This is a genomic window from Salinivibrio sp. IB282, assembly GCF_001995685.1.
Lineage (GTDB): Bacteria > Pseudomonadota > Gammaproteobacteria > Enterobacterales > Vibrionaceae > Salinivibrio > Salinivibrio kushneri.
Genome location: NZ_MUET01000009.1, coordinates 1 through 57,671 on the forward strand (window position 1 = coordinate 1; position 57,671 = coordinate 57,671).

The following is a 57,671-nucleotide window of genomic DNA, read 5'->3' on the forward strand; positions in this document are numbered from 1 at the left end:
GATAAGCGCTGAAAGCATCTAAGCGCGAAGCTGGCCCCGAGATGAGTCATCCCTAGAGCTTCGAGCTCTCTAAAGGGTTGTCGTAGACGACGACGTTGATAGGCAGGGTGTGTAAGCGCTGGATAAGCGCTGAAAGCATCTAAGCGCGAAGCTGGCCCCGAGATGAGTCATCCCTAGAGCTTCGAGCTCTCTAAAGGGTTGTCGTAGACGACGACGTTGATAGGCAGGGTGTGTAAGCGCTGTGAGGCGTTGAGCTAACCTGTACTAATTGCCCGTGCGGCTTAACCATACAACACCCAAGCGGTTTTGGGTTGGACTTAAAATAAGCCAGTTGATTGTGGCGAGAACGAACAGCTTTCTAGATTACAAAATTTTGCTTGGCGACCATAGCGCTTTGGACCCACCTGACTCCATGCCGAACTCAGTAGTGAAACGAAGCAGCGCCGATGGTAGTGTGGGGTCTCCCCATGTGAGAGTAGGACATCGCCAGGCTTGCTTTCTTGTTTTCAGATTTTTGGAAAAATCTGAAGGCAAAAACGCTTATCTTGCTGATTGCTCGATGCTTTGATAACGATGATGCTCATGTATTGCCATACACTGTGCATATCGCTTCAAAACTCCCTACGCATAGCTCGCAATTTAAGCATCAAAGCAGATATGTGTAAGACTTTGATAAGAGAATACAGAGCCCTGACCTGACGGTCGGGGCTTTTTTGTATCTGTTATTTTTGTACTCAGCGTTGTGCTTTTCCCTTCCTGCTCGAGTTTCTACCGTGCGCTTTTCTGATCTTCTTTTCTCTTCTGTGCGTAAGTATTTTGCTAGGAGGTGTGAATATGGTGACTGTATTTTATGACAGCATGTGTCCTTTATGCGTGAAAGAAATGCGTAAGCTATCTCGCTGGGATACCGAGGGTGCGTTGCAGCTGGTTGATATTCATCAAGCTGACTTCTCTGTTCGTTTTCCTGACATAGATCCCAGTGCCGCCAATCGCATTTTGCATGCGCAAGATAGCGGCGGGCAGATAGTGTATGGTTTAGATGCGACTTATGTAGCTTGGCGGGCTGTGAATAAAGGATATTGGGTGAAGTGGCTACGCTGGCCTGGTATTGCCTGGTTCGCTGATAAACTGTACCTGTTCTTTGCCCAACACCGTTATCGCCTATCCGCGCTGTTAACGGGGCAAGCTCGCTGTCAACAATGCCAACTTAAGTAAGGATGGATATGGCTCTGAGTGTGTATGAGAGAGACGATATACTGGCGATGGAAAAGCGTTATCGCGCGGCGTTCGTGAACAGCCTGTCCGGCTTTAAATCGGCGAACCTGCTAGGCACCAGTGACTCAAATCGACAGACAAACTTGTGCATTGTGAGCTCTGCGTTTCATCTAGGGGCCAACCCAGCGTTAATGGGTGTGATTATCCGCCCTGATACCGTACCGCGTGATACCTTAGAAAACATTCGCGAAACTGGGATTTATACACTCAACCATGTTCAAAAGGAAATGGTTGTCGCGGCGCATCAAACGTCAGCACGCTATCCACACGGGGTGTCTGAATTTGAGCAAGTGGGGTTTACGCCCTTATGGCGTGAGCGCATTAATGCGCCTTATGTTCAAGAAGCTGCAATACGTCTTGGTCTCATTCTTCGTGAGGAGCATACCATGGCCATTAATGGCACCCACCTATTGGTTGGTGAGATCATTGAGGCGCATGTTCCAGATAGCTGCATCAGCCATGATGGTTTTGTCGATATTGAGCAAGCAGGCACCGTCGCATTGAGTGGCTTAGACAGCTACCACTGCACCGACCGTGTGGGACGGCTCAGTTACGCTAAACCCGACAGCATGCCTGAGTGGCTTGATTAGCGGGTACGCGACATATAATAGGCATCAACAAACTCGCCGTTACGGAACGCAAACTGTTTGGCGGTGCCTTCAATTTCAAAGCCAAATTTTTGATAGAGGCGGGTCGCAGCAGCGTTATCTGTATAAACGGTCAACTCTGTCCGTGATACGTTCAACCAGTTTTCGGCTAAATCGATCGCTCTTTCCATGAGCGCACTACCAATGCCGCGGCCTTGATAGGCATCGTGAACGCCCATGCCAATAWCTGCAACGTGGCGACGGCGAGGATTCGCGGCAATGACCAAGCTGAGGTTGCCGACCACTTTCCCCTCCAGCTCAGCAACCAATGGGTATACGCCATCAGGTACCTGATTAAGTCGCTTTTCCCACATGGCAAGGCTCGGCATCGGCAATTGCAGGGTGCCTGCTTGAGCCTTGGGTTGCGCATAGATATCACGTATCGCCGGAATGTCGTCGGCGTGGTATTGACGAATAATCAGAGACATAACACATCCTTGTGGTGAGTTTTCTTTTTAATAAGCCATGGAATTAAGGATAAATCAACAGCTTATATTGAATAAGTTTCTGATTATTCACTCTAAATGGAGATCCAGCGGCGTTTTACTTGCTCGGCCACCGGTTTCCCGGGTCAGTTGAGGGACCAAATAGCCGGAGAGCTGCTCGATAATCTCCTGCATTAACGTGCGCGCTTCATCGTCTGAGACTAAAAAGTGAGCGGCGCCCTGGACTTTATCCAATACATGCAGGTAGTAAGGTAAAACGCCGGCATCAAATAGTCGTTGACTCAGTGCCACCAACGCATCCGCACTATCATTCACCCCTTTTAGCAGCACGCTTTGATTGAGCAGCGTAATTCCCGCTTGTCGCAATGTGTGGAGCTTATCGCTTAACTCGGTATCTACCTCATTGGCATGGTTGATGTGGGTGACCATCACTACTTGTAAACGCGAGTGCGATAAGCGCTCGGTCAGCGCTGAGGTGATGCGTGCGGGGATCACGACGGGCAAGCGAGAGTGGATACGCAGCCGTTTAACATGTGTTATTGGCTCGATAGCACTGATGAGCCAATCGAGCTCCTCATCTTTGGCCATCAGCGGGTCGCCACCCGATAAAATCACTTCGTCTATCTCTGCATGAGCGGCGATATAATCCAGCGCCCCTTGCCACACGCGTTTGCTGCCTTTGTTATCTTGATAAGGGAAGTGGCGGCGGAAGCAATAACGGCAATTTATTGCACAGCCTCCCTTAACGATCAGCAACACACGGTTGTGGTACTTGTGTAACAAACCAGGAATCGCATTGTCTTGCTCTTCCAGTGGGTCAGCGCTGAACCCGTCAACCTCATTAAATTCTTCCGCAATCGGCAGTACTTGCTTTAGTAATGGATCATTAGGGTTGCCCTTTTCCATTCTGGCGACAAAACTGCGTGGGACACGCTGTGAAAACAAACGGCGCGCCTTAAAACCGGATTCCCATCCCTGTGGTGAAATATCAAGCATTTGCAGCAGTTCATTGGGATCTGTGATCGCCTCTGCGAGTTCTTTGATCCAGTTTCGCTCAACAGCAGGTTGGATTCGGGTTATGATGTGCGACATTTGTGAAAACTCGAAGATGTTAAGAGGATCAAGATGGCGTCTTTCAGCACTAATGAATTCCGCGGCGGTTTGAAAATTATGCTCGATAACGAGCCGTGTGTCATTACCGAAAATGAATTCGTAAAGCCAGGCAAAGGTCAGGCGTTTAACCGTGTCAAAATCCGTAAGTTGATCTCCGGTAAAGTACTAGAGAAAACATTTAAATCGGGTGACAGCGTTGAAGCGGCCGACGTGATTGAAGTCGAGATGGATTACCTGTACACAGACGGTGAATTCTATCACTTCATGAACAATGAAACCTTTGAGCAAATTGCGTCTAATGAGAGCGCAGTGGGTGATAACGTCAAGTGGCTAGTCGAGAACAACACTTGTACGCTTACKCTTTGGAATGGTGACCCTATCGTGGTTACCCCACCTAACTTTGTTGAACTCGAAGTGACGGAAACTGATCCTGGTTTGAAAGGTGATACGCAAGGCACGGGTGGTAAGCCAGCGACACTGAGCACAGGCGCTGTGGTTCGCGTGCCTTTATTTATTCAAATCGGCGAAGTGATTAAAGTCGATACCCGTACGGGTGAGTACGTTGGACGGGTTAAGTAACCTTTGCAAAAAAGCCCTGCGCTTCTTCAGCCAGGGCTTTTTTTATGCCTCGTTTTTACTGGGATTAAACAATCAACACCAACAGCACGGCGGCAATGCTGACGGCAAAAGCGATGGCATAGCACACCACTTTGCCTGCTAACCCCACATGCAGCTTCAAATCATGCAGCCCGTGATGAATGCGGTGCATGGCGTGCCACATTGGTAGCGCCAGCGTGGCGAGGATCAGCAGTTTGCCCAGCCAGTGATCAGCAAACATCATCACGCGGTCATAGCTCAATGCGGATGGGTCAATAATGCCAAGTGGGATGAGCACCCCTAGAATCAAGACAGTCACCGGGGTAAACATCGCGAACCAGGTCCCCCCGGCGCCAAATAAACTCCACCAAATGGGCTCATCAGAACGTTTGGGTTTGGGATCGATCATAACACCTCCTAAATGAGCACCAGAGCAATCAGTGATATCACCGCCACCGCGGCCCATTGCGCACCAATCACCCATTTACCGTCGAGCAGTTTGCCTTTAATGCGAATCGGCATCACTTGCGGCATCATGCTGAAAAATGTGGTGGCATGAAACAGGCTGGCGACCAAGGCAACCAGGTTCAAGAGAACCACAACCGGGTGGGCCATGTAATCCAGCCAGCTTTGCCATGCTTGCGGTCCCTGAACCAAGCAGATTAACCCAGCGGTGAGACTAAGCGTGAAGAAGACCAAAGGCAGTACTGTCGCTTCTCGCACCATATAAAAGCGGTAGAACGGATGGTCGAGCCACCAAGTACGCGGCATGGGGCGTGTATAGGGTTTGCGATTACTCATCCTCTTACCTCCTGCCCATCTTTATTGGGATTAAACATGGCAATCACCATATCTTGGGTGGAAGCCACCTTGCCTTGGTTGACTGCACCTGCAGGATCAACACTCTTCGGACACACTTTTGAGCAGTAGCCGACGAAAGTGCACCCCCATGCGCCGTTATCACTATTAATCAGAGGCATGCGTTGGGCTTTCCCCTTGTCGCGGCTGTCAAGATTATAGCGGTGTGCCAGCGCGATCGCGGCAGGACCAAGAAAGTCGGGATTGAGACCAAACTGAGGACAAGCGGCGTAGCATAAGCCGCAATTGATACAAGCGGCAAACTGTTTGTAGCGTGCCATTTGTTCAGGCGTTTGCGTATTGGGCCCGTCTTCAGGGCGGCGATCATTGCCCAAAATATAAGGTTTGATCGCTTCAAGACGCTCGATAAAGGGCGTCATATCGACAACGAGGTCTTTTTCGATGGCAAAATTAGCCAAAGGCTCAATCACCACCCCTTTGGCGTAATCACGTAAAAACGCTTTGCAAGCGAGCTTGGGCACACCATTGACCATCATCCCGCATGAGCCACAAATGGCCATGCGACACGACCAGCGATAAGAGAGCGACTTATCGAGGTTGTCTTTGATATACCCCAGCGCATCCAAGACCGACATGGTTTCATCGCCGGGTACAACGAAAGATTGCGAGTAAGGCGCATCATCCGTTGCCGGATCGTATCTGAGCACTGAGACCTGGTAGGTAGTTTGCGTCATGATGCGGGCTCCTCTTGTTGATCCACATTGCCACCATTGGCGTGTTCCGCCGCATCGCCATATAGGCGCGCTTTTGGTTGTGATTTGGTGATTTTGACATCGCCATAGTCAATGCGAGGACCGCTTTCGGGTTGATAGAACGCCAAGGTGTGTTTGAGGTAGTTATCATCATCACGCTCGGTGCAGCCTTCATCTAGCCGTTGGTGAGCGCCACGAGACTCCTTACGCTGGATGGCAGAATGTGCCATGGCTTCTGCGACTTCCAAGCCATAGCCGACCTCAATGGCGTAGAGCAGATCGGTATTGAACACACTGCCTTGGTCTTGGATGGCAACATCTTGATAGCGTGCTTTGAGTTCAGCAATTTTATCAATGGTTGCTTGCATTAGATCGTGGCGACGATAAATACCGCAGCCGGCTTCCATTGTCTCGCCCAGCTCTTTGCGAATATCCGCCCAGTTTTCTTCGCCTTGGTGGCTCAAGAGCTTATCAATGCGCGCTTTGACGTTCTGAATCTGGGCATCAATAGCCGCTTGATTCCAACCTGTGAAGGCCGCTGCCCGTTTTGCGGCGCCTTCACCCGCTAAACGACCAAATACCGCCAATTCAGCGAGCGAGTTTGAGCCGAGTCGATTAGCGCCGTGCAAGCCGACGGAGGAGCACTCACCAACCGCAAATAATCCGTTAACGCGCGTTTCGGTTTGGGCATCCGTTTCAATGCCACCCATGGTGTAGTGCACGGTGGGACGAATTGGGATCGGCTCTTTGGCAGGGTCAACATTGACATAGGCTTTGGCGAGCTCACAAATAAACGGTAGTCGTTCTTGAATGTAATCTTCGCCGAGGTGACGCAAATCAAGATGCACAACGTCACCGAGCGTGTGCTTGATGGTATTGCCTTTTTGTTGCTCATGCCAAAAGGCTTGCGAGACTTTATCGCGTGGGCCGAGCTCCATGTATTTGTTTTTTGGCTGCCCGACCGGTGTTTCTGGCCCGAGACCATAATCTTGCAGGTAACGATAGCCGTCTTTGTTGACAATAATACCACCTTCGCCACGGCAGCCTTCTGTCATTAAAATTCCCGTACCAGGCAGTCCTGTGGGGTGATATTGGACAAATTCCATATCACGCAGCGGGATGCCGTGGCGATAAGCCATGGCCATGCCATCACCGGTGACAATGCCACCATTGGTATTACAGCTATAAACGCGTCCCGCGCCGCCAGTGGCTAGCACCACTGATTTGGCTTTAATACAGACCAGCTCGCCTTCCGCCATATGGAGGGCAATCAAACCTTGTACTTGGCCGTCATCGACAATCAAATCAATCACAAAGTATTCATCGAGACGCTGGATTTGCGGGTATTTGGTCGAGGTTTGAAACAGGGTGTGGAGCATATGGAAGCCGGTTTTATCGGCAGCAAACCATGTACGCTCCACTTTCATGCCACCAAAGCGGCGGACATTGATACTGCCATCGTCTTTTCGGCTCCAAGGGCAGCCCCATTGCTCGAGTTGTACCATTTCGTGGGCACAATGTTTAACAAAGTAATCGACGACATCTTGCTCACATAACCAGTCGCCACCGCTCACGGTATCATTGAAGTGGTTGTCTAGGCTGTCTTCATCCTTGATGACGGCAGCCGAGCCACCCTCTGCGGCCACAGTGTGGGAGCGCATGGGGTAGACCTTAGATACCAGCGCAATATTAAGCGAGGGATCGGCCTCAGCGGCCGCAATAGCAGTGCGCAGCCCAGCGCCACCGGCGCCAATCACTGCAATATCTGTGGTAAGGATCTGCACGTTCATCCTCCAGTGTAGGGAAAGCCAGTGCTTGGCTTGTTTATTGTTCTGCTGTCATGGTAGGCAATCTGTGCAAAGCAAAAATTGACTCAGTCGGGGAATTGTCGCGATTTTGCGGGCATGGGTGTTAAATTGCATAAAAGTGTGATGTTAGTCGTTAAGTGCCTGCCTCTCTTGTAAAAAGGGAAAATGCTGACAAAGAAAATGCGGCATGTGACACATGTGTGTCGTGCGACACCGGTTGTGAGTACTTGTCATTCCAGACGGCAGCGATAGACTGGCGTCACCAGAAAGCGCAAGAGTAACGAATGAGTGAGATGAAGCAGTGGCAGCCAACGGCAAGCGTGTCACAATTAAAAAAACGCGCTGCGATCATAGCCCGTATCCGTCAATTTTTTGCTGAACGTGAGGTATGGGAAGTGGATACCCCGGCACTGAGTCAAGCGGCGGTGACCGATGTGCATCTTCATAGTTTCAAAACGTCTTTGGTTGGGCCGGGTTTTGCTGACGGCGTCGCCTTGCACCTCATGACCAGTCCAGAATTCCATATGAAGCGGTTATTGGCCGCTGGAAGTGGTGCCATCTATCAGATCAGCAAAGCGTTTCGAAATGAAGAAGCCGGGCGCTACCACAACCCTGAGTTTACGATGTTGGAGTGGTACCAACCTGGCTATACCCACCATGACCTAATGGATGAGATGGATGCCTTGTTGCAAGCGGTACTCAGGTGCCAAGGTGCGACACGGATGAGCTATCAAACGGCATTTGCATCCTTCACCGGACTGTGCCCGTTAACCGCGGATATTATTCAGCTGCGTGCACTTGCCGCGACCCAAGGGCTTGCCGATATCACTGAGGATGAAACTGACAAAGACACCTTGCTGCAGCTGCTTTTCTCCGTGATGGTCGAGCCGAATATTGGCCAGCAGGCGCCCGCCTTTATTTATGACTTTCCTGCATCGCAAGCCGCGCTGGCAAAAATCAGCGAAGCAGACGCGCGTGTTGCGCATCGGTTTGAGGTGTATTACCAAGGCATTGAACTGGCTAATGGCTTTTATGAGTTGCAAGACGCCAACGAGCAACGACAGCGGTTTGAGGCGGATAATATCGCACGAGTCGCGCGCGGTTTATCGCCACAGCCTATCGATGAGCACTTACTGTCCGCGCTGGAAAGTGGTTTACCTGATTGCGCTGGGGTAGCATTGGGCGTCGACCGTTTAGTGATGTTGGCACTCGGTTGCCACCACATTGATGCGGTCACCGCTTTTCCGGTATCACGTGCGTAGAAGCGGGCAAAACAACGCCGCCCGAAGGCGGCGTTCGTCGTTAGGGGCGTGACGACAAGACGTTAGACTTTAAACTTGGATAAGTCTTGATGCATATCCCGCGCGGCTTGTGCCATGCTTTCACCTTGATCGCCGGTGGCACTGGCTTGCTGGTGGATCTCATAGGAGAGATCTTTTACCGCTTGGGTATTGCGGTTGATGTCGTCGGTCACCGCGCGCTGCTCTTCTGCGGCGCTGGCAATTTGAATCGCCATTTCCGAGATAGTACCAATCGCGCTGGTGATTTGATTGAGACGCTCACTGGCCGCTTCGGCGCGCTCCACACTTGATGTCGCCATTTCGTTACTTTGGGTCATATCATCGACCGCGCGTTGCGTGGTGTGCTGCAGCGTCTCAATCATATTGCGAATCTCTTCGGTGGAGCTATGCGTCCGTTGACTTAATACGCGCACTTCATCGGCAACCACTGCAAAGCCGCGCCCTTGCTCACCCGCCCGGGCCGCCTCAATCGCCGCGTTAAGGGCAAGCAAGTTGGTTTGTTCGGCCACTCCTTGAATGGTCGCGATGATTTGGTTAATGCTTTGTGCATTTTCATCCAGCTCACGGATCACATTGGTGGCACGCTCCACTTGCTCGGCGWGTTGAGTAATGGCATTGCGGTTATCACCGACCACACTTAACCCCTCTTGGCAAGATTGCTCGGCTTGTTGTGCGGATGAGGCTGTATCTTCAGCATGGCTTGCCACTTCGTTGGCCGTGGTTGACATTTCGTGGATAGCCGTCGCTATTTGGTCAACATCATTTTGCTGTTTATCAACCAACTGGCTGGATTGCAGGGCGTGGGTTCGGCACTCCTCAGCACTTTCTGACAATGTCATGCTCTGACTAACCGCTTTACCTACCATTTGCTGAAGCTGGGCAAGGAAGGCATTGACGTACCCAGCCAATTCGCCAATTTCATCTTGGCGGGCGATGTTGATCCTTTGCGTGAGATCGCCTTCACCGGCAGAGAGGGTACGCACAGCGCCTGTCAGCTCGCCTAATGGCTTAAGTAGTTGTTTGATTAACGCGCCGGCGACAAAGGCAATCACGATAAACAAGATCACGGAGGCAATCACCACAAAGGTAATTTGCTCTGATACCGAGGCATAGGCTTGCGCCTTATCTTCGACGATACCCAAGGTCCAATCGGTATTCGGGACCTCGATAGCGGCGATGAGCTTTTCTTTGCCATTGAGTTGAAAGGTGGTGAGCTGACGTTGTGCGCTCGCGCTAGCCATAAATGTGGGCGTGAGCTCTTCATCCAGCTCAGTGAGGGGTTGGCGACTGAGATCGGTATCGCGATAGGCCACTAAGCGGTTGTCACCATCGACGAGAAAGGCAAAGCCATTACTGAGTTTTAAGTTTAACACTTGCTCGACAATATCGGTGACGGTGACATCGGCAGCCAGTACCCCTTGATATTGACCATTAAAGGCCTTGGCGAGACTGACCACCAAACTGCCATCGAAATCTTGATAGGGCTCGGTAATGATTAAGCCATTCGCGTTACTGGCGCTTTGATACCAAGGGCGAGTGCGCGGGTCATAGTCGGCGGGCCAATCTTCGCTTTTATCACCGTAGGCGATGCGGCCATCTTCAAAGCCGGCATACACGGAGAGGAAATGCCCCGCTCGCTTGGTCACCAAAAGCTCGCGATCGACATTGGCCTGATTGGCGATCAGTGATTCGTTTGCTAATAGCATATCGGCACGCGTACTCAGCCAGCTGTCGATAAACTGAACAGTGGCATCCCCGACATCATGCATTTGTTTGGTAATACTGCTGGTCGTCTCGCTTTGGAGTTGACGCACAGAAATGCTGGCAAGCACTGCACTGACCAGAGCCACAATAAAGGCAATGGCCACAATGATTTTCAGCTTAATTGTCGGCTTGGGCATAGACACATTTCCATCTCGTTGAAAAGTGTCACAAGTGTATACGCAACGTTTGCACTATAGTTGGATCGATCAGACAAAATGTGGTCACAAAAGCGGTGAAGAGAGAGAAGAAGGATGAATTTGTGATCTTTCTACCAGTGACAGTCTGCCTACCTCGGCAGGCAGACTGCGGTGGCTCAAGTTATACTTTGAACTTGGAGAGATCGTTGTGCATTTCTTGCGCGTCTTGCGCCATTTGCTCACCTTGCTCGCCCGTTTCATTGGATTTTTGGTGGATCTCTAACGAGAGATCACGCACCGCTTGGGTATTGCGGTTGATATCTTCGGTCACTGCACGCTGCTCTTCAGCCGCGCTAGCAATTTGTGCAGCCATCTCCGAAATATCGCCAATGGCACGGGTAATTTCGTTGAGTTTTTCGCTCGCAGAGGCGGCGCGCTCGACGCTCGAGGTCGCCATATCATTACTTTGGGTCATGCCATCCACCGCGCGTTGAGTGGTGTTTTGCAGCGTTTCAATCATGTTACGGATCTCTTCCGTGGAGTCATGAGTGCGCTGGCTCAACACACGCACTTCATCGGCGACCACAGCAAAGCCACGCCCTTGTTCACCGGCACGAGCTGCCTCAATGGCGGCGTTAAGCGCGAGTAGGTTGGTTTGTTCGGCAATATCCTGAATGGTGGAGATAATTTGGTTGATGCTTTGTGAGTTGGTATCCAATTCACGGATCACATCCGTCGCTTGCTCGACTTGCTCTGCCAGTTGGGTAATAGCATCACGGTTGTTCTCCACCACTTCTAGGCCGTCACGGCATGAGCCCTCTGCCTCTTGGGCTGAGCGAGCGGTTTGTTCGGCGTTACTGGCCACTTCGTTGGCCGTGGTCGACATCTYATGGATGGCGGTAGCAATTTGATCCACATCGCCTTGCTGCTGACCCACCAAGCTACTGGATTGGTGGGCGAGATTGCGGCATTGGTCGGCTCTGTCAGACAAGGTCACACTCTGGGTGACGCTGCGGCCTATCATCGCTTGTAACTGTTCCAGGAACGCATTGACGTGCCCGGCTAACTCACCGATTTCATCTTTACGGACAATATCAAGGCGCTGAGTCAGATCCCCACTGCCTTTTGACAGCGAGCTTACTGCATGGGTGAGTTGGGTTAGCGGTGCCAACATCCGGTGAATAAGGGCACCGGCAATCAATGCAATGATCACAAAGAGAATCACTGACGTCACCAAGGTGGAAACAATCTGCTCTGAGACAGACGCAAACGCCAGCTTTTTGTCTTGCACCACGCCAAGGCTCCAGTCAGCGCCTTCAACGGGCGTCACGGCGAGCAGTTTTTCTCTGTCATCACCGTCAAAGGTAATGGTCGCGAGTGCATCACTGTTACGTGCCTGTTGGATAAAGGCGGGGGTAAGCTCATCGTCAACCTCGGTGAGTGCCTTGGTACTGAGCGCGGTATCCCGATAAGCCACGACATTGTTGTTACTATCCACTAAAAAGGCAAAGCCTTGGTTGGGCAAACGTACGTTGAGCACTTCTTGCACAATGGCGTCAACCGAGAGGTCTGCAGCAATGACGCCCTCGAAGCGTTGATTGAACGATTTGGCAAAACTTATCACCATGCCAGCGCCATTGGCATCGACATAAGGTGGGGTGATGATTAGCTCATTAGCGGCGTTGGCTTGTTTGTACCAAGGTCGAGTCCGTGGGTCATAATTGGTCGGCCAGCTTTCTGTTTTGTCACCATAAGCAATCGAGCCGTCTGCAAAGCCGGCGTAAACGGTGAGAAAGTTACCCTGGCGTTTGGTTAATAAGAGTTCTCGATCAACATTGGGTTGTGTCGCAATCAATGGCACATTGGCAACCAGCATGTCGCTGCGAATATCTAGCCACTCTTCGATAAAGTTGCTGGTGGAAAGACCGACATCGCGCATTTGCTCAGTGACGTTTTGCTGCGTCTCTTGTTCCAATTGGTTAACGGAAAACCATGCCTGTACGGCACTGACTAAGGCAACGACCAAAGCAACAGCAAGCAATATTTTGGTCTTGATGGTGAATTTCATTAAAGATCCCTCGTACTACCACGTATTGATGATACTTTCTTATTGAGTATCTGCTTAATTGTAGAAAGCTTGAGTCAATGAGGGATAAAGAATTTTGCAAAAAATGGGTTATCCTCAACGCTCAGCTGGCTTTCTTACTCACATCATCAGTGTTATCCCATTTTTACTCGATGAAAAATATCCACTTACACAGAATGAGGCGAATTTATCGCTTTTATTTCTCAATTGTTAAGCGCATGTCACGTAAGTAAGACAACCGCGCTGTAAACTAGGACTAAGCCACTTATGCCTAAGATCAGACCGACTTTGACCAAATCTTGACTGCTGATAAAGCCAGTTGAATACGCCAAGGAGTTGGGTGGCGTCGAAACCGGCAGTATCATCCCCAAGGAGGCCGAGAAGGCGACGACAATTAATAGACCTTGCATACCGCCAATGCTTGCCAGTGCGGGCATGGAGGAAGCAATGGCTGCGGCTATCGGCATTAAGAGGTTAGCGGTCGCGGTATTAGACATAAAGTTTGCCATCAGCCAGCAGATAATCGACAAGGTAACCAGCACTGTCATTGCGGTAAGCAGGCTGTAGTCGACCGCATGGGCGAGCGCCGCGGCGAGACCGGTTTGGTCGAGCGCGATCCCCATCGCAATCCCGCCGGCAACCAGCCACAATACATCCCAGTTGATTTGTTTAAGTTCTGGCTTACCAATAATGCCGGTGAGGGTAAAAATCGCCAGTGGGATTACCGCCACCACATAAGTGTTCATGCCATGCAAACTGGTGGTGAGCCACAGCACGATCGTGAGGGCGAAGGTGATATAGACAGTATACGCCTGCCAACTTTGTAGAAAGCGTCCCTCTAAAGCAAGATTCACGCGGGTATGTTGACTCTGAAAGAGCCGTTGTAATAGCCACCAGGCGAAGGTGAGTTGAACAATGACAAAAGGCAGCCCCATTTGCATCCAGCCCAGAAAAGAGACTTTATATTCCCCGGTTAGATACTGTAACGCAATGGCGTTAGGCGGTGTGCCGATAGGGGTGGCAATACCACCGGTATTCGCCGCCACGGGAATACACAGCACGAGGGCCTTGACCAAAGGATCCCCTTTGGGTAACACCGCGATAATGGGTGTTAATAGGGCCAGCATCATCACCGTGGTGGCCGTATTGGACATAAACATCGAAAATACGGCGGTAATCAGCATTAGGCCAAGCATGATAAATTTAGGGTGTTGACCAAACGGCCTTAACAGCACTCGTGCTAAATTGATGTCGAGTTCATATTTTGACGCGGCAATAGCCAGTGAAAACCCGCCCATAAACAGAATAATTATAGGGGATGAAAAGGCGCTGAGAATGTCGGTATAAGGAATTAAGTCTCCGCGGGGGTGATGCTGTGTGATACCGCGAAACCAGTGTAAGCCTTTATCAGATATCATCACTAGTTGTAGTGTGATTATCAATAAAGACGTCGAAAAAACAGGCACAGGCTCAAGAACCCACAGCAAGGCCGCCATCAGAAAGATCGCCAATAAACGGTGCTGAATGATAGTGAGGTTAGCAACGGGTAACCAATCGGTAGGGGCTAGCAGTAATAACAGCGGTAAACCGAGGGCGACCAGCAATTTGATAAGACGAGCATTGACCACAAATACGCTCCTTCGTCATGGGTGGGCGAGCGCGTTCCGCCTGAGACGCGAAGACTCGCGTGCGCCTTGTTATCAGAAATAGAATATCTTTATGATACGGTGCTTTATCTTGAATTAACGGGAAAAATATCCGAATTTCCACACAAAAAAGGGGCATAAATGCCCCATATTTCACATTTTTCTAGATTTTTAGCGGGAGCTAGTGCTGGCGATGTGCGTAAGCTTGCCCTAATTGTGTCGGCTCACCGGGTAAGACGGCATCATCAAAGCGTACCGCCCCTTTGGGGAAGAGGTTAATCACGGTAGAGCCCAGTTTGAATCGGCCCATTTCCTCTCCTTGAGCAAAGTGCATCGCCTGCTCACCGTCGGTTGGATATTGCCAACGACGAATACTGCCACCAGTTGGCGGGGTCACCGTCCCGGCCCAGGTGGTTTCGATACTGCCAACAATGGTGGCGCCGACCAATATTTGCGCCATGGGGCCAAATGCAGTATCAAAGACGCACACCACGCGCTCATTCCGCGCAAAGAGGTTTGGTACGTTTTCTGCCGTCAGTGGATTCACTGAAAACAAATCGCCAGGAATATAGATCATCTCTCGCAATACGCCGTCACAAGGCATGTGGACGCGGTGATAATCGCGGGGAGAGAGGTATAAGGTGGCGAACTCTCCCTGATCAAACTTTGCTGCTAAGCTGTCATCGCCACCGATAAGTTCAGTCAGTGAGAAGCTATGGCCTTTCGCTTGAATCAAACGACCCTGTTCAATCGCGCCTGCTTGGCTGACACAGGCGTCAGCCGGAAAGATCAGTGTTGTCTCGTCGCCATCGATTGGGCGTAGTGCGGGCTTCAGCTCACGGACGAAAAAATCGTTGAAGGTGCGATAGTAACTCGGATCGCTGACTTTCGCTTCGCTCATATCGACGTGATATTGCTTGATAAACCACTTGATGACTGCAGTGGTTAACCAGCCACCTTTTAAGCTCGCAAGCTTGCCCATTAATCGGGTTAACGCGTGTTTCGGCGTAAGATATTGTAGGCCGACTTTCAAATCGTCTCGCACAGTGTAGTCCTAACCATTTATTGGGTTGATGATGCCAGTGACGCGCTTATACGGGCGCGCCGTGTCGCGGATCTGAGTGAAGTGACAGTCGCTCAGTGTTGCTTATTACGAGAGAACTGACGGTTGTCTTTGGCTTCTTTCATGCTCTCAATGATGCGGTGGTAGCTATCAAAACGTTCGACACTAATGTGTCCGTCTTCGACCGCTTGTCGCAGTAGACACCCCGGATCATCGCCATGTTTGCAATCGCGGAACTTACAGCCACCCAAATAATCACGAAATTCGACAAAGCCATGAGCAATTTGTTCCGGCTCTAAATGCCACAAGCCAAACTCACGGACGCCGGGGGAGTCAATCAGATCGCCGCCTTGATCAAAATGATACAAGCGTGCGGCGGTGGTGGTGTGTTGACCAAGCCCTGAATTTTCTGACACCTGATGCGTATGTGCGTGCACATCAGGGAGTAGGGTATTGACCAAACTGGATTTCCCGACGCCGGATTGCCCAACAAAAACACTCACATGCTGGTCTAGGTGTGTCATCAACGCTGACATGCCTTCGCCCGAGTCCGCACTGACCATCACGAGGGGATAACCAATATCTCGATAAATATCGAGCAGATCATCGACCATCTCATGGCCTTCTTCATCCAACAAATCGACCTTGTTAATCACAATCAGGGGGGCGATATCCAGTGCTTCACAGGCAATCAGATAACGGTCGATAATGTTGGTCGACAGCTCGGGTAAAATAGCGGCCACGATCACCACTTGATCAATGTTTGCGGCTACTGGCTTGACCCCATCGTAATAGTCGGGACGAGTGAGCACGGAGTCACGCTCATGCACCGCTTCCACAACGCCGGCAAAGCCATCGAGCGCTTCTTTTCCGGGTCGCCATACCACACGATCGCCAGTGACCAAACTATGGACAGTGCGGCGAATATTGCATCTATGTATCTTACCTGTGTCGGGATCTTCAATATCGGCATGCTGGCCAAACCGCGTGATAACCCGCCCTTCCCGTGCGGATTCTAGCGCGGCATCGTCCCATTGCCGATCGGTATCTTTGTCTTTGATTCGGCGTTGTTGGTTGGATCTTACCCGTCGCAGTTGACCCTTCGTCAGTTTTTTCTTTTTTGCCACGTTGACTCTTATCGGTTAAGTTGGCTTTCATATCAAGCACAGTATGATACATGGTTTATCGATAAAAAAGGCAAGTTCAATGGCGTTCAGTGAAAACAATTTAATCTGGATTGATCTGGAAATGACAGGGCTAGATCCGGATACCCATAAGATCATTGAGATCGCGACCGTTGTGACGGACGCACAGTTGAATATTCTGGCGGAAGGGCCCGTGCTGGCGATACATCAACCGCAAAGTGAGCTCGACAAAATGGATGATTGGTGCACGCGAACACATAGCCAGTCTGGCTTAGTGGCGCGCGTACAACAGAGTGATATTGATGAACAAACCGCCATTGAGCAAACCATCGCATTCTTATCGCAATGGGTGCCGTCTGGCGCGTCACCGATTTGCGGTAATAGTGTGGGACAGGATCGGCGCTTCCTCTATCGACACATGCCAGCACTTGAGCGCTATTTTCATTACCGCACCGTGGATGTGAGCACGTTAAAAGAGCTGGTACGTCGATGGCAACCAGAGGTGTTGAATGATTTCTCTAAACAGGGAACCCATTTAGCGCTTGACGACATCCGAGAATCAATTGCAGAATTACGCTTCTATCGCGAGAGGATCTTAACGATCTGATGAGCCAGTCATCGATCTGATGCTCTTTTGAGCGATTAAAAGAAAAAACCAAAATTTTGCTCATCAGCACTTGCAACCCGGTTTTTTCTTCGTATAATTCGCAGCCCTAACGACGTGAAACGTCTGTTGAAAGCGACATTAGCTCAGCTGGTAGAGCGCAACCTTGCCAAGGTTGAGGTCACGAGTTCGAACCTCGTATGTCGCTCCAAATTTAGTCTCGATCTGAGATTGATCAGGTCGATCTAAGCGACACTAGCTCAGCTGGTAGAGCGCAACCTTGCCAAGGTTGAGGTCACGGGTTCGAACCCCGTGTGTCGCTCCAAATTAAAATGCGATGTAATGCATCAGCAATGCGACATTAGCTCAGCTGGTAGAGCGCAACCTTGCCAAGGTTGAGGTCACGAGTTCGAACCTCGTATGTCGCTCCAAACAACAATTCGGAATAAGCGACACTAGCTCAGCTGGTAGAGCGCAACCTTGCCAAGGTTGAGGTCACGGGTTCGAACCCCGTGTGTCGCTCCAATCACTTGGTTAACCACCAGTGTGGCGTTTAAGATAGCGCCATCTTTAATGCTGTGAAGCATCATTTCTTACACAAATCCCATCTGTCCATGCTTTCTCTGAAAGCGCATGGTGGCGCGGTTTTTTACCAACACTGCACAGACTTATCCACAGGTCAAGCGCTGTGGATAAACCAGTTAATGGATTTGTTGCTGTGTATAGTGCTGGTTATCTTATCATCAGGCACGGTATCTATGTTGCACACGTGCAATAAACGCAAGCATACCTTAACTGATTGTAAAGGAAGGGAAATTTAGGCTTTTCTTTCAGGTTAGCTAACGCTTTTCCACAGTGTTATTCACTTACGTGATCTTGCTCGCTTAATGCACCATCAATGTGTTTAACTATCAAAAAGCGCATCATAAATGCGCATTGCGTGACGGTTTTCCACATTATGTGAATAGCGTCATCTTTCTGCTTGTAAGCCCTGATTAAGCGTCACGAGGCAATCCTTTTTCTATGATGCGCACGAGACGACGCGTCCCTGTGGGTAGCGTTTTGACATCAATACGCTGTCGTTTTTTCTCTTGCTCGCTGAGCGCCCAGTGAATATGTTCGTCAACCAGCTCGTCCTCACCGAGCCGCGCCTTGAGACTATCGATGATCGCCTGATCGAAGGGGGCATTACCCATCGCAATAGCCAAGTTGCGCCGCCATTTTTTAATCCCTATCCGGCGTACTGCTGAGCCCTGGGTTAGCGATAAAAAAGTGTCCTCATCCCAGTTGAAAAGCGTGGTGAGCGGCTGCTGATCAAGGCTGGGGCGACAGTGGAAGTCGGCCTCTAAGGTCAGTTCGGCCTCCCGGTTAAACGGGCAAACCAACTGGCAGTCATCGCAACCATAGATACGGTTACCGATGGCATGGCGAAATTCTAAGGGGATCACGCCGTCATATTCGATGGTCAGGTAAGAAATGCAGCGACGGGCGTCGACCACGCCCTCTGCGATGATCGCTTGAGTGGGGCAACTGGTCATGCAGGCCACGCATTTACCGCATTGATTCTCAACAGGGGTGTCGACAGGTAAAGGAAGATCCACCAATAACTCACCGAGGAAGAACCAGGATCCCGTTTCATCATTGAGGATCAGGGAGTGTTTGCCTGTCCAGCCCAATCCTGCCTTTTCCGCTAGAGGACGCTCAAGGACTGGCGCGGAGTCGACGAAAGGGCGGTAACCATAGGGGCCGACCGCTTGTTCAATCTGTTGTCCAAGCTTTTTTAAGCGGTTGCGGATCAATTTATGGTAGTCCCGCCCCAGAGAGTAACGGCTAATGTACCCAAGCTCTGGATGCGCCAGCGTATGCGCAAAACCGGCATTGGGGGGTAAGTAGTTCATCCGCACACTGATCACGCGTACCGTGCCTGGCACTAACTCATCGGGGCGCGCGCGCATCATGCCATGTCTGGCCATCCACGCCATCTCACCGTGATAGCCGTTATCAAGCCAGCGCTGTAATTGCGCTTCATGTTGCTTGAGATCAACATCCGTGATCCCCACCTGCTGGAAGCCTAGCGCTTGCCCCCATTGCTTGATACGTTGGGCGAGGTGGTCGAAATCAATGGATGCATCGGACTTGGGTTGCGACATAGCGGTAGATCCTGAGGCCTTGGGTGGTGCAGAACAATCAATGGAGGCACTTAATGGCAACAAGTTTACCACAGAGTTTCTATCGCGCAGAGCAAGTTCGAGAAGGCGAGCAAGCGGTCGCGCGTGCATTGTCGATTCCCCTGTATCAGTTAATGCTACGCGCGGGACAGTCAGTGTTTGACTGCATCAATCAACATTATCCCAATGCGGCCAGACTATTAATCGTATGTGGCGCCGGGAATAACGCGGGTGATGGTTATGTGATTGCGCGGCTTGCCAAATCCGCAGGGTTGAACGTTACCGTCTGGTCGTTAGTGACCCCAAATAAACTGGAGGGAGATGCGGCGACTGCTTGGCAAGAGTGGCAAGATTGTGGTGGTAGCTATGTGGAACACCCACCCACTATCAGCCAGTTTGATGTCGTGGTCGATGCTATCTTGGGCACTGGATTATCGCGTGCCGTGGAGGGAGCGTTTGCGCAGGCGATCAGCGCTATCAACCTCGCGGATGTACCTGTGGTGGCGGTAGATATTCCTTCTGGGCTTTGTGCCAATAGTGGCTGCGTGAAAGGCGTGGCCATTGATGCGGATATGACCGTCACCTTGATTGCGTTAAAACAAGGATTGCTCACCGGCCAAGCTGTCTCTTATCGCGGTAAATTATTGTTCGCGGGCTTGAACGTGGCGACGGCGTTCTCGCGTCAGTGCACACCCGCCGGCTACCTTGTTTGCGACGACTTGATTGAACAGCATTTACCAAAGCGCGCGCGTAGTGCACACAAAGGCCAGTTTGGGCGTGTACTGTGTTTAGGTGGCGATCAAGGTATGGCGGGCGCGGTGACCTTATCAGCGCAAGCGGCGTTAAGAGTCGGTGCTGGACTTGTCAAAGTAGTGACACAAAAAGCGCATACGTTGATGCTGGTCACCCGTCAGCCGGAGTTGATGACACAAGATTGGGCACCCGGCCAATCACTCAGCGAGACACTCGCATGGGCAACCCATTTGGTCATTGGCCCGGGACTGGGCCAGAGTGCGTGGTCGGATGCGTTGTGGACGCTCGCCGTGAGTGCTCGGACGCCCAAGGTGATTGATGCCGATGGCCTTAATAAGTTAGCGCGGCAGCCACAACACCGTGATGACTGGATCCTCACTCCCCATCCCGGAGAGGCGGCGCGCTTATTAGGTTGTGACACCAAAGATGTGGAACTTGACCGCTTTGCTGCCGTCAAAGCGATACACACCCGTTATGGTGGCGTTGCCGTACTTAAAGGCGCGGGAACAATCGTATATGATGGCACAAATTATGCTGTTGCTAATGTCGGCAACCCTGGCATGGCGTCAGGGGGAATGGGCGATGTGCTGTCGGGTGTAATAGGCAGTCTACTTGCGCAAGGCGTGGACTTATTTCCTGCCGCGGCTCTGGGGTGCTATCTTCATGGCAAAGCGGGTGATAAGGCGGCCGAGGCAGGAGAACGGGGGTTATTGGCCAGCGATTTACTCCCCTATTTGCAACAATTAGTTGATTAGCGCACGGGTGGCGGTAGCCATGCAAGGTGCGACGAATACCCATATAAAGATGAGATCCCTTTGTAGTATGACCCAGACTTTTACCACCTCATTGACGGATGCCGATCGCACCGTGGCGTTTGGTGCCGCGTTGGCGCGTGCATGTACGCAAAGTACCACTTGTTACTTGCACGGTGATCTTGGCGCCGGCAAAACCACGTTCTGTCGCGGCTTTGTGCAAGCAATGGGACATACCGGTAATGTGAAAAGCCCGACCTATACGCTCGTGGAGCCTTACTTGTTAACGCCATGGCAGGTTTATCACTTTGATCTTTATCGACTGGGCGATCCAGAAGAGCTGGAGTTTATGGGGATCCGTGATTATTTTAATGATCAGGCGCTTTGCTTGATTGAATGGCCGGAAAAAGGCCAAGGCTGGTTACCGCGCGCCGATCTAGACATTAGGCTGCGCTATGACGGCGAGCAACGTGAACTGGTTATTGACGCGAATACCCATGTTGGGGTAGCAATTATCGACCGTCTAGAATGGGAAGACTAGCATGATGTGGCAGCGGCTTTGCATCTTGATGATCGCCAGTTTGTTGAGTGCAACAAGTTGGGCCAATAAGATTGAAAATATTCGCGTATGGCCCGCCCCCAATGAGACACGGGTGGTGGTGGATCTTGAAGATAAACCGGATTTTAGCTATTTCTCACTGTCACGCCCCGATAGGTTGGTGGTTGACTTAAAGCAGAGCCAGCTGGCGACGCGCTTACCTAAGCCGGTTAAAGGCAGCGATATCCTGGGTAAAATCCGTAAAAGTAGCCCGCCCGAGGCATCGACATATCGATTAGTCTTTGAGTTAAAAGACGGTGCCAAACCACATATCTTCTCGCTCGCCCCTGGGGGAGAATATGGCCACCGGCTGGTGGTTGATTTACCCCATCCTAAGAAAGTGGATAAAAATAAACCGGCATTGTCTGTTGCTGAAAAAAAGCGGCGTGAGACGGTGGCCGCATTGCCTTTTGGCACCGAGGATATCGTGGTGGCCATTGATGCCGGGCATGGCGGTAACGATCCCGGTGCGGTGGGGCCGAGCCGCAAATTTGAAAAATATGTCACGCTCTCCATCGCTAAGCAAGCGGCGGCGCGTATTAACGCTGTTCCCGGCATGCGTGCGGTCTTAACCCGTACGGGCGATTATTTTGTCGACTTGAACCGTCGTTCCGAAATTGCACGTAAACACAAAGCCCATTTATTGGTCTCGGTACACGCGGATGGCTTCCATAAGCCACAGCCTCGTGGCGCGTCAGTATGGGTACTCTCTCGTCGCCGGGCGAACAGTGAAATTGGTCGCTGGATTGAAAAACACGAAGAGCAGTCCAACTTGTTGGGTGGAGGCTCTTTACTGGCACAGAATAATGAGGACGAGTATTTAAGCCGTGCGGTGTTGGATTTGCAGTTCAGTAACTCGCAAAAGGAAGGCTTTAATGTGGCTAAACGGGTATTAAAGGAACTTGGCAAAGTCACTAAATTGCATAAATCGAGTCCAGAGCACGCCAGTCTGGCCGTATTAAAATCACCAGACATACCGTCTTTGCTCGTCGAGGTGGGCTTTATCTCGAATCCGCAAGAAGAACGCCTGCTATTTCAGCGTGATCACCAGCGCCGGCTCGCGGATGCGGTCTATCATGGTATTCGCAATTATTTTGAGCGTTTCCCGCCGGATGGCACCTTGTTTGCTGCGCGCAAAAACGGCGTCAAACATAAAGTCAGTGCCGGTCAGTCACTGTCGGTCATTGCTAAAAAATATAAGAGTTCCGTCGCCGCGATAAAATCGGCGAATGGGTTAACCTCTAATACGTTGCGGGTGGGCCAAGTGTTATCGATCCCCAATGTGGATGTCGCCAAATTAGCAGGAAAGACAAGTAAAGCAACATCAACGCGTACGCTGACGCACACCGTGAGCCGCGGCGAGTTTCTCGGCAAAATTGCCGAGCATTATCACGTCTCGGTGGCGACGCTGCGCCGTGCGAATAACTTGAAGTCTGACACGCTCTGGGTAGGGCAAAAGCTGAAAGTGCCGGGCGCAACAACGCCAGCGGTGAAGCACAAAGTCAAACGCGGTGAATACCTTGGCAAAATTGCCAGCAATTACGGGGTGACGATTGAGAGCCTTCGTCGCGCCAATGAATTACGCTCTGATACGCTGGCGGTCGGGCAAACGCTGATCATCCCAGGAAGCTAATATGGCGATTGAGATTTTACCCGCGCGCCTTGCCAACCAGATTGCAGCAGGGGAAGTGGTCGAACGTCCTGCCTCGGTGGTGAAAGAGCTGGTAGAAAACAGCATTGATGCCGGGGCGACCCGCATTGATGTGGATATTGAAAAAGGCGGCAGCAAACTGATCCGGGTGCGTGATAATGGTGGTGGGATCAGCAAAGCCGATCTGCAGCTTGCCCTGAGTCGACACGCCACGTCTAAGATCCATAGCCTTGACGATCTTGAGGCGATCATGAGCCTCGGCTTTCGCGGCGAGGCGCTGGCGAGTATTAGCTCGGTATCACGTCTTACCATCACCTCACGTCCAGCTGACCAGCAAGAAGCATGGTCGGCGTTTGCCGAAGGGCGAGAGATGGCGGTGAATGTCAAACCCGCCGCGCATCCCGTCGGCTGTACCGTGGAAGTGGTGGACTTATTCTTTAACACTCCAGCGCGGCGCAAATTTTTACGCACCGACAAAACCGAATTTGGCCACATTGATGAGCTATTACGCCGCATTGCATTGAGCCGGTTTGATATCACCATCAATCTACGCCACAACGGCACGCAAGTGCGCCAATATCGACGTGTACCAGAAAATGGCGATCCACTGCGTCGCGTTAAGGCGATTTGTGGGCAAAAATTTGTTGAGCATGCGTTGCGGATTGACCTGCATCACCACGACATGGCACTGACAGGCTGGATCTGCACACCGGCAGGCGCACGACAACAAAACGATATGCAGCATTGTTTTGTTAATCAGCGAATGATGAAAGATAAGCTGATTAACCACGCGATTCGTCAAGGCTATGAACAAAGCCTTGCCCAGGATCAGTATGCCGCTTTCGTGCTGTATATTGATGTCGATCCGCATCAAGTAGATGTCAATGTGCACCCGGCCAAACATGAAGTCCGTTTTCATCAGGCGCGCTTGGTGCATGATTTTATCTATCAAGCCATTTATGACGGCTTACAACAAGCGTTGTTCTCTGAAGATCACAGTGTGGACCCTGAGACGGGCGAAGTGAGAGAAGCCGTCACTTATCAGCCGCGAGCCTCCGCGACTGCCAACCCCAGCCCCAGCCCCAGCCCTTACCAACACGCGGTTGACGCGTTTCCTGATTACCCGGGTAAACGCGAAGGCGGCGGTTCATCACTGACGACCTCGTCGCGAGATACGGCATCGTATCAGCACGACGCCAGTGACGGCTCACGCAGTGGCCGGCCCTCTCACGGTTCAAGCTGGCCGGGAGGACCGTCTGCTCCCTCAAGCTCACCTTCAAAGCAGGCGACGCAAGCGTATCAAGCATTGATGACCCCCCAATCTGATGCCGGGGCTGACCTTGGTGAGGCCACGCCAGCGCGTTCGACGACGTTGTCGCATTTTGACAGCGTCCCAGCAACGATCGATACCGCCTCAACAGTGGCGAGCACGGGTCAGTCTGGATTAGGCAAGGTGCTTGCAGTGGTTGAGCAGCACTATGTGTTGATGTCCTGGGGCGAGGGATTATGGTTAGCCGATCATCACCGCTTGGCATGCTGGCGTCATCAAGGGGCGTTACAACCCGCTCTGGATGAGGGGTTAGTCACTCAACCCTTATTGATCCCACAACGGTTATCAGCCTCTGAAGAGGAGTGTCAGCGCGTGATCCAGTATCAGGCGTTACTTGGCCAGTTTGGCATTCATATTCGCCCCAAAGGGCAGCAATTAATGGTGATGTCAGTCTGTCAGCCGCTACGCCAACATAACTTGCAAGCGTTTATACCGGCACTGTTGGATTGTTTGGGTGGGTTAGACCCCGACCAATCCCACACGGATCACAGCGAGAGTATGTGCAGTTGGCTGGCAAAGCAGTTGACAGTAGCATCGGATCCAGTCAGCCTTGCGCAAGCGGTACAAACCGTATCGGACATTGAACAATATTGGCAGGGGGATGCGTTAGAAAAGGGGCGCCAGCGCTACTTTAAACGCCTCGACCTGACCTCAGTGATAGAAGCATTACAGCATGACTAATCCGCTGCCTAAAGCGATTTTTTTGATGGGGCCGACTGCATCCGGGAAAACGGATTTGGCCATTGCAATACGCCAGACTTTGCCAGTGGAAATCATTAGTGTTGATTCGGCACTGATTTATCGCGGGATGGATATTGGGACAGCTAAGCCAACCGCGGAGGAATTAGCGCAAGCCCCCCATCGTTTGATCGACATTCGTGATCCGTCTCAGGCCTACTCGGCGGCAGACTTTCGTGACGATGCGCTCACAGAAATGGCGCGGATCGTCGCGGATGGTAAGATCCCACTGTTGGTGGGAGGCACCATGCTGTATTTTAAAGCATTGCTAGAAGGACTATCACCGTTGCCGAGTGCGGATCCTGACATCCGTGAAGCGTTAGAAAATGAGGCGCAACAGCATGGGTGGGAAGCATTACATGCTCAGTTGTGCGAGGTTGATCCCGTGTCGGGGGCGCGGATCCACCCCAACGATCCTCAGCGAATTACGCGGGCGTTAGAAGTTTATCGGATCAGTGGTCAGACCCTAACAGCATTAACAGAAAAAAAAGGTGAACCTTTGCCGTATCAGGTACACCAATTTGCAATAGCGCCTCAGGATCGAGGTGAATTGCATCGCCGCATCGAGCGTCGTTTCGATAAAATGATCGACGCGGGGTTTGAAAAAGAGGTACGCACACTATACGAACGCGAAGATCTGCATGTCGATCTGCCCTCGATTCGTTGTGTCGGGTACCGTCAGATGTGGGACTATTTGGCCGGACGTTGCACCCATGATGAAGCCGTTTACCGTGGGATTTGCGCGACGCGCCAGTTAGCCAAGCGTCAGATAACCTGGCTAAGAGGCTGGGATAATGTGACTTGGCTTGATAGCGACACGCCGTCGCTGTCTTTACAAACGGTGACAAAAGCGTTGACGGCAGGGACGGAAACTTGATGTATACTGTCACTGACAAGGACGCTGCTTAACCGCGACAATTGACTACAATTACAAACAAATAAGGAAAAGAAATAATGGCTAAGGGGCAATCATTACAAGACCCATTCCTGAACGCGTTACGTCGTGAACGCATTCCTGTTTCCATTTACTTAGTAAATGGTATTAAGTTGCAAGGCCAAATCGAATCGTTTGATCAGTTCGTGATCCTGCTAAAAAATACGGTTAATCAAATGGTGTATAAACACGCGATTTCAACCGTTGTGCCGGCACGAGCTGTGAGCCACCACAACAATAACCAAGGAGCTGGTGAGCGTCCACAGGGCGAACGTCAGCAAGAAAAACCTGAGGAATAAAGCATTCTATTGCTAAGGAGTCTATCGCTTGTTTGACCGTTACGAGGCCGGTGAACAGGCTGTACTCGTTCATATAAATTTTACCCATGATGGCGAGTGGGATGATCTCAGCGAATTTCAAATGCTGGTGTCATCCTCGGGTGTCGACGCCTTGCAAGTTGTTGTCGGCAGCCGTCAGTCCCCTCATCCCAAATATTTTGTTGGAGAGGGAAAAGCCCAAGAAATAGCAGATACAGTGCAACAAGTCGGCGCGGACATTGTGATTTTTAATCACACCTTATCCGCGGCGCAAGAGCGCAACCTAGAGCAACGGTTTAAATGCCGAGTGTTAGACCGAACCGGATTAATCCTCGATATTTTTGCCCAGCGCGCGCGTACCCATGAGGGTAAGTTGCAAGTTGAGCTGGCGCAGTTACGTCACTTATCTACCCGGCTTGTGCGAGGCTGGACTCACCTTGAGCGTCAAAAAGGCGGGATTGGCTTGCGTGGCCCGGGTGAAACTCAGTTAGAAACAGACCGTCGCTTAGTGCGTGATCGGGTAAAAGCGATTTTAAAGCGACTGGATAAAGTGGCGAAACAGCGAGAGCAAGGGCGGCGCGCTCGCGCACGGGCAGAAGTACCGACTGTGTCATTGGTGGGGTATACCAATGCGGGCAAATCGACCTTGTTTAATCGGATCACCGAAGCGGGGGTATATTCGGCCGATCAGCTGTTTGCCACCTTGGATCCGACATTACGCCGTATTGAAGTCGACGACGTCGGTACCGCAATATTGGCGGACACCGTTGGCTTTATTCGTCACTTACCGCATGACTTGGTCGCGGCATTTAAAGCAACGCTTCAAGAAACACAAGAAGCGAGCTTGTTGTTACACGTGGTCGATGCCAGTGATGAACGCTTTGGTGACAACATTGAGGCGGTCAACAGTGTGTTGGATGAAATCGATGCGGCGGATGTGCCTCATCTTATCATTATGAACAAAATAGATAGTCTGGATCAGGCTGAGCCTCGTATTGAACGGGACGAAGAGGGCGTTCCGAAAGCAGTCTGGGTGTCAGCGTTGTCTGGTCAGGGTATCGCGCTCATATTTGAAGCCCTTACCGAGCGTTTGTCTGGCACCATGGTGCGGCATCAATTACGGCTACCACCCAGCATGGCCGGACGAATGCAAAGTAAATTTCACCAGATGCGATGCATTGTCAGTGAAGAGTACCAAGATGATGGGCATCTACTTGTCGATGTCAGGCTGCCACAAACAGACTGGTATCGACTAGAAAAAAGAGAAGGCAACCAGCTCGGCGACTTTATCGTCAGTGATTAGGCTGCTAGAGTAAAAAATTATCGTCAGATCAATTTGATGGAGTGCGCGAATGGCGTGGAATGRGCCAGGAAACAATGGCGGTCCCGACAAAGACCCCTGGGGGAATCGTGGAGGCCGTAATCAAGGGCCACCGGATCTTGATGAATTGTTTAACAAACTAAGTCGCAAACTGGGCGGCTTAGGTGGCCGCAAAGGTAAAGGACCATCGTTCGGCGGTGGTATGGCAGGGCTAGGCGTCCTCGCGCTAGTGGGCATCATTGTTTGGGGGATTTCCGGGTTCTATACCATCGGAGAAGCTCAGCGTGGTGTGGTCTTACGGTTTGGTCAGTATGATCGTATCGTTCAACCGGGCCTGAACTGGAAACCAACTTTTGTGGATACGGTAAGCACGGTGGACGTGGAGTCGATTCGTTCGCTCAACAGCTCTGGCCTGATGCTGACCAAAGATGAAAACGTGGTCAACGTCGAGATGGACGTTCAGTACCGCGTGATGGATCCACAGCAGTATTTGTATAGCGTGACCAACGCCGATGATAGTTTGCGTCAAGCAACCGATTCGGCATTGCGTGCGGTCGTGGGTGACTCTTTGATGGATGACATCATCACCCGTGGTCGTCAAGAAGTGCGTGAGCGCACCCAAGTTGAGCTGAACGACATCATCGACAAGTACAAAATGGGCTTGTTGGTGGTGGATGTTAACTTCCAGTATGCGCGCCCACCTGAGCAGGTCAAAGACGCCTTTGATGATGCGATTGCAGCGCGAGAGGATGAGGCCCGCTTTATCCGTGAAGCCGAAGCGTATCGCAATGATGTGTTGCCGAAAGCAACGGGTCGTGCAGAAACGCTGAAAAAAGCGGCACTGGGTTACAAAGAGCGTACGGTTAACGAAGCTGAGGGTGAAGTCTCTCAATTTGAGAAACTGCTGCCTGAGTATCGTGATGCACCACGCGTGACGCGTAACCGGCTATACATCCAGACCATGGAAGAAGTATATAGCAATACCAGTAAGGTGATGGTGGATTCGCAAAGCGGAAACAGCAACCTCATGTATCTCCCACTGGATAAGTTAATGGGAGGCGCAGCCGTTGGCGCTAACCAGCGTAAAGAAACGTCGAGCAGCCAGTACGGTATTGAGCTTGAGCAAAGCTCGCAGCCTAAACAGCAAGAGTCGGCGCCGCGTTCTGGTTCATCACGAGAAGGGAGATACTAAGCATGCGTAAGATGATGATCCCCGTTGTCGTCCTAGCGGCAGTGGTCTTTTTGATGTCGATCTTCGTGGTGAGTGAAGGTGAGCGCAGCATTGTTATCCGTTTTGGACGCGTGCTAAAAGCGGACAATGATATTGCCAAGATCTACCAACCGGGTCTGCACTTCAAACTGCCATTGTTTGATCGCGTTAAGACCTTGGATGCGCGTATTCAAACCATGGATGATCGCGCTGATCGCTTTGTCACCGCAGAGAAAAAAGACGTTATTATCGACTCTTACGTCAAATGGCGTATTAAAGACTTTGGTCAGTATTATCTGTCCACAGGGGGCGGTAATAAATTGACGGCTGAATCTCTGTTGCAACGTCGTGTTGCCGATGGCCTGCGTGCCGAAATTGGTAATAAGACCATCAAAGAGATTGTGTCTGAAAAACGTGATCAAGTGATGGAAAGCGTCCTTGAGCGTGCGGCCAGCGAGGGCTCGCGTGATTTAGGGATTGAGTTGATTGACTTGCGTATCAAGCGTATCAACCTCCCGAGTGAAATCAGTGAGTCGATTTATGCCCGTATGCGTGCTGAGCGTGAGGCCGTTGCCCGTCGTCATCGTGCACAAGGTCGCGAGCAAGCGGAAATTATTCGAGCGCAAGCCGAGCTAGAAGTGGCGACAATTCTGTCCAAAGCAGAACGTCAAGCGCGGATCACTCGTGGTGAAGCTGACGCAGAAGTGGCGAAGCTATTTGCCAGTGCGTTCAAAAAAGAGCCTGAGTTCTATAGCTTTGTTCGCTCGCTACAAGCGTATCGTAAGAGCTTTGACAGTAAGAGCGATATGCTCGTTGTGGATCCGAAGAGTGATTTCTTCAAATACATGAAGCAACCTGAGGCGATAGAAAAGTAAATCGTTAGATGGGTAGCGACGCATAAAAGACAAGGTCCCGGCCTTGTCTTTTTTTATGTCGTCATCCCCTGTTTTCGACGTAGGAGGTAAGGATGACTAGCTTGTGGGGCGCGCTAGCGCTGGTATTAGTGGTTGAGGGGTTAGGGCCGATGTTACTGCCCAAACAGTGGCGACAAATGGTCATGGCTTTAGGTGAGCAATCTGACACCCAGTTGCGGCGTATTGGCGGTTGCTTGGTGGTGATTGGGTGTGTGCTGGCTTACCAGTTTTTAACCTAGCATTCAGCCACCTGGTACCGAGAAGAGCGGTGAAAATGTCAATACGGTTAAAAAATGACTGCAACCGAGTTTTTAAGGTGCTAGAATCCATTTTTAACTAGCTGCATATCGAAGAAGATGGGTAATAACGTAGTCGTTCTCGGCACCCAATGGGGTGACGAAGGTAAGGGAAAGATCGTTGATCTTTTGACTGAAGATGCAAAATACGTGGTGCGCTATCAAGGCGGTCACAACGCAGGTCATACTCTTGTCATTGACGGTGAAAAGACCGTCCTACACTTGATTCCTTCTGGTATCCTCCGCAACAACGTTAAATGCATTATCGGCAACGGCGTGGTGCTGTCCCCGGACGCCTTGCTGAAAGAAATGGGTGAGCTGGAAGCACGTGGCGTGCCGGTTCGTGAGCGCCTATTCCTGTCAGAAGCTTGTCCACTGATCCTGCCTTATCACATTGCGCTTGACGCGGCACGTGAGCAAGCACGCGGTAAGAAAGCTATCGGTACCACAGGCCGTGGTATTGGTCCTGCATACGAAGACAAGGTTGCCCGTCGTGGCCTACGCGTTGGCGACTTGTTTGATAAAGAAGCTTTTGCTGAAAAACTCAAAGAAGTGATGGAATTCCATAACTTCCAGCTCGAGCATTTTTACAAAACTGAGCCGGTGAGCTACGAAGAGACCTTGGCGAAAGTCATGGAGCAAGCGGACATTCTCACTGGTATGGTGATGGACGTCACCCAAGAGCTGGATGATGCCCGCAAGCGTGGTGACAAAATCATGTTTGAAGGCGCACAAGGCACCTTGCTTGATATCGACCACGGCACCTATCCGTATGTGACTTCATCGAACACCACCGCTGGTGGTGTCGCGGCAGGCTCTGGCTTTGGTCCGCGTCATCTTGGTTATGTGCTGGGTATCGCTAAAGCCTATTGCACGCGAGTAGGCGCAGGCCCATTCCCGACTGAGCTGGATGACGAGATTGGCATGCATCTCGGCACCAAGGGCGCTGAGTTCGGTGCGACCACTGGCCGTAAGCGTCGTTGTGGTTGGTTTGATGCGGTGGCAATGCGTCGTGCTGTGCAGATTAACTCGGTATCAGGCTTCTGCTTAACCAAGCTAGACGTGATGGACGGTTTGGAAGAAATCAAAATCTGCACCGGTTACAAGATGGCAGACGGTTCCACGGTTGAGGTGTCTCCACTAGCAGCTGACGCGTATGAGCACATCGAGCCTATCTATGAAAGCATGCCGGGCTGGAGTGAAAACACCTTTGGAGTGAAATCTCTCGACGAACTGCCGCAAGCAGCGCTCGATTACATCAAGCGTATCGAAGAGCTGACGGGTGTGCCTATCGATGTGATCTCGACCGGTCCAGACCGTAACGAAACCATCATCAAAGTGCATCCTTTTAATAGCTAAGCACGTGAGACGGTTCGATACTAAAAGCCAGCGTTGATCGCTGGCTTTTTTACTATTTTGGTGTGGCGTTGGAAGCCAGATCGCGTGAAAGCGGAAAAAACTTGCCGCCTTTGCTAAAGTCAGTATGCAAGGTGCCGATACAAAAAAGCACACGGCGAGCGTGCGCGTTGCTGTTGGGTTTCTTGGTTGAATAGCGAGTAGGCATGAAGTTTCGAACGCTGATTTTTTCACTTTCTCTGACGACAGCGACGCTGACGACAGCAACGGCCCGCGCGGACGTCGGGGCGGCTGTGCCATTATACGAAGAAAGTGAACTTATCACGCTGTTTGAAACCAACTCTCACCTTGAGCGCGTCGAACAAGACGAATGCCAGCTCGTGCAAGACATCGAAGCCCGAGCTACCCGTGTCGGCTCTCCCGCCTACGAGTTTTTATATGGCGATATGCTGGCGTGGGGAGTGTGTGTGGATCAAGACGCGGATCTCGGTGTTTACTACATGAAGCAAGCGGCGCAGCAAGGGCTACCCGCTGCGCTAGAGCAAATTGGCCGTTACTACGCCAATGGCACGCTGGTCCAACAGGATCAACGTCGGGCGATTCCTTACCTGCGCGAAGCCGCTTCATTGGGTGATACGCGTGCCCGGATCCAACTGGCTGAGTTGCTAGTGGATGATGTCGGGTCGCCACTTGATTATGAAGACGCTTATCGCTGGTTATATCAAACCATCACCGCAGACTCTCGTACCCGCAACCGTATTTCAGAGCTTCGTGCCGCACTTGAAGCACGGATGCCACAGAATATTATCGCCCGCGCCAAACGGCGTACCAGCTATTGGTGACCGCGAAAGGCGCCAGTAGGCGACTTTATGCGCAAAATCCGTTACACTCTCTATACACATCTGTTCCCAATCTGATTTGATATTGCCGATGCGCCATGTTCCTCTCGTTGCCTGCAAGCAAGGCGCTGAAACAAAACGTCAAACTGCGATCATCGCGGCGCAATAGCGACAGTTTACAGATATAATGAAATCAACATACGCCAATAGGAAAAGGYCTATGTCGCAAGACACAGGTTCGACAAATAATACCCCAAACAACATCGCTGCGGATCCACACCAGGCACGCGAAGCGGAGAAATACGACAATCCGGTCCCCAGCCGAGAGCATTTGCTGGAAGTGATCCGCAGCTTCAAGGCGCCAGTAAGCCGCGATAATCTGTTTTCACACCTTGGCTTAGCTGGTGATGAGCAGTATGAAGGGCTACGTCGACGCCTGCGCGCCATGGAGCGTGATGGACAATTGGTGTTCACCCGTCGTCAATGCTATGCCTTACCCGAGCGGTTAGACTTGGTCAAAGGCACCGTGATTGGTCACCGTGACGGCTTTGGTTTTCTGCGCCCAGAAGGCAAAGGCAACCACGATGACTGGATGCTCCCTCACCACCAAATGCGCAGCGTGATGCACGGTGATGTCATTTTAGCCCAAGGTGTTGGCACCGATAAGCGCGGCCGTAAAGAAGCCCGTGTGGTGCGCGTAACCGAAGCGCGCCAAGGTCAGATTGTAGGCCGTTACTTTGTGGAAGATGGTATGGGCTTTGTCGTGCCAGACGATAGCCGCCTGGGCCAAGATATCGTGATTGATAAAGATCATACTCAGGGCGCGCGTATGGGCAATGTGGTGGTGGTTGAGATCATGCAGCGTCCGACCCGACAAACCAATCCTGTCGGTAAGATTGTTGAAGTGCTGGGGGAGAACATGGCACCCGGCATGGAAATCGAGATCGCGATGCGCACCCACGATATTCCTCATCAATGGCCGGATGCGGTGCTCAAGCAAGTGAAAAGCTTGAGTGAAGAGGTCCCAGAAAAAGCCAAAGAGGGCCGTGTCGATCTGCGTGATTTGCCACTGGTGACCATCGATGGTGAAGATGCCCGCGACTTTGATGATGCGGTCTATTGCGAACGTAAACGCTCGGGCGGCTGGCGCCTGTGGGTGGCGATTGCCGACGTCAGTTACTATGTGCGCCCTGATTCGGCGCTGGATAAAGAAGMGCAAAACCGCGGTAACTCGGTGTACTTCCCGAACCAAGTGGTGCCTATGTTGCCGGAAGTGCTTTCTAATGGCTTATGCTCGCTGAATCCGCAAGTCGACCGCCTATGTATGGTGTGTGAGATGACGATTTCAGAATCAGGGGCGTTATCTGGTTACAAACATTACGAAGCGGTGATGAACTCCCACGCGCGTCTGACCTATACCAAGGTGTCTCATATTCTGGAAGGCGATGAGGAACTGCGTGAGCGCTACCGCTCTTTGGTGCCGCACTTAGAAACGTTACACGATATGTACAAAGTGCTCAGTGGTGCGCGTCAGCAGCGTGGGGCGATTGAATTTGAGACGGTGGAAACCCAATTTATTTTCAACGCGCAGCGCAAAATCGACCGTATTGTGCCGGTGGAGCGCAACGATGCACACAAGATCATCGAAGAATGTATGATCTTGGCCAACGTTGCTTCGGCGCGCTTTGTGGAAAAACATAAAGAGCCGGCGCTCTTTCGTGTTCACGAAGCGCCAGGAGAGGAACGTCTTAGCGGCTTTAAAGACTTTTTAGGCGAGTTAGGCTTAAGCCTGAGCGGTGGTCTAGAGCCGACGCCGAAAGATTACGCGGCACTGATGCATGTGGTCCATGGTCGTGCTGACAGTGAACTGATCCAAACCATGTTGCTCCGCTCGATGAAACAAGCGGTGTATCAGGGGGATAACCAAGGCCACTTTGGTTTGGCACTCAAGCAATACGCGCACTTTACCTCGCCTATTCGTCGCTATCCAGATTTGCTGTTGCACCGAGCGCTTAAATACCTGGTTGCCAAGCAAGCGGGTAAAAACCAAGACCGTTGGACACCCACTGGCGGCTATCACTACTCGTTTGATGATATAGATGTGCTGGGTGAACAATGCTCGAAAACAGAGCGCCGTGCCGATGATGCCACCCGTGATGTGTCAGACTGGCTCAAATGTGAGTACATGCAAGATCACGTTGGCGATGAGCTAGAGGGCGTRATTGCTAATGTCACTGGTTTTGGTTTCTTTGTCCGCCTTAATGAGCTACATATCGATGGCTTGGTGCATATTTCTAACCTCGATAACGATTACTATCGCTTTGATATGGTAGGTCAGCGTCTGGTGGGCGAAGGCTCGGGTCGTGTGTTCCGGCTCGGCGATCAGGTGACCGTTAAAGTCTTGGCGGTGAACTTGGATGAGCGACAAATCGACTTTGAGCTGGTAGGCTCTGAGCGCAAAGCCCGTCGCCCGGGCAAAACCGCGCGCGATAAACGCAAGAAAGGCCGTGCGGAGTCGAATAAAGACCCGCAAGCCCGTCGTGAGCGAACCTCGGTTCGCCAACAGCTCAAACGCGGTGCGGTGCCAAATGTTGAAGCCGATAAGGCGCCTGCAGATAAAAACGGCAAAAAGCGTAAAGTGAAATCGCCAGCGGAAAAAGCGCGTAAGAAAAAGGCGAAGAAACAAAAAGCCAAAGCGGGTCAGAAAAAGAAGTAAATCATGAGTAATGAAGTAATTTACGGTATTCATGCCGTTAAAGCGATTTTAGCGACCGATCCTTCCCGCTTTATTGAAGTGATGGTGTTAAAGGGGCGCCAGGATGAACGTCTGGTACCTGTGCTTAATGAGATTGCGATGCTGGGTGTCAGTATTCAGCAAGTCGGCCGCAAAGCGTTAGACGACAAAACCCAAGGTGCGTCGCATCAGGGGATTGTTGCCCGTGTCAAACCGGGTCGTCAGTACAACGAGAATGACTTGGAGGCGATCCTCGCCAATAGCGAGAACCCCTTGTTGCTGGTACTTGATGGTGTCACTGACCCGCACAATTTGGGGGCGTGCTTACGTACCGCGGATGCGGCGGGAGTCAGTGCGGTGATTGTTCCGAAAGACAAATCCGCTCAGCTCAATGCCACGGCGCGAAAAGTGGCCTGTGGCGCGGCTGAAGTCGTGCCTTTGGTGCGTGTTACTAACTTGGCGCGTTCTATGCGGACGCTCAAAGAGCAGGGCGTGTGGTTTGTGGGCACCGCGGGTGAGGCCGATCATGATGTCTACGACACCAAATTAGTGGGGCCGTTGGCCTTAGTGATGGGCGCAGAAGGAGATGGCATGCGCCGTTTGACCCGTGAAACCTGTGATGAGCTGATCCGGGTACCAATGGCGGGCAGCGTGTCGAGCTTGAACGTGTCTGTCGCGACGGGCGTCTGTTTGTATGAAGCGGTGCGTCAGCGTCGCTAAATACCGCCTCTCTTGTTTACCGTTGAAGAAAAACGCCCCGGCTTGGGGCGTTTTGTCATTTTGGGAAGTGAAAAACCATTACAGTAATTGCCAGACCGCGGCGCTGCCTGGCTTTTCGCCTCGGGTCCACCACTTGGCTTGGTAGCGTTGGTTGTTGTATTCAACCTCATCGCCGCCGGAATAAGCGACGTTTGCTTGCCATTCACTGCTTTGGTTGGATTGGCTATCCCCGACGCGCTCCCATGGCCCGCCTTGGTCTGGGCGCTGACCCTTGGTCCACCACTTGGCACTATACTCAACCCCTTGATACAGGACGCGATCGCCGCCCACATACACGGTGTTTTCATCCCACGTTGGCAAGCCACTGGCCGGCGTCACGGTGACCGTGAATTGTGCTTGCGTGGTTTTGTCGCCATCGCTGACCTCGACCGTGACCACATAGTCGCGATTCTCCGTCACTGTGGGTGCCGTTAGCGATACTTGATCCCCGGTGCCAGAAACGGCCAGATCGCCGGATGCACGATAGGTGTAGCTGAGTGTATCGCCATCTGGGTCGTTCGCCTCAACCGTCACGCGGGTTTGCTCACCGCTTTTCAGGCTAACTGGGGCGATAGGTGCCACGGTAGGGGCTTGGTTTTCACCCGGTACCACCACCTCGATAGTCGCATTGGCCTCGGCATTGGCTTGGCCATCCGATACCGTCACCGACAGAGAATAGTCGGTGCTGGTGCTCACATCGGGGGCGGTCACTGTGACCGAATCCGTGTCGCTATTGGTCAGCGCCAACGCCGCATCACCTTGCCAGAGATAGGTCAGGGTATCGCCATCCCGATCGCGCCCATTGGCGGCAATGGTTAACGACGTTCCGGGCGCCACCGTATAGCTTTGCTGCGCAAGCGTGACTGTAGGAGCACTATTGACGGGTGGTTGACCATCCTGTGCTAAGCCCTCGTGCATCGCATTTAGGATATCGCCATTGTCGAGCGTGTAGTTTGTTGTTTTAATAGAACTAAGTGGCCTGCATACTCTATGTTTTAAGGGTGAGGGTAAGGAGCGTGTTACGATAAAAACGCAGCGAGGGCCTTGTGACGTTGTGGTGACACGGTGACAGAAAGATTGGCGGATAAAGAGAAAATCTGTTTGCTTATACCGCTGCAATTCTGTACTATCTCGCGCCTGATTCTCGGTCTTTTACTTTTCGTTCCTTGCTTCCGCTGGACGACCGAGCCAATTGTGGAAGCTGATTAATCCGTAAGGAGCAACTCAATGCGTCATTACGAAATCGTATTCATGGTGCACCCTGATCAGAGCGAGCAAGTTGCTGGCATGATCGAGCGTTACACTGCGTCTATCAAAKATGCAGGCGGTCAGATTCACCGTCTAGAAGACTGGGGCCGTCGTCAACTGGCTTACCCAATCAACAAACTGCACAAAGCACACTATGTTCTGATGAACGTAGAAGCTGAGCAGGCTGTGATTGACGAGCTGGAAAGCATGTTCCGCTTCAACGACGCGGTGATCCGTAACATGATCATGCGTACCAAAGACGCTATCACTGAGCCATCTGTGATGATGAAGGCTAAAGAAGAGCGTACCGCTAAGCGTGAAGATCGCCCTGAGCGCGAAGAGCGTGCAGAAGCGAAACCAGAAGCAAAAGCTGAAGCGCAAGCTGAAGGCGAAAACGCAGCTGAGTAATTGCTGTGATGACCAATCGGTTGGAGCTTGCTGGTGTTATCAGTAAAGGTCCGGTCCGTCGCCAAAGCCCCGCTGGAATTCCGCACTGTCACTTTGTGCTAGAGCATCGTTCCACGCAGGTTGAAGCTGACCTACCTCGACAAGTGTTTTGTCGCTTATCAGTGGTAGCCAGCGGGCAAGTGTCAACACAACAAACGCAACATTTAGCTTTAGGCAGCCATATCAAGGTAAGCGGGTTTCTCGCCTACCAAACCAGCCGACAAGGCGAGGGAAAATTGGTATTGCACGCCGACAACATCATAGACATTTAGATCAGGAGATAAGCCCATGGCACGTTTCTTCCGTCGTCGTAAATTCTGCCGTTTCACTGCAGAAGGCGTTACAGAGATCGACTACAAAGATGTAGCGACTCTAAAAAACTACATTACCGAATCAGGTAAAATCGTACCTAGCCGTATCACTGGTACTCGTGCTAAGTATCAGCGTCAACTGGCTCGTGCTATCAAGCGCGCTCGTTACCTGGCCCTGCTGCCGTACACTGACAAGCATCAGTAATCGGAACTGTCCAAGTTAGAGAGGATTGAAGAATGCAAGTTATTCTACTTGATAAAATCGGTAACCTGGGTGGCCTAGGTGATCAGGTAACTGTTAAATCTGGTTATGCGCGTAACTTCCTTATCCCTCAGGGTAAAGCAGTTATGGCAACCAAAGCCAACATCGAACATTTTGAAGCACGTCGTGCTGAGCTAGAAGCAAAAGTTGCTGAGCAACTGGCCGCTGCTCAAGCGCGTGCAGAGAAAGTTGAAGCACTAGAAGCGGTTGAAGTCGCTTCTAAAGCGGGTGATGAAGGTAAACTGTTTGGTTCTATCGGTACCCGTGACATCGCTGATGCTGTGACTGCAGCCGGCGTTGAAATTGCGAAAAACGAAGTTCGTCTACCAGAGGGCGCACTGCGTCACACTGGCGAGTACGAAATCAGCGTACAGCTGCACTATGACGTGTTCGCAACGGTAAAAGTAAACGTTGTTGCTGCGTAATTGCGCATCAATACGTTGATAAAAGACCAGCCTTCGGGCTGGTTTTTTTTCGTCTTTTATAGCCACTGATAACGAAGACCGAGTGTGAGCACGCTATCGTGATTTTTGAGTCCTGGTGGTACATCCGTCATATAATTGTGTTTGCTGGTTATTTTTATCGAAAGCTTCTCAGTAATGGTGGAAGCCAGAGTGACGGCGCCTTCCACGCTGGTATTACTGGCACCTGATATCACTATGCTTCTCCCCTCTAAGCGAACACTGTCGACCAGTTGCCATTCTCCTTTGGCCTGTGCACGAATCACCGGCTCGCGAACCGAGTAAGGCATGATGAGATCGTCATCGTCGATTTCATCAAGGTTGGGGCGCTGGTAGCGATACCCTGGCCCCACTTCTGTGCTCAGTGAGAGTGTGTCACTTTGCCACCATTGATGACCGAGTCCTGTCGCTAGCATAAAATCATCGAAATAAGGACCGTAGCGATCTGCGACATAGGTAGCGTTGAGTAAAACATAGCTGCGTGCGCTAATACCGCGGTTTGCTTGGGTTTCTAACTCGGTTTTACGTTTATCTTCTTCTCCATCTTTTTCCACTTGTAGCACGCTCGCGCTGGCTTGATAACGTGTTTGTTCGCCATCATATTGACCATTGACTTCCCCGTTGACTGTCTGTGAATCGGCATTGCCGCTCAACTGTTGTAGGCCTAAAGACAGCTCGCTTTGCCAAGGCGACGAATCGGCTTCCGCGGCGTGGCTATATGGCATAGACAGTGTGGACATCAGAAGAAAAAGAGACGGCGTTTTCATTATGAATCACCTATTGACAATATCGCGCCTTATCCTAGGTGCATGGGCGCCATAAGCGGTCAAATTTCCGTTAAAATCGCGGCGACTTCTTCAGCGTTGGGAAAAAAATGCTGCGTGGGGCAGCGTCTTGCGAGGACAGCGGGTATAATGACCTCCAGTAGCAATAGGTGAGTTTTTATGGCAGACAATCGTAAACCCGCAAAAGATCAGCAAGTCGCTAACCTTAAAGTGCCCCCGCATTCCATCGAAGCCGAGCAGTCTGTGCTGGGTGGCTTGATGTTGGATAACGAGCGCTGGGATGCGGTTGCGGAAAAAGTGGTTGGCCATGACTTTTACAGCCGCCCGCATCGATTGATTTATGAGTCTACCAAGTCGTTGCTCGATGAAGGCAAGCCGCTGGATTTAATCACCCTGTCTGAGCATTTAGAAAAAGGCGGACATTTGGATGATGTGGGTGGGTTTGCCTATCTCGCAGAGTTGGCGAAAAACACCCCAAGTGCAGCGAATATCGTCGCTTATGCGGATATTGTCCGTGAACGGGCTATGGTGCGTAATTTGATTGGGGTGGCGAATGAAATTGCGGACGCCGGTTATGATACCCAAGGTCGCACATCAGAAGATCTGCTCGATATGGCAGAGAGTAAGGTGTTTGCCATTGCTGAGTCGCGCACCAGCGAGACAGAAGGGCCGCAACATATCGACTCGGTGCTCAGTAAAACCCTTGAACGTATCGAAGAGCTTTTTAAAACCCCACAAGATGGCGTCACGGGCGTATCGACAGGCTTTACTGATCTGAACAAGAAGACGGCAGGTTTGCAGCCTTCTGATCTGGTGATCGTGGCGGCTCGTCCTTCAATGGGTAAAACCACCTTTGCGATGAACCTGTGTGAAAACGCGGCGATGGATCAAGAAAAGCCGGTACTCATTTTCTCGCTCGAGATGCCAGCGGAACAGCTGATGATGCGTATGTTGGCCTCGCTATCACGGGTTGACCAAACCAAGATCCGTACCGGCCAGCTTGATGATGAAGACTGGGCGCGTATTTCCTCATCGATGGGGATCTTAATGCAGAAAAAGAACATGTACATCGATGATAGCTCCGGCTTGACGCCCACCGATGTACGCTCGCGAGCGCGCCGCGTTGCCCGTGAACACGGTGGGGTCAGCATGATCATGGTCGACTATCTGCAGCTGATGCGGGTGCCTGGTTTGCAAGAGAACCGAACCCTTGAGATTGCTGAGATTTCTCGCTCGCTCAAAGCGCTCGCCAAAGAGCTGAATGTGCCTGTGGTGGCGCTATCACAGCTTAACCGCTCGTTGGAGCAGCGCGCCGACAAACGCCCGGTAAACTCAGACTTGCGTGAATCAGGCGCGATTGAGCAGGATGCTGACTTGATCATGTTTATTTACCGTGACGAAGTCTATAACCCGGAAAGTGCGATGAAAGGAATTGCAGAAATCCTGATTGGTAAACAGCGTAACGGCCCGATTGGCTCGGTGCGGCTGACGTTCCAAGGCCAGTATTCGCGATTTGATAATTATGCAGGGCCGGCGTTTGATGACGAGTAATCCTTTTATCATGACCAATGCCGCCAAAGCCGTTATCGACCCGGAGGCGATGGTACACAACATCCAGGTGATGCGTCGCCAAGCGCCCAATAGCAAAGTGATGACAGTGGTGAAGTCCGATGGTTACGGACACGGGTTAGTGTCGGTTGCCACCACACTTGCGCCTTATAGCGATGCCTTTGGGGTGGCACGGATTGAAGAAGCACTGACGTTACGCCAGGCCGGTATACGCTTGCCTATTGTCTTGCTGGAAGGTTTCTATGAAGCCGACGAGCTACCGCTATTGGTTGAACACCAGCTGACCGCCACGGTGCACTGCCATGAGCAAGTTACCATGCTGACCAACGCGGCACTGAGTGAGCCTTTACCTGTGTGGTTAAAGGTCGACTCTGGGATGCATCGCTTAGGCTTTGAGCCTGAGCAAGTGCCAGACGCACTCTCTGCCTTGAAAGCGTGTGACAATGTGGCGCCGCAAATTGGCTTTCTCAGTCATTTCGGTTGCGCCGACGAGATGGATAATCCCATTACGCAAGCGCAAATAGATACCTTCACACAAGTGACGGAAGGGCTGCCTGGAGAACGCTCTCTGGCAGCGTCATCGGGGACCTTGTTTTGGCCGCAGAGTCACTTTGATTGGGTGCGTCCCGGTATTTGCCTATACGGCATTTCGTCGCGGATTGAACTGACGGGTGAACAGCTGGGCCTGAAACCGGCGATGCGCTTAACCTCAAGGGTGATGGCCGTTCGCAAGCTAAAAGCCGGTGAACCGGTAGGCTACGGCGCGCGCTGGCGTAGCGAGCGCGACACGCTGATTGGTGTAATAGCCATCGGTTATGGCGATGGCTACCCTCGACTGGCTCCCGATGGCACCCCTGTTTGGTTGAATGGCCGTGAAGTGCCACTCGCCGGGCGGGTATCGATGGATATGATCACTGTTGATCTTGGCCCAGATGCGACCGATAGCGTGGGCGACGAAGCGGTACTGTGGGGGCCTGAGCTACCAGTTGAACGGATTGCACGTCTCGTCGACACCATCGGCTATGAGCTCGTATGCCAAGTAACTGGCCGTGTGCCGCGCCAATACCTGACTATCCCCTCTGATCAACGGGCGACGGGTTAGGCGGCGTCACCCCTCTCTGAACGCATGTTGGCCAGCGAGATTAGACGTTGGCTTGTGGCGCGCCTTGCAAGGTCACTACCAAGGTACGCGTGCCGCCCTGGTCGCGATGCTCGCCTAGATAAATCCCTTGCCACGTACCGAGATTTAATTGACCTTGGCTGATGGGGACAGTGATACTTGCGCCTAATAATGACGCTTTGATGTGCGCTGGCATGTCATCGTCTCCTTCGTAGGTGTGGCGATAATAAGGCGCACGCTCAGGCACTGAGTGGTTAAAGTGCGCTTCCATATCTTGGCGCACGGTTGGGTCGGCGTTTTCATTGAGGGTTAAGCTCGCCGAGGTGTGCTTGATAAACACCTGTACCATACCCACATCAATATCGCTTAGCATAGGAAGTGCGTGAACGATTTCGTCGGTGATTAGGTGAAAGCCGCGCGGCCGGGCACGTAGACGAATCTCAGTTTGATACCACATAAGCAATCCTTGTTGTGATCTTTATCGTATGCAGTTGGCTCAAAGGCGAYCCAACTATTCTATGATTGATCGCAACCTACTCACAGCGATTGCATGTGAGAATCGAGCCATGATTATGTAATATTACACCAATGACCGCTGCGTACAGCGTGGTGGTGCTGACGTTATACAGGATCCTTGCCTGCTGTGATACCCACAGCAGCACTCACAACGCGATTTGGATGACATGATGCTAAAGACAACGAATCCCACTCAGACCGTGGCGTGGCAATCACTGACCGCCCATTTTGAAGAAGCGCAGGACTATACACTGGCTGATCTGTTTGCTGATAATCCAGAGCGATTTGCCCACTTCTCAACGCAATTCGAAGACAGCATTCTGTTGGATTATTCCAAAAACCTGATCAGTGAAGAGACGCTGACTAAGTTATTGGCACTCGCCGACGAAACCGGGGTGGCTGAAGCGATAGAGTCAATGTTTAGCGGTGAGAAAATCAACCGTACAGAAGATCGCGCGGTACTCCACACAGCACTACGGAATCGCAGCAACACGCCTATAATGGTTGACGGCGAAGATGTGATGCCTAAGGTCAATGCGGTATTGGCACAGATGCAGTCTTTCTCCGAGCGCGTGATCAGTGGCGAATGGAAAGGTTATACCGGTAAAGCGATCACCGATGTAGTGAATATTGGTATCGGGGGATCAGATTTGGGCCCTTATATGGTGACCGAGGCACTCGCCCCTTATAAGAACCATCTCAACCTGCACTTTGTCTCTAACGTCGATGGCACTCACATGGCCGAGACGTTAAAAGCCCTTAACCCGGAAACCACCTTGTTCTTGGTGGCGTCAAAAACCTTTACCACCCAAGAAACCATGACCAACGCGCACACGGCGCGTGACTGGTTAATGAACGCTGCAGGCGATGACAGCCAGGTGGCGAAGCACTTTGCTGCGCTTTCTACCAACGCAAAGGCGGTGTCTGAATTTGGTATCGATACCGCCAACATGTTCGAATTCTGGGACTGGGTTGGCGGCCGCTATTCACTGTGGTCAGCGATTGGTCTTTCTATCTGCTTGGGCGTAGGTTACGACAACTTTGTCACCTTACTCGATGGCGCGCACCAAATGGATAACCACTTCAAAACCGCACCCATGGCACAAAACATGCCGGTGTTATTGGCGTTGATTGGTATTTGGTACAACAACTTCCACGGGGCGGAATCAGAAGCGATTTTACCGTATGACCAATACATGCACCGTTTTGCCGCGTATTTCCAACAAGGCAATATGGAATCAAACGGTAAGTATGTCGACCGCAACGGTAATCCTGTTGACTACCAAACCGGCCCAATCATCTGGGGTGAACCAGGCACCAATGGTCAGCATGCTTTCTATCAGCTGATTCACCAAGGCACCAAGCTGATCCCATGTGACTTCATTGCCCCTGTGCACAGCCACAATGCGATTGGCGATCATCACGCAAAATTGATGGCGAACTTCTTCGCCCAGACGGAAGCGCTCGCGTTTGGTAAGAGCCGTGAGCAAGTTGAAGCCGAGTTAATGCAAGCGGGCAAATCCGCCGAAGACGTGGCTGCGATTGCGCCATTTAAAGTGTTTGAAGGTAACCGCCCAACCAACTCGATCTTGGTAGAGAAAATGACCCCTTATACACTCGGCGCTTTGATTGCCATGTATGAGCACAAGATCTTCACCCAGGGGGTAATTTGGAATATCTTCAGCTTTGATCAGTGGGGTGTTGAGCTGGGTAAACAGCTGGCGAGTAACATCCTGCCAGAGCTCGGTGATGCGCAACAGGTTGAGAGCCACGATAGCTCGACCAATGGATTGATCAACGCGTTTAAGCAGTGGCGCCAAGCCTAAGCTGAGCTAACCGCGATTGAGAAAGTCAAACGCCGCGATGGTTATCGCGGCGTTTTTATATTTTGTGGCCGTCAGCGACGTACGCCCGCTTAGTGATCGAAACAGATCTCAATAAAGGCAGTGCCGTGCGGGGATTTAAATGGCATGATGATCACTGGACCATCACTTTTGTGGTTGATGGTATGGCCTTTGCCGGATACGACCACAGGGGTCGCCATCTCAAATTCGAAGCCCTTTTCTGACAAAATACGCTTCGCGCCACCTGTCACCATATTGGTGATCTCACCGACCATATCCGTCACTTCTTCATCAATCGACTCGGACCGCTCTCCGAGCATACGCTGCATGATTTCAAGCGCCATATCTTCATCAAAGGTAACGGARAAGGAGCCCTTAGTCTGTGGGCCGACCATACCAATTAACCCAGAAACGTCCCCTTTGGCGATCTCTGACTTTTTCAAGTGAGGCTTCTCTGGCTGGATTTCCAGCTGTGCCATCGTCTGTAGCACATTGATCAGTGAAGTAAGAAATGGGTTGACGAATTGTGCTTCCATAAAGAATGTCCGTCCTAATCAATTCAGTATTAGTGGGCTAGGCATTGTGCGCAGGTACCATGGGTTTCAATCACGTGATGTTGAACCTTAAACCCCATTGTTTGCGCCTTTTCACGCAACGCCTCAGAAAGCTCCTCAGTGTGACACTCTTCCACGGTGCCGCATTGATCACAGATGAGCAGTTGGGAGCAGTGCCCCTGGTGGCCAAGATGACAACAAGCGATATAGCTATTGGTTGACTCCACCTTATGCACAAACCCCTGCGCTAACAGAAAGTCTAGCGCACGATAAACCGTTGGTGGTTTGGCTTGTGGCTCTGTTTCACGCAGCTCGTCTAGCAGCTCATAGGCGCTGATCGCACGTGAATAGTWGGCGATAATCTCGTAAACGCGCGTCCGCTGCGGCGTTAATCGCACGCCGCGTTGCTCGCAAAGCTGCTGTGCGCGGTGCAGTAACCCAGTGGTGTTGGTCATAGCGCCTCAAAGTGCTAACAGTCAGTCAGTTATCTTACCATAGCTGTATAACATCGCACCCCACCTATCGTCATCCTATGCGCTTTGCCACAAGTGTAAATAGGTAGTCCAATATCACTTGATCGCGATCAGTCACCCTACAGTAATGATAGAAGTAAAAATAAAAACCAATCAGTCGATTTTTGAATCGGCTAACTGTTTTGCGCTGTTATGTCAGTATGATGACAGCGTGCCACAGGCATTAAAAACATACCTTTACATCCATAATAGGAGTATGTACCGATGAAAAAACTGTTAGCCCTCGCCGCCCTGGCGTTCGCGTCTGTTTCAACGCAAGCGGCTGCCAATGAGTGTGAGTTAACTGTCACCACCGGCGATAAAATGGCCTACGACCAGTCATCGTTGTCCGTACCAGCAAGCTGCAGCGAAGTTACGCTAACGCTGGAGCATCAAGGCTCAATGCCTGTGACCTCTATGGGCCACAACTGGGTGCTGTCGGAAACGTCTAACTTGCAAGATATCGCCATGAAAGGCGCCGGTGCAGGGGCAGATAACGACTATCTACCACAAGGCGACGACCGCATCTTGGCACACACTAAGCTGATAGGCGGCGGTGAAAGCACCAGCATCACCTTCTCAACTGAAGGCTTGCAAGGTAAAGACTTAACCTATTTCTGCTCTTTCCCAGGTCACTGGACGGTAATGAAAGGCAAATTCACCATCGAATAAGTCTTGTTGCGAGAGAGCAGAGTAACTGGCTCTCTCGCCCATTTCATTTGCTCGTCATCTTGCTCGGTTAGGCTTTGCTGTAAACCGACATCCGCCAACGGATTGACGGAGCAAGAGGGTGAAAAACTCCGCTACTATAGCTACAATTTGGCCGTCAATGCGATCCCAAATCACTGGTATCGCACTTGGATGCGTCGGCAACTTTTACCCATTTATCAGCAGCATCAATCCGATATCGACCAGCGCGTCAGCTACTACAACCGTATGGCTGCACCATTTTGCTTGTCCGAGCAATACTGTGATCACCAGACGGGCCGAGTGAGACAAGACCACGGCTCGGTGTATTTTTTCGATATATTGCGGGTAATGCGCTGGTTCCCAAATGGCTTGTTTCTACATTACTTAGGCGGCGATGTGACACAACCACCATTCACGCCAGCATTTGTAAAAAGCCGACCGATTCATGGCGACAATCAAAACGCCGTCCTGCTCAAGCTCAACGCGGTGCGTCACTTCCAATTTATTAATGATCCTGTGCCGTTTGGGCAAAAACGCGATAGCGCGGTATGGCGCGGGCGCTGTTTCAATGACAAGCGCCGCCAGCTTCTTCAGCGCTTTTACACGCATCCAACCATTGATGTCGGGGATTCACGGCCCGTGGATGATACTGACCAAGCTTACCGAAAAGCCCCGCTGACACCGCAAGCGCAGCTACAGCATAAGTTTATTCTCAGTGTGGAAGGGAAAGACGTTGCCACCAATTTAAAATGGATCATGTCCTCCAACTCGCTTTGCTTGTCACCCCCAATGGAATATGAAACCTGGTTTATGGAGGGCCAATTAATCCCCGGGGTCCACTATGCCGAGGTCAACGCTGATTTCTCCAACCTAGAGGCAGTCATCGACTATTACCTCACTCATCCGCATGAAGCACAAGCGATCATCAACAATGCTCACCAATGGGTGAATCAATTCCGCGACCGACAAAAAGAGTCGGTGATCAGCTACTTAGTGGCAGAGAAATACTTTCGGCTTTCGCAGCAAGTCAGAGAAAGAACTGACGATGCTTTTGGACTGAGCGTGTATGCAAAATGAGAAAGTGATGGGGGCATAGGTTACTGACATATAGTACAGTTGAGTGCGGCTCAGCACGGTAGTGTTCAGAATTCTGTGTCACTTCGTTAGACTGTACAAAAAGGGATGACACATGACCAAACCAACATTCGATATGGATGCCGCCTTGCAAGCTTTGCGTGAAGGTAAAGACCTCACCGGCAAAGACGGCATCTTAACCCCTCTCATCAAGCAGCTCACTGAAGCAGCCATGCAAGCTGAGCTTGATGAACACCTCGCTGATGAAAAGCAGCCTAACCGTAAGAACGGCTCTACATCCAAGTCCGTTAAGAGCCCTGCTGGCAGCTTTGAACTCAGTACACCACGCGACCGGGCAGGCTCGTTCGAGCCGCAATTAGTGAAAAAACATCAAACGCATTTAACCGATGAGCTGGAGCGTAAAATCCTTGCGCTGTTTTCGCTGGGTACCAGTTACCAAGATATCCGCATGCACATCGAAGAGTTGTACGGTATTAATGTATCCAACGGTAACCTCAATGCCGTGACTGATAAGCTACTGCCTGAGCTTCAGGCTTGGCGTGAGCGGCAATTAGAAGCGGTCTATCCGATTGTCTGGCTCGATGCCATTCACTATAAAATCAAAGAGAAGGGGCGCTTTATTACTAAAGCGGTGTACACCATTCTCGGCCTCAACGTTGAGGGGAAAAAAGAGCTGCTGGGCCTTTACCTGTCAGAGTCTGAAGGTGCCCATCACTGGCTCAGCGTGCTGACCGACCTGCACAATCGTGGTGTACAAGATATCCTTATTGCGTGCGTTGATGGCCTTAAGGGCTTCCCTGAAGCGATTGAAAGTATCTATCCGAAGACGGAAGTACAGCACTGCATTATTCATCAAATTCGCCACTCAATGAAATACGTGGCCAGCAAGCACCAAAAAGCCTTCATGGCCGACTTGAAGTGCGTGTACAAGGCAGTCACATTATCCGCCGCAGAGAGCGCGCTGGATGACTTAGAAGCCAAGTGGGGTGACAAATACCCCATCGTTATTAAGTCCTGGCGCAATAAATGGTCCACGCTCTCTACTTACTTCAAATATCCGGAATACGTGCGTACCGCCATTTATACGACGAACGCCGTTGAGGCCGTGCACCGCCAGTTCCGCAAACTGACCAAAACCAAGGGCGGTTTTGCGAACGAGAACAGCTTGCTCAAGCTACTCTACGCGGGTATGTTAAAGGCGTCTGAGCGTTGGTCGCATCCGGTGCAGAACTGGAGCCTGACGCTATCGCAGCTGGCCATTCACTTCGAAGGCCGACTGGATGATTACATAGACCTATGAAACATTGGCTGACACAGAATATTGAACACCCTCTCTTTGAAAAACAAAAACCCCCGCCGAGGCGAGGGTTTGCTATCAAGCAGCACCATGTAGGCTTGTTATCGCCATCTTATGGGCTGGCTACACTCCATCAAGTGTAGTCTTAGAGCATCGCTACGGCAGAGCCGTACGTGCGGGAACAATTAAATGATATGCCTGAGTGGTACTGTAGTCAACCGAGTTTGGTTAACTTTTGTTAACTCGCGCCAACTCTACGCAATTCGCAAAGCATCAGAGATGCTCTATCAAACGGTGTAAGTTCATGCCGTGAAGCATGCAGGCATAAACTTGCCTCATATTGTCTCGGTTTAGCTTTTGCTTAAAGTACACGCGCTTACCATTGTCCATTCCTGCTCTTATATAGTCTAAACGGTCAAAGCTGACGGTGTAGACCATGTCGCCTTTTAGCCATGTCTCTTTACCCATGAAAAACTTGTCTCGAGGGAGGTAGCGATCGTGTATCCGCATGTGGCAACCCATTATCGGTTCCGGCTCTACAGTGCTCAAGCAAACAACCTGCGCAAGCTTGGGACCTCTCCTTGCTGAATTGGTGATAATGACAGGTCGGCGTTTTACCATTTCAGGTGGCACCATTCCTTTGAAATCGCACATCAAAATCTGACCGATGCTTGGGGCGTATTTTACGGGCAAAGTAACGTCCTCTTTCTGTTAGTCCTTTTTATACAGGTGCTTATTATTTTACGTAAGCTGCTTGTTATGCAACTTATGCGGAAACAATTCCGTGTACACCGTCCACAGCACGTTCAAGTTCCGGTGGTCTGTCACTTGCGCCACTTGCTCAATCGAGTAGCCTTTCTCAAACAATCGGCTGGCCCCCCTCGCGGCGTAAATCGTGATAGCGTAAATCGGTAATGCTTAGCGCATTTCGCACACGCTGAAACCCGGCAGTGACTGAACGCGGGTTGTACGGAAATATCCGATCGCTTTCTCTTGGCTGGCGCATCACAATATCAAAGCTTTCACCCAGCAAGGGGACCAACATGTGGTTGCCACTTTTCTTGCGCGGGTCTTTGCGGTTACGCACTAGCACTTGCTTGTTTTTTTCGTCTAAGTCTTCCCAGGTGATCGCGCACACTTCGCCAATGCGCATACATTTGAGCACGTAAAAATCGAGAATAGCAATAAACGGAATACGCACGTTGCCATTCGGGCGCTCGCCCTGCTCGATATCTTCCTGTCTAAATGAATTGGATAGCTGCTCAAAGATACCTTTTCGATTTCCCACGTTTCCAAGCGGTAGCGTGGCAACGATTAATGTGTGATTTTGTTCCAAGAGATAACCGAAATGACGTATCAAGCATATAAAGCGAGTCATAAATCACATATCGTAGTCCCTATTTTTTGGTGAGCAGTTATTCAGTTAAACTGAATTTTCAGTATAAGGGCATCAATTGTATGGCGATTTGCCGATTTAACGTGGATAAATTCACACACAATATCGAAAGTAATTTAGAGCTAATGGGGCTTCCTGTACCCAAAACAGTGTTTGGTAGTATGGCAACAATGTCAGGTGCGCTAGCGAGTATTGAAGCGGCTTTAATGACTAAAGCTGCTGATGTCTCGATTAGCGTAGTTGCTAGTCGAGCCGCAGGAACCACAGTCGCAGGTGTCACAGCTTCTTTTTATGCTGGGGCGATTATTGGTTCAGCACTGAGAGCGTCAACAAGTGCGACGTCATGTAGTGGTGAAGAGCTTAAAAAAGCTTTTCAAGAGCTTGGTTTACCTTTATGGGCTGCGGATGATGCTTTACGCCAACCAAACAGCCACAACTTGCTAAGGAATCAATAATCATGCGCCGATTAAAGGATCGATCGTTATTAATCCTCGTTGCATTGGCGGCAGCGTTAGGTGCTTATGCCTTTTGGAATACGTTAGGGGAGTTCGCGTTAATAATCTTCCCACTGATCGCGTTATATGCCTATATAGTCGAGCGGCCGAAGTTCAAACAATGATCTTTCGCGTGAATGAGTGCACAGTAAACATCACTGCGCTCGCCCTGGGGATCACGCCCCTTTTTCATGTAACTTATGCGGGAACGATTCCGTGTACATCGCCCACAGCACGTTTAAGTTACGGTGGTCTGCTACCTGCGACATCTCCTCAATCTTTTCAAATAGCCGGCAGATACTGTATTGCTACAGCCCAAACACTTCGTTTATTCAAGAACATATCAATGTTACCACTAATCTTTGCTGACACCTTTTAGCCGATAACGTTGGTTTCTCACTGACTGGGAGGCTTGTTTGCTCACGTTACTGCATGTGGATTCTGCTTAAATGTCTTGGACACTCTGTGTATAATCCGCGTCCGCCTGTTGCGTGTATCTACAGGTGGTGCCTTTCAGTATTTAAGGCATTCGCGGGTGTTCGTCTATATTTGTTCCTCTGCTCTGAGGCGTACTATGGGCGTACCGCCTGTCGAAAACGACTGTCGTTTAACGTAATTTGCAGAGATTCGAGACCATGACTAACCCCAGCAAAACCGCCGCCAGCCCTGATGTGACGCCAAAAACGGTGATGCAGCGTTTCTCTGTTGCCCCGATGTTAGATTGGACGGATCGTCACTGCCGTTACTTCCATCGTTTATTGTCTGGGCGCACTTTGCTGTTTACTGAAATGGTCACCACAGGTGCGATCATTCATGGTAAGGCGGATTACCTTGCTTACCACGAGCAGGAGCATCCGGTGGCGTTGCAGCTGGGGGGATCGGATCCGGCGGATTTGGCAACATGCGCTAAGCTGGCGGCCGAGCGTGGTTATGATGAAATTAACCTCAACGTTGGTTGCCCATCGGATCGGGTGCAAAACGGGCGATTTGGGGCGTGCTTAATGGCGGAGCCTGAGCTGGTGGCGCAGTGCGTGGCCGCGATGCGTGAAGTAACCGATGTGCCTATTACGGTGAAAACGCGCATTGGTATTGATGAACAAGACAGCTATGAATTTTTGACTGACTTTGTGGGTATCGTCAGTGAAAAGAGTGGCTGCGATATGTTTACCGTGCATGCACGTAAGGCGTGGTTGAAAGGTCTGAGCCCTAAAGAAAATCGGGAGATCCCGCCGCTGGATTACCCGCGTGTGTACCAGCTGAAAAAAGATTTTCCGCACCTGACGCTTGCCATCAATGGCGGGGTGAAAAGCCTTGAGGAGGCGGAGCAGCACCTTGCGCATCTTGATGGTGTGATGGTTGGCCGCCAAGCCTATCAGAGCCCGTTTATGTTGGCCGAGGTCGATCAGCGTTTATTTGGTAAGACAACCCCTCGCATTACACGTCGCCAAGCCGTCGAGGCGATGTTCCCATACATCGAGCAGCAGCTTACTCACGGGGCGCAACTCAATCATATCAGCCGCCATATGTTAGGTCTGTTCCAAAATATGCCAGGCGCGCGGCAGTGGCGCCGTTATATCAGCGAGAATGCGCACAAGCCGGGCGCGGGGATTGAGGTACTGACCACTGCAATGGGCCATATCCCTGAGCAATGGCTTGACGCCTGATCCGGTGAAAATCACCACTCGTTGGTTTCAATCTAACCGCACCTTCATTTCATCTTGAAGGCATTTCTGTAATCTATTGAATTAATGATCAATTATCGAGTGACAAATTGGCCTAAAACCTGCAAAGTCTGTCTCGCTATCAAGACAAGGAGATCGCAATGATCGAAATACTCTTTCTGATTGGCTTTGCTGTTGTATTGTTCATGACAGGCGTGAGCATCATGGGCATGGTGCTGGCCATGCTGGCAGGCTTTGCTGTGATGATGTTGGCCGGGATGATAGGGACCCTGCTTAAGCTACTACCATGGCTTTTGGTGATCGCTTTGGTCGTTTGGCTGGTTAAACGCCAGCGTCGCGGCCGCAAAGGTGAGCCTGAAGTGATTATCAATGAAAAGCGCTGGGCACGATTCCGTCGCCGCTAAGCGCACAAAATTTGCGCGTTGACACAGCAAACGCATGCTGTTGCGGTTTTTTCTCTTCACCTCGGCACAAAGCTTGCTATTATTCTAAGCAATCGGCGACAAGGCATGGCTTTGCCGCCTCCGCGTGACGACCTTTTTTAATCGACAATGTGGAGAGTTTCATGAAAACCACTTCAATGACGCTTGCCGCCGCAGCGTTTACCGCGCTACTGGCCATGCCGTCTCAAGCAGCCACCCTTGCCGGGGGAAAAGTCGGCGCCGATGCCTGGTTTATGGATGCTGATGTCGACAATGTRGAAGCCGATGATGCGAGCACGGCTGGCTCTTACTATGCGGCAATTGAGCACCCACTTCCGCTGATCCCCAATGCAAAAATTCGTCAAACCTCGGTGAGTGTTGATGGAACAGATACGGGAAAAGTCGATTTTGACCAAATCGATTTTGTTGCCTATTACGAGTTTCTCGATAACGATCTCGTATCGGTGGATGCCGGCGTTAATTTACAGCGTTTCCAATCTGGTAAATTCAACGGGGAGAGCTTCGACGAATGGCAGCCAAACCTGTATGCCGATGCACGTGTAGGTCTAGTCGGCACGCCTTTATTTGTATTTGCCACCGTGAGCAAAGGCGAGTTTGATGGTACCAGCACCTTGGATGCCGAAGCGGGCTTGCAATATCAGTTAGGTTTAGTGGCCGCTGATTTGAACGTACGAGGCGGGTATCGGATGATTGATCACGATTTCGATTATTTTGACAATAACAAAGGTGAGCTTGATCTGACTGGCTTCTTTGTTGGTGCAGAGCTCGACTTTTAGTCGGTTGAACGTCAAGGCAACGAGTAAAAACCGCGCATAGGCGCGGTTTTTTTATACCTGAAGATTCCGCCTATTCGCTTCTGTCGCCCATGTCTCACTGCGACTTTCGCCTAATACCCAGCGATAAAAAACTCTGCCACGCTTTTTGAGTAATAACGGCAAGGAGAGAGCAGTACGTGCTCCGCCATCAACTCAAACATGGAATAAGGAAAGAGTATGATTTACGCAAAACCAGGAACAGATGGGTCAGTGGTGAGTTTTAAGTCGCGTTATCAAAACTTTATTGGAGGTGATTGGGTGCCGCCGGTGAAAGGCCAGTATTTTGCCAATACGTCACCGTGCACTGGCGAAACCCTTGCTGAAGTGCCGCGCTCAAGTAGCGATGATGTCGATCTGGCACTGGATGCGGCTCATGGCGCCAAAGACGCATGGGGCAAAACCTCTGTCACTGATCGCGCCAATATTCTGTTAAAAATTGCTGATCGGATTGAAGCGAACCTCGAAATGCTCGCGGTGGCGGAAACCTGGGAAAACGGTAAAGCGGTGCGTGAAACTCTGGCGGCCGATATTCCGCTTTGCGCCGACCACTTCCGCTACTTTGCCGGCTGTATTCGTGCTCAAGAGGGCACCGCGGCGGAGCTGGATGCGGGCACAGTGGCGTATCATATTTACGAGCCATTGGGAGTGGTAGGACAAATCATTCCGTGGAATTTTCCTTTGCTGATGGCGTCATGGAAACTGGCACCGGCCTTGGCGGCAGGCAACTGCGTGGTACTCAAGCCGGCGGAGCAAACGCCGACGACCATTTTGCTATTGATGGAGTTGATTGGCGATCTGCTGCCAGCTGGTGTGGTGAACGTGGTCAATGGTTATGGCGCCGAAGCCGGACAAGCACTTGCCACATCGCCCCGGATTGCCAAACTGGCGTTCACAGGCTCTACGCCAGTGGGTCATCACATTCTACGTTGCGCGGCGGAAAACCTGATTCCTTCAACCGTGGAGCTGGGGGGCAAATCGCCCAACATCTATTTTGAAGACGTGATGCAGCAAGAGGAAGCCTATATCAATAAAGCGGTAGAAGGCCTGTTGCTTGGTTTCTTCAACCAAGGCGAAGTGTGCACCTGTCCGTCGCGCGCGCTGATCCAGGAAAGTATCTACGACGACTTTATCGCACGCGTGATTGAGCGCGCTGGCACGATAAAACAAGGTAACCCCCTTGATACCGAGACCCAGGTCGGGGCGCAAGCATCGGACGAACAGTTCGATAAGATCATGAGTTATTTGAAGGTCGGGCAAGAAGAAGGCGCGAAGGTCTTAATTGGCGGTAGCCACCAGGATTTGGGTGGTGGCTATTATGTGCAGCCGACCTTGCTGGCAGGCCATAATGATATGCGGGTTTTCCAAGAAGAGATCTTTGGGCCCGTAATTGGAGTAACCACCTTTAAAGACGAGGCGGAAGCGTTGGCGATTGCCAACCACACTGAGTACGGATTGGGCGCAGGGCTTTGGACACGTGATATGAACCGCGCTTATCGTGTAGGACGTGCGATTGAAGCAGGGCGGGTCTGGACCAACTGCTATCACCTTTATCCGGCCCATGCTGCCTTTGGTGGCTACAAAAAATCCGGTATTGGACGAGAGACACATAAAATGATGCTGGGTCACTATCAACAAACGAAGAACTTACTCGTTAGCTACGACATTGATCCATTGGGCTTCTTTTAATAGAGAATCCCTCAAAGCAGGGGCGGTGATAACATCGCCTCTGCGCATCAAGCTTCCCGCATGGCAGCTTTGCTTATCTGAGACTAAACTCAATAAGTGATCCAATTGAGTGGGCAAAGCATCATGACAGCCGAACAGCTCCGTGCTTTATACCGTCAACAGCTTTTGATTGAAGCGGTCGTTGAGCCTTCGTTAGATAGCGAAGGGTGGGTGGTTGAGTGTCGACACACCAGTGGCGGTTTAATGGCGCTTACCAATGCTGAAGGGATTGAACAATGCTTTACCGATATTGACCAAGCGACCTTGAACGCGCTTGAGATTGGTTTTCAGCAAGTACGTATTGCTGACTAACATTATTTTCCCGCTCAATGACACGCGATTACGTACCTACCTTACAAAACGTTATAAAACATTCGTATCTATTCTTTATTGTTATTAATTGGTGAGGGTACGCTAGCATTCACGCAATGTTAGCAAGGAATGTCGTCACCATGTTACTCAAGGATCTCTCCGGGTTAACCAGCCCGCTTAATGATCAGCAAATAGGCCAGTTGCAACAAGCCGTGGCGGAGTTGTCACCGCAGCAACTGGCCTGGATTAGTGGTTATTTTTGGGGGTTAAGCCAAACACCTGCTGGTGAAGCGGCGGCACCCAATGCTATGCCACAAGACAGTTCTGCCCCTAACCAGACTCTGACCATTTTGTATGCGTCACAAACCGGCAACGCTAAAGGCGTCGCGGAGGCGCTGCATCAGGAAGCGGAAGCGGCTGGGATCCCAGCCAAATTGGTGGCGGCAGATAACTACAAAGGTAAGCAACTGGGCAAAGAAACCCACCTTGTCATTGTCGCCTCTACCAATGGAGAAGGCGAGCCACCGGATAACGCCATTGAGCTGCATGAATTTTTGCAATCCAAGAAAGCGCCTAAGCTTGACCATCTTCACTACGCCGTTTTGAGCTTAGGAGACTCGAGTTACGAGTACTTTTGCCAAACAGGTAAAGATTTTGACGCCTTTTTACAAAAACTCGGCGCTAAGCCCATGGTCGCCCGTCTTGATTGCGATGTGGATTATGAAGCCACTGCCAGTGCTTGGCGAGAGCAAACCTTAGCCGAGGTGAAGCAGCAGTTTCAGGCCAGTGGCGATGCGCAGGTGGTGCCTCTCCATCAAGCTACCGCGCAGGCAAAATACACCAAACAATCCCCGTACACGGCCGAGCTACTCACCTGCCAGCRCATTACCGGACGAGGCTCAGATAAAGCGGTTTACCACATTGAATTTGATCTGGATGAGTCCGGCATTCAATACCAACCGGGCGATGCCTTGGGGGTGTGGTATCAAAACGATCCTCTATTAGCCGATGCCATTTTAGCCCAAGTAGGACTGAGTGGTGACGAGTCGGTAGCGGTGGATGGCAGTGCCGTTTCGTTGCGCGAGGCGCTGATCACTGACTATGAAATCACCGCTTCTAACCCGCAGCAGATCACTGCGCTGGCGGCGTTGTCGGAAAGCGACACACTCACCGCATTGACGGAAGACAAAGCCGCATTGCGCGACTTCGCGAATCGCACTCAGCTGATCGATGTGCTGGCACTGGCGGACGTCAACCTGAATGTCGAGCAGTTTCAATCGATATTGCGCCGACTGACTCCGCGTTTGTACTCGATCGCCTCTAGCCAAGCGGAAGTGGAGGACGAAGTGCACCTTACCGTCGGGCTGGTGGATTATCAGCATGAGAGCGGAGAATCACGCCAAGGCGGCGCCTCGAGCTTTCTTGCCCACCGCGCTGAAGCGGCYGAGACGGTTAAGGTGTTTGTTGAGCACAACGATAACTTCAAACTGCCAACCAGTGATGACACCCCCATCATTATGATTGGTCCAGGTACCGGTATCGCGCCGTTCCGCGCCTTCTTGCAAGAGCGAGAGCAACGCGAGGCGAAAGGCGATAACTGGTTGTTCTTTGGCGATCGCACCTTCACTGACGATTTTCTCTATCAGGTTGAATGGCAGCAATACCTTAAATCTGGCCTGCTGACGCGGATGGATGTGGCCTTTAGCCGCGATCAGGCTGAGAAAGTGTATGTCCAGCACCGGTTGCTCGCGCGTGCTGAGACAGTGTGGCAATGGCTATCAAATGGCGCTTACATCTATGTGTGTGGTGATGCCAACCAAATGGCGAAAGATGTCCATGAAGCCTTAATTGAGATTGCCCAGACACAGGATCAACAAAGCCGTGAGCAAGCGGAAACCTTTATTAATGAATTGCGCAAAGATAAGCGCTATCAAAGGGATGTGTACTAATGAGTGAACAGAAATTTGCGGGCGATACACTGGGCCCACTGGCCGATAATGAGCGTTTAAAAGAGCAAAGTGATTACTTGCGTGGCACCATTGATCAAGACTTACAGGATCCGATCACGGGGGGGTTTACCGATGATAACTTCCAGCTGATCCGTTTTCACGGCATGTATCAGCAAGACGATCGCGATATTCGCGCTGAGCGGCAAAAGCAAAAACTGGAGCCGCTGCATAATGTGATGTTGCGAGCGCGGATGCCGGGCGGGATTATTAC

Annotated in this window: 55 protein-coding genes, 4 tRNA genes, 2 rRNA genes and 1 pseudogene (1 of these 62 running past the window's edge); 43 read left to right on the plus strand and 19 right to left on the minus strand. The window is 51.2% G+C overall.

Annotated features, from left to right (window positions below):
• The 4 genes from BZG14_RS03250 to BZG14_RS03265 form a co-directional block, all read left to right on the plus strand.
• Positions 1-289, plus strand: a 23S ribosomal RNA gene (locus tag BZG14_RS03250); the annotation flags it as partial.
• Positions 290-376: 87 nt separating this feature from the next.
• A 5S ribosomal RNA gene (rrf, locus tag BZG14_RS03255) occupies positions 377-492 on the plus strand.
• A gap of 342 nt (positions 493-834) precedes the next feature.
• Complete coding sequence (locus BZG14_RS03260; protein WP_077607976.1) at positions 835-1,215, plus strand: thiol-disulfide oxidoreductase DCC family protein; 381 nt, start codon at positions 835-837, stop codon at positions 1,213-1,215.
• Between the two features lie 8 nt (positions 1,216-1,223).
• The gene (locus tag BZG14_RS03265) at positions 1,224-1,865 is read left to right on the plus strand and encodes a flavin reductase family protein (protein ID WP_077607977.1); all 642 of its coding nucleotides are present in this window, start codon (positions 1,224-1,226) and stop codon (positions 1,863-1,865) included.
• Here the strand turns inward: BZG14_RS03265 and BZG14_RS03270 are convergent.
• Together BZG14_RS03270 and epmB are read right to left on the minus strand one after the other, a co-directional pair.
• Positions 1,862-2,350 (minus strand): GNAT family N-acetyltransferase, encoded by a 489-nt coding sequence (locus BZG14_RS03270; RefSeq protein WP_077607978.1) that lies wholly within the window; start codon positions 2,348-2,350, stop codon positions 1,862-1,864. The two genes, BZG14_RS03265 and BZG14_RS03270, sit on opposite strands and share 4 nt — an antisense overlap.
• 87 nt (positions 2,351-2,437) lie before the next feature.
• The gene (gene epmB, locus BZG14_RS03275; RefSeq protein ID WP_077607979.1) at positions 2,438-3,460 is read right to left on the minus strand and encodes an EF-P beta-lysylation protein EpmB; all 1,023 of its coding nucleotides are present in this window, start codon (positions 3,458-3,460) and stop codon (positions 2,438-2,440) included.
• A gap of 33 nt (positions 3,461-3,493) precedes the next feature.
• Here epmB and efp point away from each other — a divergent pair, with 33 nt between their 5' ends.
• Complete coding sequence (efp, locus tag BZG14_RS03280) at positions 3,494-4,060, plus strand: elongation factor P (protein WP_069361567.1); 567 nt, start codon at positions 3,494-3,496, stop codon at positions 4,058-4,060.
• Positions 4,061-4,124: 64 nt separating this feature from the next.
• On the opposite strand, the gene frdD is transcribed toward efp, so the two are convergent.
• The 4 genes from frdD to frdA are packed head-to-tail and all read right to left on the minus strand — an operon-like array spanning position 4,125 to position 7,433.
• The gene (frdD, locus tag BZG14_RS03285) at positions 4,125-4,487 is read right to left on the minus strand and encodes a fumarate reductase subunit FrdD (RefSeq protein ID WP_077486440.1); all 363 of its coding nucleotides are present in this window, start codon (positions 4,485-4,487) and stop codon (positions 4,125-4,127) included.
• A gap of 8 nt (positions 4,488-4,495) precedes the next feature.
• The gene (gene frdC, locus BZG14_RS03290; RefSeq protein ID WP_077607980.1) at positions 4,496-4,879 is read right to left on the minus strand and encodes a fumarate reductase subunit FrdC; all 384 of its coding nucleotides are present in this window, start codon (positions 4,877-4,879) and stop codon (positions 4,496-4,498) included.
• The gene (locus BZG14_RS03295) at positions 4,876-5,631 is read right to left on the minus strand and encodes a succinate dehydrogenase/fumarate reductase iron-sulfur subunit (RefSeq protein ID WP_069361570.1); all 756 of its coding nucleotides are present in this window, start codon (positions 5,629-5,631) and stop codon (positions 4,876-4,878) included. The genes frdC and BZG14_RS03295 overlap by 4 nt, the downstream gene beginning before the upstream one ends.
• Positions 5,628-7,433 carry a fumarate reductase (quinol) flavoprotein subunit gene (gene frdA / locus BZG14_RS03300; protein ID WP_077486470.1) on the minus strand — a complete coding sequence of 602 codons (1,806 nt, stop codon included), beginning with the start codon at positions 7,431-7,433 and terminating at the stop codon, positions 5,628-5,630. The genes BZG14_RS03295 and frdA overlap by 4 nt, the downstream gene beginning before the upstream one ends.
• Positions 7,434-7,750: 317 nt before the next feature.
• On the opposite strand from frdA, the gene epmA reads away from it, so the two are divergent.
• The gene (gene epmA, locus BZG14_RS03305) at positions 7,751-8,719 is read left to right on the plus strand and encodes an elongation factor P--(R)-beta-lysine ligase (RefSeq protein ID WP_077486442.1); all 969 of its coding nucleotides are present in this window, start codon (positions 7,751-7,753) and stop codon (positions 8,717-8,719) included.
• A gap of 62 nt (positions 8,720-8,781) precedes the next feature.
• Here the strand turns inward: epmA and BZG14_RS03310 are convergent, their stop codons facing one another.
• The 5 genes from BZG14_RS03310 to rsgA form a co-directional block, all read right to left on the minus strand.
• Entirely contained in the window at positions 8,782-10,659 is a 1,878-nt protein-coding gene (locus BZG14_RS03310) for a methyl-accepting chemotaxis protein (protein ID WP_077607981.1), read from the minus strand.
• Positions 10,660-10,840: 181 nt separating this feature from the next.
• Positions 10,841-12,727, minus strand: coding sequence for a methyl-accepting chemotaxis protein (locus BZG14_RS03315; RefSeq protein WP_077607982.1), 1,887 nt, complete (start codon positions 12,725-12,727; stop codon positions 10,841-10,843).
• 239 nt (positions 12,728-12,966) lie between these two features.
• A complete protein-coding gene (locus tag BZG14_RS03320) occupies positions 12,967-14,373 on the minus strand; it encodes an SLC13 family permease (protein ID WP_077607983.1) in 1,407 nt (468 codons plus the stop codon).
• A gap of 199 nt (positions 14,374-14,572) precedes the next feature.
• On the minus strand, positions 14,573-15,436 hold the full coding sequence (gene asd, locus BZG14_RS03325; RefSeq protein WP_077457620.1) for an archaetidylserine decarboxylase: 864 nt from the start codon (positions 15,434-15,436) through the stop codon (positions 14,573-14,575).
• Between the two features lie 92 nt (positions 15,437-15,528).
• Complete coding sequence (gene rsgA, locus BZG14_RS03330) at positions 15,529-16,581, minus strand: small ribosomal subunit biogenesis GTPase RsgA (RefSeq protein ID WP_069361576.1); 1,053 nt, start codon at positions 16,579-16,581, stop codon at positions 15,529-15,531.
• Between the two features lie 79 nt (positions 16,582-16,660).
• On the opposite strand from rsgA, the gene orn reads away from it, so the two are divergent.
• The 5 genes from orn (at position 16,661) to BZG14_RS03355 (ending at position 17,728) form a co-directional block, all read left to right on the plus strand.
• Positions 16,661-17,206: an oligoribonuclease gene (gene orn, locus BZG14_RS03335; RefSeq protein ID WP_069361577.1), complete on the plus strand. Its 546-nt coding sequence runs from the start codon at positions 16,661-16,663 to the stop codon at positions 17,204-17,206.
• A gap of 132 nt (positions 17,207-17,338) precedes the next feature.
• A tRNA-Gly gene (locus BZG14_RS03340) sits at positions 17,339-17,414 on the plus strand.
• 38 nt (positions 17,415-17,452) lie between these two features.
• A tRNA-Gly gene (locus BZG14_RS03345) sits at positions 17,453-17,528 on the plus strand.
• A 30-nt stretch (positions 17,529-17,558) separates the two neighbouring features.
• Positions 17,559-17,634 (plus strand) — tRNA-Gly (locus BZG14_RS03350).
• Positions 17,635-17,652: 18 nt separating this feature from the next.
• Positions 17,653-17,728: transfer RNA gene (locus tag BZG14_RS03355), tRNA-Gly, on the plus strand.
• 470 nt (positions 17,729-18,198) lie between these two features.
• On the opposite strand, the gene queG is transcribed toward BZG14_RS03355, so the two are convergent.
• Entirely contained in the window at positions 18,199-19,326 is a 1,128-nt protein-coding gene (gene queG, locus BZG14_RS03360; RefSeq protein ID WP_137317908.1) for a tRNA epoxyqueuosine(34) reductase QueG, read from the minus strand.
• An 80-nt stretch (positions 19,327-19,406) separates the two neighbouring features.
• Here queG and BZG14_RS03365 point away from each other — a divergent pair, with 80 nt between their 5' ends.
• From BZG14_RS03365 to rlmB, 14 genes are all read left to right on the plus strand, one after another.
• Complete coding sequence (locus BZG14_RS03365; RefSeq protein WP_077607984.1) at positions 19,407-20,879, plus strand: bifunctional ADP-dependent NAD(P)H-hydrate dehydratase/NAD(P)H-hydrate epimerase; 1,473 nt, start codon at positions 19,407-19,409, stop codon at positions 20,877-20,879.
• Between the two features lie 67 nt (positions 20,880-20,946).
• Complete coding sequence (tsaE, locus tag BZG14_RS03370; RefSeq protein WP_077457614.1) at positions 20,947-21,417, plus strand: tRNA (adenosine(37)-N6)-threonylcarbamoyltransferase complex ATPase subunit type 1 TsaE; 471 nt, start codon at positions 20,947-20,949, stop codon at positions 21,415-21,417.
• A gap of 1 nt (position 21,418) precedes the next feature.
• Positions 21,419-23,107, plus strand: coding sequence for a LysM peptidoglycan-binding domain-containing protein (locus BZG14_RS03375; protein WP_077607985.1), 1,689 nt, complete (start codon positions 21,419-21,421; stop codon positions 23,105-23,107).
• A gap of 1 nt (position 23,108) precedes the next feature.
• Positions 23,109-25,136, plus strand: coding sequence for a DNA mismatch repair endonuclease MutL (mutL, locus tag BZG14_RS03380; RefSeq protein ID WP_077607986.1), 2,028 nt, complete (start codon positions 23,109-23,111; stop codon positions 25,134-25,136).
• Positions 25,129-26,070, plus strand: a complete 942-nt coding sequence (gene miaA, locus BZG14_RS03385) for a tRNA (adenosine(37)-N6)-dimethylallyltransferase MiaA (RefSeq protein ID WP_077457608.1) — start codon at positions 25,129-25,131, stop codon at positions 26,068-26,070. The genes mutL and miaA overlap by 8 nt, the downstream gene beginning before the upstream one ends.
• A gap of 77 nt (positions 26,071-26,147) precedes the next feature.
• On the plus strand, positions 26,148-26,426 hold the full coding sequence (hfq, locus tag BZG14_RS03390; protein ID WP_046074381.1) for an RNA chaperone Hfq: 279 nt from the start codon (positions 26,148-26,150) through the stop codon (positions 26,424-26,426).
• 28 nt (positions 26,427-26,454) lie between these two features.
• Complete coding sequence (gene hflX, locus BZG14_RS03395; RefSeq protein ID WP_069361584.1) at positions 26,455-27,747, plus strand: ribosome rescue GTPase HflX; 1,293 nt, start codon at positions 26,455-26,457, stop codon at positions 27,745-27,747.
• 49 nt (positions 27,748-27,796) lie between these two features.
• Complete coding sequence (gene hflK, locus BZG14_RS03400; RefSeq protein ID WP_077607987.1) at positions 27,797-28,957, plus strand: FtsH protease activity modulator HflK; 1,161 nt, start codon at positions 27,797-27,799, stop codon at positions 28,955-28,957.
• A 2-nt stretch (positions 28,958-28,959) separates the two neighbouring features.
• On the plus strand, positions 28,960-29,850 hold the full coding sequence (hflC, locus tag BZG14_RS03405) for a protease modulator HflC (RefSeq protein ID WP_069361586.1): 891 nt from the start codon (positions 28,960-28,962) through the stop codon (positions 29,848-29,850).
• A gap of 92 nt (positions 29,851-29,942) precedes the next feature.
• Positions 29,943-30,128, plus strand: coding sequence for a DUF2065 domain-containing protein (locus BZG14_RS03410; RefSeq protein ID WP_069361587.1), 186 nt, complete (start codon positions 29,943-29,945; stop codon positions 30,126-30,128).
• Positions 30,129-30,245: 117 nt separating this feature from the next.
• Complete coding sequence (locus BZG14_RS03415) at positions 30,246-31,544, plus strand: adenylosuccinate synthase (RefSeq protein ID WP_069361588.1); 1,299 nt, start codon at positions 30,246-30,248, stop codon at positions 31,542-31,544.
• Positions 31,545-31,747: 203 nt separating this feature from the next.
• A complete protein-coding gene (motX, locus tag BZG14_RS03420; RefSeq protein ID WP_069361589.1) occupies positions 31,748-32,383 on the plus strand; it encodes a flagellar protein MotX in 636 nt (211 codons plus the stop codon).
• A 217-nt stretch (positions 32,384-32,600) separates the two neighbouring features.
• Entirely contained in the window at positions 32,601-35,096 is a 2,496-nt protein-coding gene (gene rnr / locus BZG14_RS03425; RefSeq protein WP_077607988.1) for a ribonuclease R, read from the plus strand.
• A gap of 3 nt (positions 35,097-35,099) precedes the next feature.
• Positions 35,100-35,834, plus strand: coding sequence for a 23S rRNA (guanosine(2251)-2'-O)-methyltransferase RlmB (gene rlmB / locus BZG14_RS03430; protein WP_077607989.1), 735 nt, complete (start codon positions 35,100-35,102; stop codon positions 35,832-35,834).
• Between the two features lie 78 nt (positions 35,835-35,912).
• Here rlmB and BZG14_RS03435 read toward each other — a convergent pair whose 3' ends face one another.
• A complete protein-coding gene (locus BZG14_RS03435; protein ID WP_077607990.1) occupies positions 35,913-36,791 on the minus strand; it encodes a carbohydrate-binding protein in 879 nt (292 codons plus the stop codon).
• 309 nt (positions 36,792-37,100) lie between these two features.
• On the opposite strand from BZG14_RS03435, the gene rpsF reads away from it, so the two are divergent.
• Genes rpsF through rplI form a run of 4 tightly spaced genes read left to right on the plus strand, consistent with a single transcriptional unit; the run spans position 37,101 to position 38,566 of the window.
• On the plus strand, positions 37,101-37,529 hold the full coding sequence (rpsF, locus tag BZG14_RS03440; RefSeq protein ID WP_077607991.1) for a 30S ribosomal protein S6: 429 nt from the start codon (positions 37,101-37,103) through the stop codon (positions 37,527-37,529).
• 8 nt (positions 37,530-37,537) lie between these two features.
• Positions 37,538-37,840, plus strand: a complete 303-nt coding sequence (gene priB, locus BZG14_RS03445) for a primosomal replication protein N (protein ID WP_069361596.1) — start codon at positions 37,538-37,540, stop codon at positions 37,838-37,840.
• Positions 37,841-37,856: 16 nt separating this feature from the next.
• Complete coding sequence (rpsR, locus tag BZG14_RS03450) at positions 37,857-38,084, plus strand: 30S ribosomal protein S18 (protein WP_021023493.1); 228 nt, start codon at positions 37,857-37,859, stop codon at positions 38,082-38,084.
• 32 nt (positions 38,085-38,116) lie between these two features.
• The gene (gene rplI / locus BZG14_RS03455) at positions 38,117-38,566 is read left to right on the plus strand and encodes a 50S ribosomal protein L9 (RefSeq protein ID WP_077486456.1); all 450 of its coding nucleotides are present in this window, start codon (positions 38,117-38,119) and stop codon (positions 38,564-38,566) included.
• A gap of 56 nt (positions 38,567-38,622) precedes the next feature.
• Here rplI and BZG14_RS03460 read toward each other — a convergent pair whose 3' ends face one another.
• Complete coding sequence (locus tag BZG14_RS03460) at positions 38,623-39,369, minus strand: DUF481 domain-containing protein (protein ID WP_077607992.1); 747 nt, start codon at positions 39,367-39,369, stop codon at positions 38,623-38,625.
• A 177-nt stretch (positions 39,370-39,546) separates the two neighbouring features.
• On the opposite strand from BZG14_RS03460, the gene BZG14_RS03465 reads away from it, so the two are divergent.
• Both BZG14_RS03465 and alr read left to right on the plus strand, forming a co-directional pair.
• Positions 39,547-40,938, plus strand: a complete 1,392-nt coding sequence (locus BZG14_RS03465; protein ID WP_046074366.1) for a replicative DNA helicase — start codon at positions 39,547-39,549, stop codon at positions 40,936-40,938.
• Entirely contained in the window at positions 40,928-42,058 is a 1,131-nt protein-coding gene (gene alr / locus BZG14_RS03470) for an alanine racemase (protein ID WP_235614284.1), read from the plus strand. The genes BZG14_RS03465 and alr overlap by 11 nt, the downstream gene beginning before the upstream one ends.
• Positions 42,059-42,098: 40 nt before the next feature.
• On the opposite strand, the gene BZG14_RS03475 is transcribed toward alr, so the two are convergent.
• Entirely contained in the window at positions 42,099-42,533 is a 435-nt protein-coding gene (locus BZG14_RS03475) for a secondary thiamine-phosphate synthase enzyme YjbQ (RefSeq protein WP_077457592.1), read from the minus strand.
• 229 nt (positions 42,534-42,762) lie between these two features.
• Between BZG14_RS03475 and pgi the strand changes: the two genes are divergently transcribed.
• Complete coding sequence (gene pgi / locus BZG14_RS03480; RefSeq protein ID WP_077486457.1) at positions 42,763-44,418, plus strand: glucose-6-phosphate isomerase; 1,656 nt, start codon at positions 42,763-42,765, stop codon at positions 44,416-44,418.
• An 89-nt stretch (positions 44,419-44,507) separates the two neighbouring features.
• Here pgi and BZG14_RS03485 read toward each other — a convergent pair whose 3' ends face one another.
• Entirely contained in the window at positions 44,508-44,972 is a 465-nt protein-coding gene (locus tag BZG14_RS03485; RefSeq protein ID WP_046074362.1) for a chemotaxis protein CheX, read from the minus strand.
• 29 nt (positions 44,973-45,001) lie between these two features.
• The gene (gene zur, locus BZG14_RS03490; RefSeq protein ID WP_077607993.1) at positions 45,002-45,445 is read right to left on the minus strand and encodes a zinc uptake transcriptional repressor Zur; all 444 of its coding nucleotides are present in this window, start codon (positions 45,443-45,445) and stop codon (positions 45,002-45,004) included.
• Between the two features lie 282 nt (positions 45,446-45,727).
• Here zur and azu point away from each other — a divergent pair, with 282 nt between their 5' ends.
• From azu to BZG14_RS03505, 3 genes are all read left to right on the plus strand, one after another.
• Complete coding sequence (gene azu, locus BZG14_RS03495; RefSeq protein WP_077457588.1) at positions 45,728-46,174, plus strand: azurin; 447 nt, start codon at positions 45,728-45,730, stop codon at positions 46,172-46,174.
• Between the two features lie 102 nt (positions 46,175-46,276).
• A complete protein-coding gene (locus tag BZG14_RS03500; protein WP_077607994.1) occupies positions 46,277-47,269 on the plus strand; it encodes a glycosyl transferase family 90 in 993 nt (330 codons plus the stop codon).
• 112 nt (positions 47,270-47,381) lie between these two features.
• Positions 47,382-48,587, plus strand: a complete 1,206-nt coding sequence (locus BZG14_RS03505; protein WP_077486460.1) for an IS256 family transposase — start codon at positions 47,382-47,384, stop codon at positions 48,585-48,587.
• A 270-nt stretch (positions 48,588-48,857) separates the two neighbouring features.
• On the opposite strand, the gene BZG14_RS03510 is transcribed toward BZG14_RS03505, so the two are convergent.
• Together BZG14_RS03510 and BZG14_RS03515 are read right to left on the minus strand one after the other, a co-directional pair.
• Positions 48,858-49,238, minus strand: coding sequence for a type II toxin-antitoxin system PemK/MazF family toxin (locus tag BZG14_RS03510; protein WP_274532382.1), 381 nt, complete (start codon positions 49,236-49,238; stop codon positions 48,858-48,860).
• 87 nt (positions 49,239-49,325) lie between these two features.
• Positions 49,326-49,812: pseudogene (locus tag BZG14_RS03515) on the minus strand (tyrosine-type recombinase/integrase); the annotation flags it as partial.
• Between the two features lie 251 nt (positions 49,813-50,063).
• On the opposite strand from BZG14_RS03515, the gene BZG14_RS03520 reads away from it, so the two are divergent.
• The 8 genes from BZG14_RS03520 to cysI form a co-directional block, all read left to right on the plus strand.
• Positions 50,064-50,435 carry a hypothetical protein gene (locus BZG14_RS03520; RefSeq protein ID WP_131825165.1) on the plus strand — a complete coding sequence of 124 codons (372 nt, stop codon included), beginning with the start codon at positions 50,064-50,066 and terminating at the stop codon, positions 50,433-50,435.
• Positions 50,436-51,109: 674 nt separating this feature from the next.
• On the plus strand, positions 51,110-52,138 hold the full coding sequence (dusA, locus tag BZG14_RS03530; protein WP_077607995.1) for a tRNA dihydrouridine(20/20a) synthase DusA: 1,029 nt from the start codon (positions 51,110-51,112) through the stop codon (positions 52,136-52,138).
• Positions 52,139-52,296: 158 nt separating this feature from the next.
• Complete coding sequence (gene pspG, locus BZG14_RS03535) at positions 52,297-52,560, plus strand: envelope stress response protein PspG (protein ID WP_069361642.1); 264 nt, start codon at positions 52,297-52,299, stop codon at positions 52,558-52,560.
• A gap of 161 nt (positions 52,561-52,721) precedes the next feature.
• Positions 52,722-53,375 (plus strand): TIGR04219 family outer membrane beta-barrel protein, encoded by a 654-nt coding sequence (locus BZG14_RS03540; protein WP_077486463.1) that lies wholly within the window; start codon positions 52,722-52,724, stop codon positions 53,373-53,375.
• Between the two features lie 216 nt (positions 53,376-53,591).
• Positions 53,592-55,100, plus strand: a complete 1,509-nt coding sequence (gene exaC / locus BZG14_RS03545) for an acetaldehyde dehydrogenase ExaC (RefSeq protein ID WP_077607996.1) — start codon at positions 53,592-53,594, stop codon at positions 55,098-55,100.
• A gap of 123 nt (positions 55,101-55,223) precedes the next feature.
• Positions 55,224-55,451 (plus strand): thymidylate kinase, encoded by a 228-nt coding sequence (locus BZG14_RS03550; protein ID WP_069361645.1) that lies wholly within the window; start codon positions 55,224-55,226, stop codon positions 55,449-55,451.
• Positions 55,452-55,591: 140 nt separating this feature from the next.
• Positions 55,592-57,400 carry an assimilatory sulfite reductase (NADPH) flavoprotein subunit gene (locus BZG14_RS03555; protein WP_077607997.1) on the plus strand — a complete coding sequence of 603 codons (1,809 nt, stop codon included), beginning with the start codon at positions 55,592-55,594 and terminating at the stop codon, positions 57,398-57,400.
• The coding region annotated (gene cysI, locus BZG14_RS03560) for an assimilatory sulfite reductase (NADPH) hemoprotein subunit (RefSeq protein WP_077607998.1) crosses the window boundary (this coding region is incomplete at its 3' end): on the plus strand, positions 57,400-57,671 show 272 of its 1,700 nt. Its footprint extends 1,428 nt past the window's final position. The genes BZG14_RS03555 and cysI, both read left to right, overlap by 1 nt.

What these genes read in the sequence shown, in the direction of transcription:
- BZG14_RS03550 (WP_069361645.1), top strand. Translation starts at nt 55,224, where the DNA reads ATGACAGCCGAACAGCTCCGTGCTTTATACCGTCAACAGCTTTTGATT.
- BZG14_RS03265 (WP_077607977.1), top strand. Translation starts at nt 1,224, where the DNA reads ATGGCTCTGAGTGTGTATGAGAGAGACGATATACTGGCGATGGAAAAG.
- BZG14_RS03295 (WP_069361570.1), bottom strand. Translation starts at nt 5,631, where the DNA reads ATGACGCAAACTACCTACCAGGTCTCAGTGCTCAGATACGATCCGGCA.
- hflC (WP_069361586.1), top strand. Translation starts at nt 28,960, where the DNA reads ATGCGTAAGATGATGATCCCCGTTGTCGTCCTAGCGGCAGTGGTCTTT.
- rplI (WP_077486456.1), top strand. Translation starts at nt 38,117, where the DNA reads ATGCAAGTTATTCTACTTGATAAAATCGGTAACCTGGGTGGCCTAGGT.
- priB (WP_069361596.1), top strand. Translation starts at nt 37,538, where the DNA reads ATGACCAATCGGTTGGAGCTTGCTGGTGTTATCAGTAAAGGTCCGGTC.
- epmA (WP_077486442.1), top strand. Translation starts at nt 7,751, where the DNA reads ATGAAGCAGTGGCAGCCAACGGCAAGCGTGTCACAATTAAAAAAACGC.
- BZG14_RS03415 (WP_069361588.1), top strand. Translation starts at nt 30,246, where the DNA reads ATGGGTAATAACGTAGTCGTTCTCGGCACCCAATGGGGTGACGAAGGT.
- frdC (WP_077607980.1), bottom strand. Translation starts at nt 4,879, where the DNA reads ATGAGTAATCGCAAACCCTATACACGCCCCATGCCGCGTACTTGGTGG.
- tsaE (WP_077457614.1), top strand. Translation starts at nt 20,947, where the DNA reads ATGACCCAGACTTTTACCACCTCATTGACGGATGCCGATCGCACCGTG.
- BZG14_RS03465 (WP_046074366.1), top strand. Translation starts at nt 39,547, where the DNA reads ATGGCAGACAATCGTAAACCCGCAAAAGATCAGCAAGTCGCTAACCTT.
- pspG (WP_069361642.1), top strand. Translation starts at nt 52,297, where the DNA reads ATGATCGAAATACTCTTTCTGATTGGCTTTGCTGTTGTATTGTTCATG.
- BZG14_RS03510 (WP_274532382.1), bottom strand. Translation starts at nt 49,238, where the DNA reads ATGTGCGATTTCAAAGGAATGGTGCCACCTGAAATGGTAAAACGCCGA.
- pgi (WP_077486457.1), top strand. Translation starts at nt 42,763, where the DNA reads ATGCTAAAGACAACGAATCCCACTCAGACCGTGGCGTGGCAATCACTG.
- BZG14_RS03375 (WP_077607985.1), top strand. Translation starts at nt 21,419, where the DNA reads ATGATGTGGCAGCGGCTTTGCATCTTGATGATCGCCAGTTTGTTGAGT.
- frdD (WP_077486440.1), bottom strand. Translation starts at nt 4,487, where the DNA reads ATGATCGATCCCAAACCCAAACGTTCTGATGAGCCCATTTGGTGGAGT.
- BZG14_RS03475 (WP_077457592.1), bottom strand. Translation starts at nt 42,533, where the DNA reads ATGTGGTATCAAACTGAGATTCGTCTACGTGCCCGGCCGCGCGGCTTT.
- alr (WP_235614284.1), top strand. Translation starts at nt 40,928, where the DNA reads ATGACGAGTAATCCTTTTATCATGACCAATGCCGCCAAAGCCGTTATC.
- BZG14_RS03410 (WP_069361587.1), top strand. Translation starts at nt 29,943, where the DNA reads ATGACTAGCTTGTGGGGCGCGCTAGCGCTGGTATTAGTGGTTGAGGGG.
- exaC (WP_077607996.1), top strand. Translation starts at nt 53,592, where the DNA reads ATGATTTACGCAAAACCAGGAACAGATGGGTCAGTGGTGAGTTTTAAG.
- rlmB (WP_077607989.1), top strand. Translation starts at nt 35,100, where the DNA reads ATGAGTAATGAAGTAATTTACGGTATTCATGCCGTTAAAGCGATTTTA.
- BZG14_RS03505 (WP_077486460.1), top strand. Translation starts at nt 47,382, where the DNA reads ATGACCAAACCAACATTCGATATGGATGCCGCCTTGCAAGCTTTGCGT.
- epmB (WP_077607979.1), bottom strand. Translation starts at nt 3,460, where the DNA reads ATGTCGCACATCATAACCCGAATCCAACCTGCTGTTGAGCGAAACTGG.
- mutL (WP_077607986.1), top strand. Translation starts at nt 23,109, where the DNA reads ATGGCGATTGAGATTTTACCCGCGCGCCTTGCCAACCAGATTGCAGCA.
- miaA (WP_077457608.1), top strand. Translation starts at nt 25,129, where the DNA reads ATGACTAATCCGCTGCCTAAAGCGATTTTTTTGATGGGGCCGACTGCA.
- dusA (WP_077607995.1), top strand. Translation starts at nt 51,110, where the DNA reads ATGACTAACCCCAGCAAAACCGCCGCCAGCCCTGATGTGACGCCAAAA.
- azu (WP_077457588.1), top strand. Translation starts at nt 45,728, where the DNA reads ATGAAAAAACTGTTAGCCCTCGCCGCCCTGGCGTTCGCGTCTGTTTCA.
- rpsR (WP_021023493.1), top strand. Translation starts at nt 37,857, where the DNA reads ATGGCACGTTTCTTCCGTCGTCGTAAATTCTGCCGTTTCACTGCAGAA.
- motX (WP_069361589.1), top strand. Translation starts at nt 31,748, where the DNA reads ATGAAGTTTCGAACGCTGATTTTTTCACTTTCTCTGACGACAGCGACG.
- BZG14_RS03260 (WP_077607976.1), top strand. Translation starts at nt 835, where the DNA reads ATGGTGACTGTATTTTATGACAGCATGTGTCCTTTATGCGTGAAAGAA.
- BZG14_RS03460 (WP_077607992.1), bottom strand. Translation starts at nt 39,369, where the DNA reads ATGAAAACGCCGTCTCTTTTTCTTCTGATGTCCACACTGTCTATGCCA.
- orn (WP_069361577.1), top strand. Translation starts at nt 16,661, where the DNA reads ATGGCGTTCAGTGAAAACAATTTAATCTGGATTGATCTGGAAATGACA.
- BZG14_RS03435 (WP_077607990.1), bottom strand. Translation starts at nt 36,791, where the DNA reads ATGCACGAGGGCTTAGCACAGGATGGTCAACCACCCGTCAATAGTGCT.
- hfq (WP_046074381.1), top strand. Translation starts at nt 26,148, where the DNA reads ATGGCTAAGGGGCAATCATTACAAGACCCATTCCTGAACGCGTTACGT.
- BZG14_RS03365 (WP_077607984.1), top strand. Translation starts at nt 19,407, where the DNA reads ATGGCAACAAGTTTACCACAGAGTTTCTATCGCGCAGAGCAAGTTCGA.